Here is a 50023-nt window from a genome sequence, read left to right as displayed (position 1 = left end):
ATACAATGAATTTAGGCCGCATTTGAGTTTAGGAATGAAAACACCAAACCAAGTGCACAAAAAAAGCCAGGAGCAAAAGCTACTGGCCTTCATTTAAAACCGTCAACGTATTTTAGGACGGGACATACCAATCTGCTTATATATGGGGTCTATTTAACGTTAAGAAAATTACGCTAGAACTAGGCAAAAGTTTTTATATCTAGTTGTTCTAAATAAAAAATTTTAACGACGTTATAGTGCAATTTAATTCGTTAAATTGATCAAAGATTTATGCAGGTTGGTATTAGTATAGCTAAAAGCACAAAGCATTTAAGGATAGTATGTTTAAGCGAATTGGTTTAATTGTTGGCGTTTTATTGCTAAGTACCTTACTGCTTGGTTATGTATTTCGTTTACTTTTATTACAGTGGGCTATAGCACCTGAGCTCGAAAAAGCGGGTGTCACATTAAATTGCCTTGATTTTTCAATAACGTCTGAACTAAATATTCATGCTGATAAAGTGTGTGTAAATTATCAAAATCAACAGTTACAACTTACTGGTATTACTGCAAATACAAAGCGTGTAGATATTGAAAATGCAGTGCTAAGAGTTAATCCACTCCCTAAAAGTGATAATGCTAATCAGCTTGCTAAAAATCTCGATTTAGCACTTCCCTTAAATCGCCCATTAATCAATATTAAACAGCTTGTAGTAAAAAGTGATGAGCTCAATAAGCCACTTAAAATAAGCATATTAGAACCCGAACTAAATAAATTTAATGTCTCAGGTGATATAAACGCAAGTGCAATTTTGACTGCTAATAAAGTAAGGGGTCAGTTTGAAATTAATGACACTTTTTTAAAGCACGTTATAAACACTAAAAATACATTAATAGCAGATTTTAACTTTAATACTCAGCAAGCATTTAGCTTTGATGGTATAGAACTTGAGTTAAATGGCGATATTAGCTCCCAGTTTGCTCACACGTATGAGCAGTGCAAAGTTAACGTATTAACCACTGGTAAATTGGCGACGCGTTTTAATTTAAATAGCCAAGCGTTAATATTTAATACCGATCTGCTTAATAACAAAATTAATTTAACACCAAGCTGTACTGAGTTAATTCCACCAAGTGAATATGCAGGCTTTGTTAGCAAACAAGTGCCTTTAAATTGGCAACTTAAACTCCCTCAATCAATTCGCTTAAAGAGTAGTGAGTTGAGGGTACCTGCAATTAATTTGTTAAGCGTGGGCGATAAGCAATTTGATTTTTTAATAACTGATACAACACTAAATATTACATCTCCATTTAAAGACTTACAGTCAACTTTATCAGCTCAAATAAATACACCCGATATAAATAATATTAACGTTAATGCTCAGTTATCTGGCGCTGCGATTAAAGGCGATTACGCCGTTATGCTTGAAAATTTACCTGAGTTTGTACCCGCAACAGCGGATGGGCTTAGCCTTAGTGGTCACTTTAATATAAGTGAGTTTATAGACTCAAAACCAATTGGGCTTATAAATGCTAAATTAACGCTTAATAGTGTAGATGCGTTTGATATAAGTGCAGTGCAATACCAAGGTGATTTAACTGCAAAAATGGATAAACAGTTAAACACAGAAGTAACGTTAACGCAGCAATTAAAAAGCGCAGAATATAAAGAATTTAAAGTCACAGATATAAGTAACACATTAACAGCAAATGCTAATTTAGGCGTAGGTGAGTTATTTGCTGATCTAACAGCAAAAACGAATATAAAGGCTGTTAATAGCCCCGACATAAAACTTAATAATATAAAAGTAGAGTCTACGGGCTTGCATAGCCGTGCACTAAAAGCCACGCATCACGCATTTATAAACGATGTTGAGTTAGTGATAAATCATCATGTGTCGTCGCAAGCTCATCCATTTGAAGTGGTTATTCCTGAACAAAGTGCGCTGTCGTTAAATGCGTTTATTAGTCAATTTGAGCCACTTGCACAGTTAACAGAGGGCGAATTTAATGGCTATATTAGTGGCGATGTAAACTTACAAGGTGCATCGTTCAATATGGGGATTAGTCATGTAAGTGCACTTTATAACGATTACCTTGCGAGCGATTTAAGCAGTACATTTAGCGGGGAATATAATTCAGGTAAGCTTAATGTAAAACCAACTACCTTTAATTTAAATGAGCTTAGGGCGGGTGCTATAGTTAAAGCGATTGAAGGGCAATGGCAAGTTAATAACAATACCGCGCTTATAAATGATGTAAAAGGAAGTGTGTTTGGTGGTGAGTTTTCATTAGATAGCTACACAGTAGGGAAGCCAAACCAAGTTGCTAATGTTAAGTTTGAAAATATTGATGCAAGCAAACTTGTTACACTCGACGATAAGTCGGGCATTGTATTAACGGGACGCTTGGCGGGGTCTTTACCGGTTCACTTTGATAGTGGAAAAATTGAAATAATTGACGGTAGCTTATTTAGCCAAGGAACAGGTAATTTAAAAATTACCAATAATGCCGCTTTTGATTCAGTAATGCAGCAACAGCAAGAGTTACAACCTGTGTTAGGGCTATTAACTAATTTAGATATTCAAAAACTTAATAGCAGTGTGGCACTAAAAAACGATGGTTGGTTAAAACTAGGGGTTAATTTGCAAGGCTATAATAAAGCAGAGCAGCAGCAGGTTAACTTTAATTATAACCACGAAGAAAACGTATTTACACTTTTACGTGCACTGCGTTTAAGTGACGAAATTACACAAAAAGTTGAGCAACAATACTCACAAAAAGGAAACTAATAATGAGACAGTCGTTATTGATAAAAGTACTGCTCGCGCTGAGTGCTATTAGTGCACTCAGTGCTTGCACGCATCGTGTTGAGGTGTCTGCTAAAGAGCCCATTACTATTAATTTAAATGTGAAGGTCGATCACGAAATTCGCGTAAAAGTAGATAAAGAACTCGACAATTTATTTAGTGACGACAGTGAGTTATTTTAAGGAGCTAGAACATGAATACGAAGAAAAAATTAAACATTATTACGTTAGTTAGTGCAGTATGTATGTCTTTCTCTGCTTGGGCTATTAGCCTTGATGACGCTAAAAACCAAGGTTTAGTAGGTGAAGATAGCTCCGGTTATTTAGGACTTGTTGTACAAAACGCAGAGGCAAAAGCCGTTGTTGATGACATAAATGCAAAGCGTAAAGCGCAGTACTTAAAGCTCGCTAAAAAGAATAACCTGTCGCTTTCACAAGTTGAAGCGCTTGCTGCTGCTAAAACAATTGAAAAAACCCAAAGTGGTCATTACGTTGAAGTAAATGGTAACTGGGTTAAAAAATAAGCGCTTGTTATTGTCTTGTTCTGCACAAACCAAAATAAAACCGAGCATTTAAGCGCTCGGTTTTTTACAGCCTTCAAGTAACTGCTGCCAAAAATCAATCCCCTTACGTCTTGCTAGGTTTATATTATGCTCTGGAATAGATTCAGGCTCGTTATAACTATCAAGTGCTTCGCTCATACTTGCTTCGCGGATTAAATGCAAAGTAGGAAAGGGCGCTCTATTTGTGTAATTTGCGGCATCGGTCTCATCGCTGTCGGCAAATACGTAATCAGGATGAAAGTTAGCAATTTGATACTTCCCTTCAAACCCCTGCGCGACTAAAAGCGCATTAGCTAAATCGACCAAGTCTAAAAAGTCTTCAAAGTCACTAAAGCCGTTGTCAAACATGATCAGGGTTGTTTCGCGCTCTGGTTCACGGTCAAGCTCAACACATTGCTCAAGCATATCCATTACAGCATCATCCATACTCGTTGCTGGGCTTACTATGTAATGAATACAGTTGTTTTCTACTTCTTTGCGTGCAAACGGGCAAAAGTTATATTTAACAATAACAGATGACACCCATTCACGGGTTTGGCTTATAGCTATGTTGGTCACGGTTTTGGCTCTAAATATTGATTAATAATGTTAAGTGTTTTTTGTATAGCACCTTGGTTTTTAGCTACGCATTGCGCAGCTTTAATACCTAAGGTTTGGCACGCTTTTGTGTTTTGGCTAAACGTTATGAGCTGCTTTGCGAGTTCGTCGTTACTATCAACCACTACAGCACCTTTGAGCTTTGTTAGCTCGGGATAAACATGGTCAAAATTGTATGTGTGTGGACCTGTTATTACACCTACCGAAAACGCTGCTGATTCCAGTGGGTTATGCCCACCTCTGCGAATTAAGCTGCCACCAATAAAGCTCACATTTGCAGCGCCATATAAACACTGTAATTCACCAAGCGTATCAGCAAGGAGTATTTGCTCATTATTATAGTTATTTTGGCTACGACGGCTAAAGCTAAGTGGGCTTTGCGTTAAAAGCTCTGCCACTTTGTCAAATTGCTCTGGATGGCGCGGGGCAATTATAAGTAATGCGTTCGGTTGCTTTTTTAGTAACTCTTGATGGGCTGAAAGTACCAGCTCATGCTCAACAGGATGTGTTGAGCCTGCCACCCACACAAAGCGTTCATTACTACTATAAAGCTGTTTAAGGTTGAGTACTTTAGCTAGTTGCTCTTCACTTGGTGTTATATCAAATTTTATTGAGCCTGTTACATGGCTTTTTGAAGCTTCAAGACCAAGTTCAATAAAGCGTTTAGCATCTGTTTTATTGTGACTCGCAAGTACCGTAATTGAGCGCATAATAATATGCGTTAATTTAGCGACCTTTTGATAGCCCTGCTGTGACTTTTCAGAGAGTCTTGCATTGATGACAAGTACTGGTATGTTTTTTTTGTGGCTTATCGCCATTAAATTTGGCCATAGCTCGGTTTCTAAAATACATAATGCTTGTGGCTTTATACGCTTTAAAAATCGAGCCGTTGCAAACGGGAAATCGATTGGTAAATAGCTACACGCTACAGTATTTTTAAACTGGCTAAGTATTTGCTCTCTGCCTGTTGGAGTATTACAGGTTATAAGTATATTTAAATTTGGATGCGCTTTTTGCAAAGCTTTAATAAGTGGCGTTGCGGCAAGTACCTCACCAACAGAAGCACAATGAAAAACTAAAGGTTTAGTTTTAACCGTAAATAAAGACTTACCGACAAACCCAAAGCGCTCTTTAAAGTGTGCACGATAGCCTTGGTTTTTTTTACCTCGTAAAATATAGAGATAAAATACAATCAGTGGGCTAATAATAATTAATGCGAATGAGTAAAAAATGCGTGCCATACTGATCTTTCTTAAAGGGAAGTGGCGTTAGTTTACCGTGAAATAGCCGTTTTCTAAACAGACTCGTTATAAAATATGGTCTGGGTTCAGTTATAACCCGATAAAATACACACAATTAAATAAAATTATGGAATAATGAATTTAATTTTTCCTGCCATTTCAGTTCCAAGAGGAATTTTTTCATGTCAATTATCGATTCAGTGGCAACTAGCTACGTTGAAACATTAAACCGTCATCAGGCATTATTTGAAACGATGGAGGCTTATCATCAAGAATCTATGCAATTGTTAGAAGCATGCCATAGTGCATTACAAGCTGGTGGCAAGATTGTTTGGTTTGGTAACGGTGGTAGTGCAGCAGATGCACAGCATTTAGCTGCAGAATTTGTAGTGCGTTATAAATTAGAACGTGGTCCGCTTGCTTCAATGGCATTGACCACTGACACCTCAATTTTAACAGCGCACAGCAACGATTATCACTTTGATACGGTGTTTGAACGCCAAGTTCAAGCGTTATGTAAGCCAGAAGATTTAGTTATTGGTTTAACCACATCAGGTACTAGTAACAATATTAATTTAGCATTGGAAGCTGCAAATAAACTAGGCGCTTTTACTGTGGCATTAACTGGGCGTGATGGCGGTAAAGTAAAAGATATTGCTAAGTTACCTATTATTATAAAAAATGACGAAACAGCGCGTATTCAAGAAGCTCACATGTTTATAGGTCACTGGTTATGTGAAGCCATGGATATGGTTGTTGCGGAGCAGCAGTAATGGATTTATCGTTATTAAAAAACTTATCAGCGGCACGAATATTAGTTGTTGGCGATGTAATGCTAGACCGCTATTGGTATGGTGATACAGGTCGCATTTCGCCAGAAGCGCCAGTACCGGTTGTTAAAGTAAGTAAATTTGAAGACAAAGCCGGTGGCGCAGCTAACGTTGCAAAAAATATAGCGCGGTTAGATGCAAAAGTTGGCTTATTGGGTTTAATTGGTGAGGACGAAAGCGGGCAGATTTTAGAGACCATCTTAAAAGGTGAAAAAATAAGCTCACAATTAGTCAGTGTATGTGATTTACCGACTATTTCAAAAATGCGTGTTATTAGCCGCCACCAACAATTGGTTCGTCTTGATTTAGAAGAAACGTTTACTGAGCAACACAGCCAGCTTTTATTAAACCGCTTAGAGCTTGTACTTGATGAATACGACTTTATTGTGTTTTCTGATTACAGCAAAGGATCTTTGAGTTTAATTAAAGAAATGGTAAGCCTTGCGAAGGGCGCCGGAAAAACGGTTTTAATCGACCCTAAATCGCCAGATTTACATTTATATGAAGGTGCTGATTACATTACACCTAACTTACATGAGTTTAAGTTAGCGGGTGGTCAAACCGATTCAGAAGAGGCTTTAGCCGCAAGTGCGCGTGATTTAATTAGCAAAAATGGCATTAAAGTTATGTTGCTTACGCGTTCTGAGCAAGGTATGTCGCTTATTAGTGCAGATGAAAAATTTGATTTTGCAGCGCAAGAGCTTGAAGTAAGCGATGTAACCGGGGCCGGTGATACGGTTATAGCTACACTCGCGGTTATGCTTGGCGCGGGCATGGAACCTAAAGATGCTGTCGAAATTGCTAATTTAGCCGCAGGTATCGTTGTGAGTAAGTTTGGGGCTGCAACTGTCTCGCCAGAAGAGCTAAGCCGCAAGCTTGGTCAGTATTTACATACTACGGGTGAGCATTACCAAACACCATTTGATGATGTACTTCAGCATATTGAATTTGCAAAACAAAACGGCGAAACCATTGTATTCACTAATGGCTGTTTTGATATTTTACACGCCGGGCATGTACGTTATTTAGCGCAAGCTAAAGCACGAGGCGATAGACTCGTTGTTGGATTAAATAATGATGAATCAATTACGCGTTTAAAAGGGGCAGAACGTCCTATTAACCCACTAGATGAGCGTGCGATGGTACTTAGCGCACTTTCATCAGTTGATTGGGTTATTCCGTTTGGTAGCTTAGATGAAAACGATACTCCCGCTAAATTAATTGAGCAAATAAGCCCAGATATTTTAGTTAAAGGTGGCGACTACACTGTAGATCAAATAGCGGGTGCTGAGCACGTACTTCGTCATTGTGGAAAAGTTGAAGTGCTTGAATTTTTAGATGGGTGCTCAACATCAAAAGTAATTAGTAAAATTAAACAGTAATACCAATTTTATTAAAAACATGATCATTCTAGCGTATTAAATAACTCACTAACTACGTTAAAAACTATTTATATAGAACAACTATGTATCATAATTTTAGCCTTGTTATTGAGCTATTTTCTTATCGCTATAATAGAACACTAATTTAATGCAATTAGTATAATTACTGATTTAAGTTACTAAAAATACAAAAAAGGGATGAAAACAGTGTTTTCATCCCTTTTTATTTTTAATAAAGTAACTTACTAAAAATTTAATTCGTACTTGGCAAATGCTGATGTATCGTTTTCAGCACCGTCATTGTTAGATGCAAAAGCACCTAAAGTGACTCGCCCTCCCATCGAAAGCATTCTATAACGAAGTTCTAATTGCTTACTATTAAAGCCTGTTTTAGTAATAGTGTTACCTAAATCTGGATTGCTAGGGTACCAATCGCTATTGTCACTATTGTAATCAACACTGCGTAATTTCAACTGCCAATCATCACCATTAGAAAGTTGACCAAGTAGTGTTAGGACAACTGATTGCGCATCATTGTCATACGTCGAACCAATAGTGCGTCCATGGTAGCGATAGCCAGACTTATAAGTATCATGCTCATAGTAACAATTTTCAACTATTGATTCAGCTGAACATGAAACACCTGTATCTATGTACTCTACATTTATTAATAAGTTTTGATCATATACACGTTGTGTTGTCTGTACACCATACAAATAGGCTCTATCGGCTGGCTTAAACTGTGAACTGGCATCTTCTCCAATCGTACTGGCATATACAGCATAAGGTTGGTTGAAAAGTGTATCTGACCAGCGAATATCTATGCCAGCTAATTGATTACCTATTTTTGACTCTAATTGGCTATCGCAACTAACATTGCCATCAATACATGCTGTTTGCCCAGTTATGACATCAATAAAATCACCCGCAGAGCCCGGTTGGCCGTCTCCTGCCCATTGTGCAGACCAGCTAACAGCAATTTCTAATTGTTGTATTGGGCGTATATTTAATCTACTGCTCCAAAGTAAAGCATCAGGAATTACACGTGTAGACTCAAGTTTAGCCATTTGTGCGGTAAAGCCCCATTGACCAATCCAGCTTAACCATGGTGTTTCAAAAGCAGTACTTTTTTCTCTGGTTACACTTAGTGCAGGTAAAGGTTTCGCATTACCAGACATAATTAAGCTGTTATCAACACCAGGTCCCCAAAATTGCTCAACAGCACCGGCTCTAAAAATCCAGTTACCTAAACGGTAAGCTAAGTAACTATCGTCAAGTGAGGTATCGTTACAATCAGTTAAAGCTTGCTCATCGGTAACTATATCGTCAGTCGTTTTTCCATCAACTAAACATTTTTTACCGTCGCTTCTGTAATTTATAGCTACTTTAGCTGCAAAGTTATCGCCTAAATAAGCGTAAGCTGCTGAAAGCTCTGTTTCTTGTGTATTTGTTGCACCAAAGCTTGTTGCTATGATCGGATCTGTGGCTGCAAAAGCAGATAATTGAAGACTATGCGAGCTGCTATTTTCTGATTTATATCGATGCTTAACGCGAAGTAAAGCATCTTGCAAGCTTGGAGATAATTGCTCAAGCGGCATGCTTTGCACATCACTTATAAAACTTTTCCACATAAGCGGATAGGTAGTTACAGGAGCTAAAATAACACCGGCATCAGCTAATTGTTGAATATCAGCTCTAAGACCGTAATCATCGGGTTTTACCCATGGTTCAGCATTAACTGACGCGCTTATAGCGCAAAAAAGAGTAGAAAGTAGAAAAATTCTGTTTCGCAAAGTTCAGATCCTTGTGATTTAGATTGCGGCTAAGTTTATCAACCTAAGCTTGTTATTGCAGTAAATAATCAAATTTATAGAGCTAATTTAATATATTAAAATGTAACCTAGCTATCGTAATAAGTATCTGATTGGTATACTGGAGTTCAAATAGGAAATTGAGAATGTAATGAGCAACAAACGACTTTTATTTATTCCCGTATCATCACCAGAAGGCATTGGTGAATATATGCGCTCGTTGTTGTTGGCTCAAAGTTTAAAGGCAGAACTTACTGATTCTCTCGATATTCACTTCATACTAAACAAGCATACAAGCTACGCAAAAAAGTGTCCTTTTGAAGCCACATTGCTTGAACACTCAGCGACTAAAGAGCTTGATTCTGTTTGCGACTTTATAGAGCAATTTAAACCTGACGTCGTTGTTTTTGATTGTGCAGGACGTGCAGGGCATATGAAAGCGGCTAAAAAAGTAGGCGCTAAAGTTGTATTTATTTCTCAGCATGCAAAAAAACGCGCTAAGGGATTGAAGCTAAACAGGATTAATTTAATTGATACACATTGGGTTGTACAGCCTGATTATTGTATTGAGCCACTTACGTGGGCTGAAAGTGCGAAGTTAGACATGTTTCCCTTGGCACACCCTCGTAATGTAGGCCCTTTTGTTCCATTTGCTTCTTGTGAGCAAAAACGTGATGTTTTAAATCGCTATAACTTAGTATCTGATGGCTATTTTATTGTTAATGCGGGTTCTGGCGGGCATATATTAAATAATCTTAATTGTGCGGAGGTTTACTTTAAAGCCGCGCTTAAAATTACCAAGCATACTGGTTTAAAAGCAGTTGTTGTGTTTGGTGCAAATTATAATAAAGCAATTCCTAAAAGTGATGAGGTTACTTGTTTATCAAGCCTGCAAGGAACCGAATTTTTGGCATTAATGAGCCAAGCTAAAGTCGCATTACTTAGTGGTGGAGATACTTTATTGCAAGCAATTGCAGTTCAAACCCCTGTTGTGGCATGTGCTATCTCAAAAGATCAAAATACACGATTGGATCATTGCGTTAATGCAGGTGTTGTAATAAAAGCAAATCTTGATATTGATGAAATTACAACGAAAATAGCTCAAGTTATTACCGAGCCTTTTTATAGTGAATTTATTGATAAGTATAAGCAACTCGATAGCACACATAGTTTCGACGTTATCACTACAGGTATAAAAAATATGCTTGTAGGAGATCGCTTATGAATATAGTGATTGTAATTGATTCACTAGTAGGTGGTGGTGCTGAAAAAGTAATGCTTACCTTGGCTGAAAAAATGGCAAAACTACAGCACAATGTCACTATATTATCTCTTGCGAGCAACGCTGAGTATGACATTCCTGATATAGTTAAAGTTGATAGCCTTTTTCCTGATAGAGCATCTAAAGTAGATAGATTCTGGCAGCGAAAAAATAGTATTTTGCGATTAGAAGCGTGGTTTGAAAAAAAACAAAGCGAGATTGGCAATATTGATCTAGTGCTTTCTAACCTTGATAGAAGTAATAACTTGCTCGCGCTTAGTAATATCAAAAATGTTCATTTTGTTATTCACAACTCAGTTAATGCAGAACTTGCCCGTCAAAAAAAGTTAGGTCCATTTTCATATTTATACCTTAAAAAAAGTAAGCAAAACTTAAATGGTAAATCACTTATTTGCGTATCAAAGGGTGTTGAAAAAGAAATAATACAAGGGGATTTAATTAACCCAAGTGCAATCGCGACTATTTATAACCCGTTCGATTTTGAAAAAATAAACCAACAAGCAAATGAACAAAATAACAATATCCCAAATGAGCCTTACTTAATTCATGTAGGAAGGCTCGCCAAACAAAAACGCCACGATATATTATTTGCAGCATTTGCAAAGCTTGATAAAAAATACAAGTTAGTCCTTTTATGTAATAAACCTGCAAAAGCGTTAAAGCTTGCACAGCAATATGGCATAGATAAACAGTTAGTAGTGCCTGGATTTCAACAAAACCCGTACAACTGGATTCTGCATGCCAAAGCTTTAGTTTTGAGCTCTGATTTTGAAGGGCTGCCAACGGTATTAATTGAGGCTTTAGCGGTGGGTACTCCGGTAGTTAGCACTAATTGTACATTTGGACCAAGCGAGATATTAACAGGCGAGCTGAGTAAATATTTAGTACCCGTTCAACAAAGTGAGGCATTAGCCAATGGCGTTAAGCAGGTGCTAGCAGATAAGCCAAATGTAGAAAACGCAGATATTCTAAAACAAGTACAGTCAGAGCAGGTTGCTCTGCAGTATTTAGCATTGGCTAACTAAGTTAACTTATATTAGCGAGTGTTTTGAGGTAGTTGCTGTGCAGAGTTTGCCAGTCACTCGCTTGCCAATTAAAGACATCATTTCGACCTTGCTCTTTTAAAAATGAGCGCTCAAGGCGTGCCATATTACTTTGTTGCCACTGTGGGTTAGGCGCTCTTATTTCACCTCTATCAAAGTCGATAATATACACATCACCAATATCATTAAATAAAATGTTATTAATGTTTAAATCGGCGTGACAAACGCCTTTTGAATGAAATAGCGCGATTGTTTTAGCAATGCGCTCCAACTCATCTTCAGTCAATGGGCGTTCAATTAATATATCGAGTACACTTTTAGCGCCTTTAACAGCCTCGGTAATAATATCACCACGGTAAATTAATCCGCTGTGGGTTACTTTTGCTGCAACAGGGGTGGGTACGTTTAAACCAAGCTCTATAAGTTTACTCATTAAACTAAACTCTTTATACACACGGGTTTGTTCAAGCCCTGGGTATAAATATTGATCGCTTAGCAATTTACCCACTAAACCACCGCGCCAATAATGCCTAAGTACGGCTGTTAATTCGTCTTGTTTAAAAAACCATGCTGTTGCTCTGCCTTTTTTAGCGCCCACAATTTTATTTTGTTGTTGCCAATAATTTGCATCAAACCAATCGAGGGTAATTTGGCTTGTGTATTTAGGGTGGCTTAATACAGTGTGGTTGCCTTGCACGTGTTGTTTAAACATAGCTCTGTGTAATTGCTAAATAATGGGCCTATATTAGCGCGTTTTAAAGCTGAGGATAAGTGCTTGCAATAGCGTGATTATAATTTAAGATCGGCTTTTGTATTTAATACCTAAGGGAATGTGTGACTCAAGCTCCTAATTATTCATCTATTTGTATATTAAGACTCTCTGCCATTGGTGACGTATGTCATGGTGTGAGTGCTGTACAAGCTATTCAAAAAGCACACCCTAATGCAAAAATTACGTGGGTTATTGGCAAAGTAGAAGCCATGCTACTTGCCGACTTACCGGGTGTTGAGCTGGTGGTATTTGATAAAAAGCAAGGCAAAGCAGCGCTGAAAAGCTTAAAGCAACGCTTCAAAAACCAAAAGTTTGATGTGTTACTTAACATGCAAGTTGCATTAAGGGCTGGGTTTGTAGCGCGCTGTATTCCTGCAAAAGTAAAAATAGGGTTCGATTGGGCACGTTCAAAAGAATTGCACAGCTTATTTATTAATAAACGAATAGACCCACAAGCCCAGGCGCATGTGCTTGAAGGCTTTAAAGGTTTTGCAAAAGCCATTGGTGTAGCTGATTATAAACCGAGTTGGGACATGCCATATACCGAGCAAGACCAAGCGGTTGCAGATGAGTTATTAACATCAGAATACCTAACTAATAAACTATTAGTAATATCGCCTGCAGCTAGTAAAGCGCAGCGTAATTGGCTCGCTGATCGTTATGCCACATTGGCTGATTATGCAAGCGAGCAAGGCTTTAAGGTGGTATTGACGGGTGGCCCAACAGAGCTTGAAATTAACCTAGCAAATAGCATTATTGAGCACAGTAACACGCCTATTTTAAATTTAGTCGGTAAAACAAAACTCAAAGAGTTGTTGTGCGTGTTAAAGCGTGGCAGCTTAGTGCTCGCGCCCGATACGGGTCCTGCGCATATGGCAGTAACTGTTGGTACGCCGGTTATTGGTTTATATGCACATTCAAATCCAGCACGCACAGGTCCTTATTTATATCAAGACTACGTGGTAGAGGTTTATCATCAGAACTTGTTTAAGCAAACAGGTAAAACGGCTGAGCAAGTACCGTGGGGTACACGCGTAAAAGGCGATGATTTAATGAGCCAAATTACAGTTGATGATGTAAAAGCGATGTTTGACCATGTTGTACAAAAAGAGTCTTTGTAATGAATGCACAACAAAAAAATAAAGCGCTTTTTTTAGACCGAGATGGCGTGGTAAATGTTGATCATGGTTATGTGTATCAAAGCGATAAATTTGAATTTATTGACGGTGTTTTTAGCACCTGTAAAACATTTTACGATGCAGGCTATAAAATCATAATCGTCACTAATCAATCTGGAATTGGTCGAGGTTATTACACCGAAGCTGATTTTTTAGCAATGACCGAGTGGATGAAAGACCAGTTTAGTGCCCACAGCATTGCAGTTACCGATGTGTATTTTTGCCCGCATCACCCTAAAAAAGCGGGCCCTGAATATTTGAAAGAGTGCAGTTGCAGAAAGCCTGCGCCAGGTATGTTATTACAAGGCATACAAGAGCATAATATCGACCCTGCTTGCAGTATTATGGTGGGCGATAAACTCAGTGATATGCAGGCTGCGAAAAAAGCAGGGATCACTACCCGTGTTTTAGTGCGTTCAGGGCAAAGCTTTGACGAAAGCGCTAAGCAAGAAGCTGATTTAATTATCGATTCTATAAGTAGTTTACCTGCACTTTTAAACACATAAATAAACAGCCTGTAAACTGGCAGGAATTCCTTCCAACTTAGGGTGTTTGCGACGAACTGCAAACCGTGCATTTTACCCATTAAACTTTTACAATACCCCCATAATAAACAGCCGTGAAAGTGCGGTTGTTTACCCGTTCAAATAGATGGAGAACCTAGATGAGAGCATCTGCTTTTTTTAGCCAGTTACAACAGCAAATTGAAGACGTAAAAACCGAAGGTTTGTATAAAAACGAACGTATTATTAAGTCCCAGCAGCAAGCTCAAATCGAAGTTGCATCAGGTAAAGTAATCAACTTTTGTGCTAATAACTACTTAGGTTTAGCTAATAGCCCAGAGTTAATTGAAGCGGCGCAAAATGGTTTAAATAATCATGGTTTTGGTGTGGCTTCAGTACGTTTTATTTGTGGCACGCAAGATATCCATAAAACACTAGAGCAAAAAATCAGTGCGTTTTTAGAAACAGAAGATACTATTTTATATTCTTCATGTTTTGACGCAAATACAGGTTTGTTCGAAACTATTTTAGGCGCAGAAGACGCTATTATTTCTGATTCATTAAATCATGCATCAATTATTGACGGTGTACGTTTATGTAAAGCTAAACGTTTTCGTTATGCAAATAACGACATGGCTGATCTTGAGAAGCAACTTATTGCAGCAGACGAAGCCGGTGCTAAAACTAAACTAATTGCTACCGATGGCGTGTTTTCTATGGACGGCGTTATTTGTAATTTAGAAGCTGTGTGCGACTTAGCCGATAAATATGATGCGCTTGTAATGGTAGATGACTCTCACGCAGTTGGCTTTGTTGGCGAAAACGGTAAGGGTACACCTGAGTACTGTAATGTATTAGACCGTGTAGATATTATCACCGGTACATTAGGTAAGGCGCTGGGCGGTGCTTCAGGTGGTTATACATCAGGTAAAAAAGAAATTGTTGAATGGTTACGTCAGCGTTCACGCCCATACTTGTTCTCAAACTCATTAGCGCCTTCAATTGTTACTGCATCAATTAAAGTACTTGAAATGCTTGAAAATGGCGGCGAGCTTCGCGCTAAACTTTGGTCAAATGCTAAATATTTCCGTGAGCAAATGGAAGCTGCTGGTTTTACGTGTGCAGGTAAAGATCATGCAATTATCCCCGTAATGCTAGGAGATGCCAAAGTAGCCTCGTTAATGGCTGATAAATTACTTGCTGAAGGCATTTACGTAACCGGCTTTTCATTCCCTGTAGTACCAAAAGGGCAAGCGCGTATTCGTACACAAATTTCAGCGGCGCATAGCATTGAGCAGCTCGATACTGCTATTGATGCATTTACCCGTATTGGTAAAGAAATGGGCGTTATTTAATTTTATTTTAAACCGAAGCCTCGCTTCGGTTTTTTAGTTGAGTGTGGATTATGAAAGCATTATCTAAATTAAAAGCAGAACCGGGCATTTGGATGACAGATGCACCAAAGCCAGAAGTGGGTCACAACGATTTACTGATTAAAATTCGCAAAACAGCTATTTGTGGTACCGACGTACATATTTACAAGTGGGACGAGTGGGCAAGTAAAACCATTCCAACGCCTATGGTTGTTGGTCATGAATATGTTGGTGAAGTCGTTGATATGGGTCAAGAAGTTCGTGGCTTTCAGGTTGGCGACCGCGTATCTGGCGAAGGGCATATTACGTGTGGGCATTGTCGAAATTGTCGTGCTGGACGTGTACATTTATGCCGTAATACAACGGGTGTAGGTGTAAACCGTGAAGGTGCGTTTGCCGAATATTTAGTTATTCCTGCATTTAACGCATTTAAAATTCCAGATAATATTTCTGACGAACTGGCTTCTATTTTCGACCCATTTGGTAACGCCGTTCATACCGCACTATCGTTTGACTTAGTTGGCGAAGATGTACTTATCACTGGTGCTGGCCCAATTGGTATTATGGCAGCAGCTGTTGCAAAACATGTTGGTGCTCGCCACGTTGTAATTACCGACGTAAACGAATACCGCCTAGATTTAGCACGTAAAATGGGTGCTTCACGCGCTGTAAACGTTGCAAATGAAAAGCTTGAAGATGTAATGAAAGAGCTAGGTATGACAGAGGGCTTTGATATTGGCCTTGAAATGTCAGGTGTGCCAAGCGCGTTTAATTCAATGCTTAATAATATGAACCACGGCGGTAAAATTGCCATGCTAGGTATTCCACCATCTGATATGGCAGTTGATTGGAACCAAGTTATTTTTAAAGGTTTAGTGATTAAAGGTATTTACGGTCGCGAAATGTTCGAAACGTGGTACAAAATGGCAAGCTTGATTCAATCTGGTCTTGATTTGAACCCAATTATTACACATCAGTATTCTGTGGATGACTTCCAAGCTGGCTTTGATATGATGATTTCAGGTCAGTCAGGTAAAGTGATTTTAAACTGGGATTAACTCCCACCTAAATTACAAGAAGGGCGGCTTTAGCCGCCTTTTTTATACTATTAATTAAAGAGATTTCAATGGCATTTAAACATATTTCTATAGCGCAAACGTTAGAGCTTTTAGATAAAGAAGACGTGGTAATTGCAGATATTCGCGATCCTAATTCGTATCAAGCCGGTCGCATTCCAGGCTCAGAAGCACTTTCTAACGGTAATATCGCACAATTTATGATGGAAAAAGAATTCGATCAGCCAATTATTATTGTCTGCTACCACGGTATGAGTTCACAAGGCGCAGCTAGCTACTTAGTTGAGCAAGGTTTTGAAGACGTTTACAGTATGGATGGCGGCTTTACAGCTTGGGAAGCTGCTTACAGCGAGAAAGTAGAGCGATGATAGAGCTTGGCAGTTTAAATAACCCGCGCGCCGCACAGGGCTTTATAGATTATTTAAAAAGCCAAGGTTTACAAGGACAATTAAGCTCCTCAGATGGTAGCAATGTCATTATTAGTGTTGCGCCTGAGCATTTTCATCAAATACAACCTTTATGGGCCGAATTTACACAAAACCCTAACCATGAACGCTATCAACAAGCTTCATGGGATGTAGGTAGCACACAATCGCCGCTTAAATACCAAGGGCAATCACTTAATCTAATGACGCGATTTAAAGCGCTTAGCTGGTTAAATCAAACCGTAAGTATTGTAAGCGTTATAATCTATTTTGCTTTTTTACTAGGTGGTATTGAGACCATTTACACCATGATGCAGTTTAAACCTACGCAGCCTTTAAGTTGGTTAACGCCCGCCCTCGTACATTTTAGCGCGATGCATATAGTGTTTAATTTAATTTGGTGGATGTCGCTTGGTGACAATATCGAAAAACAATGCGGAAAACTCACCCTAATAGGTTTGTTTTTAGTAACTGCACTTATAAGTAATTGGGCACAATACTTAATGGTTGGCCCCAATTTTGGCGGCTTGAGTGGTGTGGTGTATGGGCTACTTGGTTTTTGCTGGATTCATAGCTTTTTAAATCCTAACAAGCCTGCGCTTGTAAGTACGGCTATTGTTGGCTTTATGTTGATTTGGTTAGTGCTTGGGTTTGCTGATGTATTGTTTGTAGGTATGGCTAATTGGGCGCACTTAGGTGGGTTACTTAGCGGTATGGCTTTTGCCTATACCGCCAAAATATTTAACGCAAAACGTTAAATACTAATGATATAAATATTTAGTGAACAAGACTTCACGGATGATCTCTTGTCCTGTTTCTTCTTTTAGCAGGCTTTTTAGTTTTTCGGCGCACTTTGCACGTATTTCTTCACGGCCAGTAAGTGATTTTATTTTTTCTTCTGGTTCTTTAGATAAAATCTCTACTAGGGCATCACGAAGTAATGGCGTGTGGTGTTCAACCACTGCAATATCAGAAGTATCAGTAAGCATTAAATCAATAGTTACACGCACATAGCCCATTTTTTTACTTGATGCGCCAATGTAGTTGGTGATTATATCTGGCTCAAAACCAAAATAACCAACTGTGGATTCAGCACGAGCTGTAAAGCTTATAACGCTTACAAAGAACGTAAAAAGACCTGCGTATACTATTTTTTTCATATTTAAAGCGTTTCTTAAAACTTGTTACAAATAGTTTATACTTAATAGTAGGTAATAAACAGCGCCAAGCAATTATTTATGGTTATAAAACATCACTTTTTCAAAAGCTTTGGCAATGGTATCATCTCGTAGTTTTTTATTTTGTTGAGCTATTGTGATTACTTATCCTCTGTCTATATCTGCTAATTGGCAGTCCACTTCTTATATAAGTGACTTATCTCCTCTAGAGCGAGAGTGGCTTTTTGAACAGAATTCATTAACGGCTAAATTAAAAAGTAACTCAAAAACTTTTAATGTAAAGGTATTAAGTGAGCAGTTATTTACTTTGAGCCCAGAGCAAAACTTACTACTAAACAGCACAGCTAAAACAGCTATTAATAGAGAAGTTCTCTTACTGTGCGATAACAAACCTGTGGTGTACGCACAAAGCTGGCTTCCTAAAAATGATTCTATTAATCCTTTGCACAATATGGGCGAGCGTCCTTTAGGTGATGTGATTTTTCAAGACCCAGCATTAAAACGAACGGATATAGAAATTGCTTATTTTGATGACACGCACCCTATTCAGCAATTAGTTACAAAATTGAACTTACCCGAGAAAAACTTACTAGGGCGTCGAAGTGTATTCTCACTCAAAGAATATAAGTTTTTAGTGTGTGAAGTGTTTTTACCTGGAGCATATTTATACTCATGAAATTAGCCGCTTTAAAGCCAAAACATATTCCTTATTATATACAGTTAATGCGTATAGATAAGCCCATTGGTACCTTGTTATTACTTTGGCCAACATACTGGGCTTTATGGCTTGCTAATAGTGGGATGCCGAGCTTACTCAACCTTATTATATTCACGCTGGGCGTTGTTGTTATGCGTAGCGCAGGGTGTGTAATTAATGATTTTGCAGATAGAAAAATAGACGGCTCGGTAAAACGCACAGCTCAACGGCCGCTAGCTTCAGGGCAGGTGGGTAGTGGTGAAGCACTTAGTCTATTTTTACTACTCATAGTTATTGCGTTCATTTTAGTATTAATGCTTAGCGTTAATACTATTTTGCTTTCTTTTGGTGCTTTGGCTTTAGCCTTTTGTTACCCCTTTATGAAGCGCTATACACAGTTACCTCAAGTTGTTTTAGGGGCTGCATTTGGTTGGGCTATTCCTATGGCGTATATGGCTTCAATTAATGCACTACCACAGCAGGCATGGTTATTATTTATAGCCAATATTTGCTGGACAGTGGCTTACGACACCATATATGCGATGGTTGACAGGGACGACGATTTAAAAATAGGGGTAAAATCAACCGCTATTTTATTTGGTAAATACGACCGCCATATTATCTTTTTACTTAATGCTGTATTTATAGCGTTGGTTGCTTTTATTGGTATAAGCAATCATTTAAGTGTCGCGTTTGGCGTTGGTTTAAGTATTGCTGCGGGCCTATTGGCATACCAACAAACGCTTATTCATAAACGTGAAAGAGATGCCTGTTTTAAAGCGTTTTTAAATAATCATTACGTGGGTTTGGCTATCTTTATAGGGTTATTACTTTCATACCCAATAGCATTTTAAAAGCCTCAATAAAGGCTGTTAAAATGCTCTATTAGGAGTTATCGAGGCGGATCAATAATGCCGCTAATAGAGGCGTTTTTTCTAAACCAGCCTGCAATAGAATAGCGATCGTCAACGGCGGGAAGTACTTCGTGGGCAAAGCGTTCGCTTTCAAACATTACTAATGTGCCAGCAGTTGGTTTAATTGTTATTTCTATCTCTTTACTTTTAGGTTTATAAATAACAAGTTCGCCACCTTGCTTAGGCGTATTTAAATAAAGTACCGTTGTAAATACTCGATTAGAGCGACCTTTAAATGCATCTAAGTGCTTTTTGTAAAAATCACCCTGTGTATATTTTGCATAATGGCATTCGTAATCAAATAACCCCATAAAAAAACTGCGATTTAACGTGGTCTTTATACTTTGCATTATTGCTTGATAGGTAAGCTGTGCTTGAGAGCTGCCGTCAAACCAATAGGTTTTATCAGTACGTACGGTTTTATCTATTTGTAAGTCATTTAATCGACCAATACCAGCAAGGCTAAAGTGAGGGTTTATACGGTGGCAGTCTGCAACTAAATCGTTAACTAAATCGGCAATAAGCGCGTTATGAATTACGGTATATCCTTGGCGTTCTATATCATCTAAATAGACATCAGGACCAAAAAGTGTGTTCATTCACATCAGCTGTTTAAAAAAGGTGCGACAGTGTAGCCGAAAAGCTGTTAAAAGCTACTGTTTATTGTGCCGCACTTTTTGAAATATCAGATTAGCTAAATGCAGCACCCGCTTTTTTTATAAGCGATAGTAAATGCTCTACATGTTCAGTAATCGACGTCTGTTGGCTTGTTTGTACAACGAGTTGTTCGTGGTTTAAATCTTTATTTGTTTTAAGTTGTACTAATTCAGAATTCTCTGCGATTGCATTAGCATGTTCAATGCTTGCAATAGCAAAATGATCTGATTTAACTACACCTGCCATTACTTGCTCAATACTGCCCACTTTAATACTTGATGATTTATTTAAAGAATCAATTGCTTCATTAAGCATAGTTTGTACTTGTTTAGACTCAGAGAAACAGCCAAACATCGGGTAGCTATCAAGGTTTTGTTTACTTATATCGTTTTTATGGGCAAGAGGGTGGTTTTTTGAAACAAATAATACAAGCTGATCTGGTAAGTGAATGTCACTACCAATGCTGTTAATAGCTTGAGAGTATACGCTTATATCTATTTCACCCTGTTGGAGTTTGCGTGTTAGCTCTTGCTGATCTTGTAGCTGCATCTCAATTTTTATATGAGGGTATTGAGCTAAAAACTGTCCACAAGAAATAGGTACTATGCTGCTTGCCTTATTGGTATACCCAATAACGAGCTTTTCATTGGCATTACCGTTTACTGATTGAAAAATCCGCTTTTTCGTTAGCTCAAGTTCCGATAGGGTTGTTTTAGCATATTCTAGAAAAAGTTCGCCTTCTGGCGTTAATTTAACTGAGCGTGTTGAGCGTTTAACTAATTCATATCCCATTTCATCTTCAAGTGTTTGAATGCTGCGCGTTAGCGCTGAAGTACTAATTTGGGTTTGTTCAGCAGCTTGTCTAAAATGACGTAATACACCAAGTGCTACAAATTGCTCTAATTGTTCAAATCTCACTTTATAGTCCCTTTTTATAAGTAAGTCGCAGATACCACTGGCATCAAATACATTAATTTTTTATTCTAAAGTTTAGTAAAATTCTATATTGAAATACGTTTGTAAGTTCATACGTGTTTCCAGCAGGATACCCCCCTTTTAGTATTAATTAAAGAGTAAAGCGACCAAATAGTATTACTTTTTAAATTCATAACTAGTTGTTTATTGTATTTTATCTATATTTTTGCAATGGGTTATCTAAGCAAACTTATTTGTAGTCAGTAAGTTAGTTAGTATATTTGGATTAAATTGTTCTAATTAATAAAAAAGTACGCCCCAAAAAGGGGCGTTCATACAACATGATTGTGACAAATAATAGAGTGTTTTATTTATAATACTCTATTTTACAAAATTTCTATTTATTCGGCTGCTTAGTGGTTTATTTTCAATGCTTTGCAGTTCTATCTCGATTGCATCACAGGAAATATGTATTTCAAATAAAGACGTTAATAACGATAAACTTAAGCAAGCTAAGCTAATGCCAAATAAAATAATTCCTGTGGTATTAAACTCAATAAATAATGCAAACATTGATAGTGTACACAGTAGAAAAGAGGCTACCCCGTACACCTGCATCGTTCTAATTAGCTTAATACGTTTGCGTAAGTTAGTGATTTGAGCCACTACAACAGGCCGAATAGATTCACCCTCCCGCGCATTTAGCTCCCTAATTAATTGCGCTAAAACTAAAAATCGGTTTGTATAGGCAAGTAATAGCAGCGATATGGCCGGAAAAAGTAAGCCTGGGGTTGTTAGTGTCATGTTTATTCCTTAAAAGTACAGCATGCTAATAATCTAGCGCAGGATATTGTTAACACAAAATAAATGAGGTGAATATTGCAAAATATTAATAATAACAATTCAACAGATAGCTCTTTTCAATGGGTTACAATTTATAAAGCTGAAAATACCTTGGAAGCGAATATCGTAAAAGGCTTAATACAAACTGCTGGAATAGAGTGTAAAATTAAAGGCGAGATGCTCCAAGGGGCGCTTGGAGAAATTCCATATGATCAGGCGCAAGTTAGTGTGCAGGTTTATGCGATAAAAGAGCGCCATGCGCGGCAAATATTGGTAAACTATCAACAAGTAAAACAATCCGCTCCAGATTGGGTATGCCCTAATTGTAATGAGCATAATGGATCAACATTTGATTTTTGTTGGTCGTGTGAGACGTTAAAGAATGACTAAAGCAAATAATTTTCAGCGTATTAGAGAGCTTAACTATTTACAAAAGGCCGTGTTAGCAAGTGCTTTAATAGAGCGAATGCTGCCAAATTACGGTTTATTTAGCGAGGCAACGGGGTTTGGTGATGAAACCTTATTGCGTAATTCGCTTAATGTTTGTTGGGAAAAAATATTACTGCCTAAAAGTAAAATAGATCTCGAAAAACAAGTTGAAAAAATAGAGCCAAATGTTCCTGAACTTGCTGATTTTGATATGTTTGGTACTTATCCTGCTATTGATGCTGCAACGTCTTTACTTAGCTTAATGCACGGTTTAGTGGCGCAAGATGAGCAAGAGTTCATTAGTGTGAGCAAAATATCTCAAGCAACAGTGGCTCGCTTTATTGAATACCAAATGACGGTTGAAGGTGAGGTTGCAGATAACACAGCAGTGAGAGAGCACCCATTAATGCAGTACGAAATTGAAGTATTAGGTGAGCTAATTGATTTTGTAGAAAATATGGGGCGTATTACCTCTGATAGCGTAAAGGCACTAAAAAAGTTTGCCCTTGAAGATGGCCAAACAAATATTGGTCTTACGTTATAAAAGAAGCAAAGTAGAATTTAAAAGGCAGGAGAAGTACAGTGCGAATTTTAGGCATTGAATCGTCATGTGATGAAACGGGTATTGCAATATATGATGACGAAAAAGGCTTGTTAGCTCATCAATTATACAGCCAAGTAAAAGTACACGCTGATTACGGCGGTGTAGTGCCGGAACTTGCATCGCGCGATCATGTTCGTAAAACATTACCACTTATAGATGCAGCTTTTGCACAAGCAGGTTGTGGCCCTGAAGATTTAGACGGTATTGCTTATACTGCAGGCCCAGGTCTAGTTGGTGCATTATTGGTAGGTACGTCTATTGGTCGTTCATTAGCATACGGCTGGGATATACCTGCGGTAGCAGTACATCACATGGAAGGGCATTTACTTGCTCCGATGCTTGAGGAAAATACCCCTGAGTTTCCGTTTATTGCATTGCTTGTATCGGGCGGTCATACCATGATGGTTAAAGTAGCGGGTATTGGACAATACGAAGTACTAGGTGAGTCAGTTGATGATGCCGCAGGCGAGGCCTTTGATAAAACGGCTAAGTTACTTGGTCTTGATTACCCCGGTGGCCCACGCTTAGCTAAAATGGCTGAACAAGGCGTAGCAAAGCGCTTTGTATTTCCTCGCCCTATGACCGACAAGCCAGGTCTTGATTTTAGTTTTAGTGGTTTAAAAACAGCGGCATCAATCACGATTCGTGAAAATGACGACGATGATCAAACCAAAGCTGATATAGCGCATGCATTTCAAACTGCGGTTATTGATACCCTCGTTATTAAGTGCAAGCGTGCGCTTAAACAAACAGGTATTAAGCGTTTGGTCATCGCCGGTGGTGTGAGTGCAAATACACAGCTTCGACTGCAGCTCGAACGCGTAATGAAAGGTATGAAAGGCGAAGTGTTTTATCCGCGTACTGAATTTTGTACCGACAATGGTGCAATGATTGCTTATGCTGGAATGCAACGCTTAAAAGCAGGGCAATTTGCCACGCTTGATATGAAAACAAAACCTCGTTGGCCTATAGATAGCCTTGAGCCGATTTAATGAATCATATTTTAGATATTTTTGTTTTCATCGGTGGGTGCTTTTTTAGCACCCACTTTTGGTTCTTCCCCACTAAATAATCGAATAATATTAGTACGGTGACGAAATATAATTAACAGCGTGATAAAAGTAACGGGAAGAGTATAAAGTGGCTTTATTAGCCATGTATACAAGGGCGCTAAAGATACAGCTACAAGCGCTGCCAGTGATGAATAGCGTGTTATTGCCACTATAACTAACCAAGTACACACAAGTAAACCTGCCAATGACAAGCCAATAGGTAATAATGAGCCAAATGCCGTTGCTACGGCTTTACCGCCTTTGAAGCTAAAAAACAGTGGGTACATATGGCCTAAACAAGCAGCTACTGCGACTAAACCAAGCTCTAAAGGTTCAACTTCTAAAAAATAAGCCCCCCATACCGGAATAGTGCCTTTTAAAATATCAAACACTAGAACCAAGCAAGCCGGAAATGCTCCGCCTAATCTATAAACATTTGTAGCTCCTGGGTTGTTAGAACCACTATTACGAGGGTCTGGGAGTTTGAACAACCGCGACACTAAAATAGCCGACGAAATCGACCCAAGTAAATAAGCTAAAACAAACATTATAGTGGCTAACACGCGCTTCCTTATTTTTTAATTGCTATACCAATTGATAGTGCTTTTAGGCTATTATTGGCAGCAAAATTTATCGTAAAAATTATTAACGGGCTATTTAATAGCTAGTTTAGTTATTTTGCTATTGTAGAAGTTATTTTTACATATTTAAACACTGGCTAAACCATATACAGTATTAATTTTATTCATGCTTAGTATAGTTGCTTAGTAGTTTGTTGTTATTTGGAGTATCAATGGATAAGGTTTTTATATCTCAATTGCACGTCGACACTATTATTGGAGTGTACGACTTTGAAAAAGAAAGTAAACAGAGCCTTTATTTTGATATTGAAATGCTAAGCGATATTAAGCCTGCAGCTGAAAATGACGATATTAATTTAGCACTCGATTACTCAAAAGTAAGTGAGCGAGTTATTGAGCACTGCACTTTAAAACCTGTAGAGTTGCTAGAAACTTTAGTTGAACAATTAGCGCATATTATTTTAAGCGAGTTTAATACTCCACAAGTTACCATAAGAGTAAGTAAACCAGCAGCAGTAGCACAAGCGCAAACTGTAGGTGTTGAAATTACACGTGTTAAGGCAACTGACTAAATGGCTCAAATTTATATCAGCCTAGGGTCAAATATAAATAAAGCGCATTATATACAATGTGCATTAATTGCACTTAAGCAGCACTTTGAACATATTGTACACTCGTCTGTTTTTGAAAGTGAAGCAGTAGGGTTTGCTGGCAATAATTTTTATAATTCAGTCGTTGGCGCTACAACTGATATGTCGCTTGTTGATGTATGCGCTTTATTAAAACAAATAGAGCGTGATAATGGACGCACAGCGAACGATAAAAAGTTTAGTCCACGAACGCTCGATTTAGATTTACTATTTTATGATGATGTAATTTGCGCTTCTCCAGCACAATTACCACGAGATGAAATAACTAAAAACGCATTTGTATTACAACCTCTTAGCGAGGTTGCCCCAGATTTCTATCATCCTGTAGCTAAACAAACGATTGCGCAGTTATGGAATGAATATAATAACCCTCAACAAAAGCTATGGAAGGTGGAGTTTTCTAACCCATGAGTATCATCGAAATAATTATTTTAGCCCTCATACAGGGATTTACTGAGTTTTTACCAATATCTAGTTCTGCGCACTTAATTCTCCCATCGCAAATTTTAGGCTGGGAAGATCAAGGGCTTGCGTTTGACGTGGCAGTACATGTTGGTACTTTAATTGCCGTTGTTATTTATTTTCGCAAAGAGGTCGTCGACATACTCAGTGCGTGGTTTAAATCCTTTGGAGCACAGGGTACTACTGATGATAGTAAGCTAGGTTGGTGGATAATTTTAGGCACTGTGCCTGCCGCTATTTTAGGCTTACTTTTAAAAGACTTTATAGAGTTGTACCTACGAAGCGCTTGGGTAATTGCTACTACCACAATTGTGTTTGGTTTATTGCTTTGGTACGCGGATGCAAAAGGTAAGCAAATTAAAACTATTTATCAGCTTAATTGGAAAACAGCACTTATTATTGGTTTTGCACAAGCTGTTGCAATGATCCCGGGAACTTCTCGCTCAGGTATCACGATGACTGCTGGTTTAATGCTTGGAATGAATAAGCAAAGCGCAGCGCGTTTTTCGTTCTTACTGGCAATTCCAATTATTTCTATGATGGGGCTTTATTATACTGCAGAGCTTGCTTTGGGTGACCATGTGGTTGATTGGAATACATTATTACTAGGTGTAGTGCTATCGTTCTTATCGGCTTATGCATGTATATTTATGTTTTTAAAAGTAATAGAGCGAATGGGCATGTTGCCATTTGTGATATATCGTTTATTGCTCGGTGTAGGTTTAATAGTATTTTTAATGATGTAGCAAATAATGACTAATAAAAAAGCCTTCTAATTAAGAAGGCTTTTTTATTATCAAGTGGTCATTTTGGCACGAGTGAAGTGCTTACTCGCAATGGTAACTAAGCACGAATTTTGGCATTATAGCGCCATTAAACTTTGCATAGCTGTAAAGTGAGCATACGATTTAAGGAAAGTATATGCATATACATATTTTGGGTATTTGTGGCACGTTTATGGGTGGTATTGCAGCCATTGCTAAATCGTTGGGTCATAAAGTAACGGGTTCCGATCAAAACGTTTACCCACCAATGAGTACGCAACTTGAAGAGCTTGGCATTGAACTAACTCAAGGCTATGACGTATCTCAATTAGAGCCAAAGCCAGATATGGTCGTTATTGGTAATGCAATGAGCCGGGGTAACCCATGTGTTGAATATGTGCTTGATAAAGGTCTGCCTTATACATCTGGCCCTGAGTGGCTTAAGCATAACTTACTGCAAGATTCTTGGGTGCTTGCGGTTGCTGGTACGCATGGTAAAACAACCACAGCAAGTATGCTTGCGTGGGTATTAGAGTACGCAGGTTTAAAACCAGGGTTTTTAATTGGCGGCATAGTGCAAAATTTTGGTGTATCGGCAAAAGTGGGTGAAACGCCATTTTTTGTTATTGAAGCCGATGAATACGACACTGCTTTTTTTGATAAGCGCAGTAAGTTTGTACACTACCTCCCGCGTACACTTATCTTAAATAATCTTGAATTCGATCACGCTGATATTTTTGAAGATTTAAACGCAATAAAAAAACAATTTCATCACTTAATGCGTACATTACCTCAAAGCGGCAAGGTAATTTGGCCAAAGCAAGACGTAGCGGTTAATGACGTAATAGCACAAGGGCTTTGGAGCGAAAGCGAAACTCTAGGCGATGATTGGAGCTATGAATTAATAAAAGCCGATGGAAGTGAGTTTAATGTATTACTTAATGGCGAAAAGCAGGGCACTGTCTGTTGGCAAGCAATAGGCGAGCATAACGTTAAAAATGCGATTATGACTATCGCAGCAGCGCGCCATGTGGGTATAGCCATTGATCATAGTATTGATGCGTTAGGAGAATTTATTAGCCCTAAAAGGCGTATGGAGCTTAAGGCTGATATAAATAATATTAATGTGTATGACGACTTTGCGCATCATCCAACGGCAATTAAAACAACGCTTGCGGGCTTGCGGGCAAAAGTAGGCGATGAAAAAATTATCGCTATTTTAGAGCCGCGCTCAAACACAATGAAAATGGGCGTACACCAACATACATTATTAGATTCACTGCGTGATGCTGACGAGGTACTACTTTTTGAACCAGAGAATCTAAATTGGTCGCTAAAAGAGCAAGCAGATAAAGCAGGCATGCAGTGCTTTAGCAGCACGCAAACAATTATTGATACGGTGCTTGAAAATATTGAGCCTAATCAGCATATTTTAATTATGAGCAATGGCGGCTTTAATGGCCTTCATCAACACCTTGTTGATGGCTTAGCTGATAAATACAGCGGAGAATAGTGTGCAATTTAAAGATAGAATTACGCTCGCTTTTAGTGGTGCATCGGGTGCGCCTTATGGGCTTAGGTTACTTGAAGTATTACTAGAGCAGCAATTTCAGGTCTACGTTCTCATTTCAAGTGCAGCACGCGTGGTGCTTGATACAGAATCAAATATTAAGCTCTCTGGTAATGAAGATAAAGCCACAGAGCAGTTAAGTACGCTGTTTAATGCCAAACTTGAACAGCTAAAAGTATACGGTAAAGATAACTGGTTTAGCCCTGTGGCTTCGGGCTCTGCTGCTCCTAAAAAAATGGTAGTATGCCCATGTAGTGCCGGGTCGGTTTCTGCAATTGCAGTGGGGGCGTCTGATAATTTATTAGAGCGCGCCGCTGATGTGGTAATTAAAGAACGCGGACAGCTCATTTTAGTGCCTCGCGAAACACCATTTAACGAAATTCATTTAGAAAACATGCTTAAGTTATCTCGTTTAGGGGTAACAATTATGCCAGCCGCACCTGGTTTTTATCATAAGCCACAAAGTATCGAAGACTTAGTTGATTTTATGGTGGCGAGAATTTTAGATCATTTAAACATTGAGCATAACCTAACAAAACGTTGGGGTTATGGTGAGGGTAAGTAATGAATAAGCAAAATATTGCTTTAAATATAGAAGGCCTTACCAAGGTTTATAAAAATGGTGTTGAGGCAATTAAAGGCGTTGATTTACAAGTTGAAGAGGGCGATTTTTTCGCTTTGCTTGGTCCAAATGGAGCCGGTAAATCAACCACTATTGGTGTTATTTCGTCACTTGTTAATAAAACAAAAGGCAAGGTAGAAGTATTTGGCTGTGATATTGATACTGATTTAGAAGCTGCAAAAGCGCATTTAGGCTTAGTGCCGCAAGAATTTAACTTTAGCCAGTTTGAAACGCTTAGCCAAATACTGGTTAACCAAGCCGGTTATTATGGTGTGCCACGTGGCGAAGCCCATAAACGTGCTGATAAATACCTAGCACAGCTGGGTTTATTAGAGAAAAAAGACAAGCAAGCACGTACGCTTTCAGGCGGAATGAAACGTCGATTAATGATTGCACGCGCCCTTATGCACGAGCCAAAATTACTTATACTTGATGAGCCAACAGCGGGTGTAGACATAGAACTTCGTCGTTCAATGTGGGATTTTTTACGCCAAATAAATGAGCAAGGCGTTACTATTATTTTAACCACACACTACCTTGAGGAAGCTGAGTTACTGTGTAAAAACATAGCGATTATTGATTCTGGTCGAATTGTTGAAAACACCACCATTAAAGCGCTGCTTGCAAAACTTGATAAAGAAACCTTTATTTTAGATTTAAAAATGCCAGCAAACCCTGTCACGCTTGAAGGTTATAAGTTTACGATGACGGACGATCATACTGTTGAAGTAGAAGTCGCTAAATCACAGGGCTTAAATGCGGTATTTAGCGCATTAACAACCCAAGGAAATACAGTATTGAGTATGCGAAATAAAGCAAACAGACTAGAAGAGTTATTTGTAGGATTACTAGAGCAAGGGCGGGGCGAATAAATGTTTAAATATGGCGTAGCCTTAAAGAGTTTATGGATTAAAGAGTGTATTCGTTTTTTACGTATCTGGGTACAAACCTTAGTGCCGCCAGCAATTACGATGAGCTTATATTTTGTTATTTTTGGTAACTTAATTGGTTCACGTATTGGTGATATGGGCGGCTTTAGTTATATGGAGTTTATTGTACCTGGTCTTATAATGATGTCGGTTATTACTAATTCCTATTCCAACGTAGCCTCTAGTTTTTACTCAACAAAATTTCAAAAAAGCATTGAAGAGCTTTTAGTTGCACCAGTGCCTAATTACATCATTGTACTGGGTTATATGGGCGGCGGTATGACGCGTGGTATTATGGTGGGCTTTATAGTTACCTGTGTATCGTTGTTATTTGTTGATATTCAAATTCATAATATTTTTGTAATTATGGCGACCGTTATTTTAACCTCAGCTGTGTTTGCTTTAGGTGGTTTAATTAATGCAATTTACGCAAATAGCTTTGACGATATAAGCATTATTCCCACCTTTATACTAACGCCATTAACTTACTTAGGCGGTGTATTTTATTCAATAACGTTATTGCCAGAATTTTGGCAAAACGTATCGCAAATAAATCCTATTATTTACATGGTAAATGCATTTCGCTATGGCTTTTTAGGTGTGTCGGATGTTGATTTAAGTGTAGCGCTAGGTGTTATTTTGGTGTTTATTACGGTGTTATTTACTTTAGCGCTAACTTTAATTAAAAAAGGTGTGGGGCTAAGACACTAATGAGTGATGCAAATTCACGTAGTATTGTATCTAATCAAGCGGGTATTCACGAAAAGCTTGATGAAATAGTAAATAAGCACTTAGAGGCTGAGTTTAAAAAACCGATTGCAGCGCATACTCAGGCCGCATTTGATGAAGTAAACGCTAAAGTACAAGCCTTTAGTGGTCCGCTTATTTTGGACTCGTGTTGTGGCGTGGGTGAAAGCTCAGCTAACTTAGCTAAGCGCCACCCTGACGCACTTATAATTGGTATTGATAAATCTTCGCACCGATTAGATAAGCACGATGTTGAATATAAGCAAACCGACAGTGGTCAGTACATCTTAGTGCAAGCAGATTTAAATGACTTTTGGCGTTTAGCGGTAGCCGCCAATTGGCAACCTACGCACCATTATTTGTTGTATCCAAACCCGTGGCCTAAATCTAAGCATATTCGTAGGCGCTGGCATGGCGCAGCTATTTTTCCATTTATCGTTAAGTTAGGTGGAAAATTAGAAGTGCGCAGCAATTGGGATATTTACGTTAAGGAGTTTGCTCGGGCGCTTGAATTAACAGGCAACCCTTGCGATGTAACACTTTATGAGTCAGACGATGCAATTACGCCTTTTGAGCGTAAATACTGGGCCAGTGGCCAGCAAAGCCACCGACTCGTTATTAACTTACCTAGGGCGTGTTGACCTTTCGTGATTGATTTTGCAGCAGCATAAAGACCAAACATGTGCTGCCCTTTGGGTTCTTTCTAGGGACGATTAACTCTTTGTTGCTCAGTTTTTACTTGCCCACTAGATTACAAACCTCGCGCCGCGATTTAATCGCCCCTAGATTGAACAAATTTCAATCCACAAAGATCAACACGCCCTAGTCAAAGTAAGTTAAAGTGCTAATTCTTCTGTAACCGTATTAACATGTGGCACTGGGTGGGCAAAATAGTTGCCTTGCATTAGTGTCACATTCGCCTTTTTAAGTGCGGTTACTATGGTTGTATTTTCTACCGATTCTGCCATTAATTGTAAACCAAGTTGATTAGCAAAGCTGGCTATATGCTCAATAAACAAGTAGATATCTTTGTCATTCACTATTTGCTTTATTAGTGCGCCATCTAATTTAATACCATCTACTTCAAGCTTAAGTACGTTTGATATATTTGAATAACCACTACCAAAGTCATCAATAATAACCTTAACGCCTTTCGTTTTAACCATTCCAATAAATGCTTTTACTTCAGAGAAGTTGGCAATAGCTTGGGTTTCTAAAAGCTCTAATGTGATATTACCTGGATGCGGGTAGCGCTTAAGTTCGTCCGCAATAAACTCACTTAAATTAGGATCGAGCATATCTTGTGCTGTTATATTTAAACTCCAGCAAATATCGGTTTTTCTAAAGCGACTAACACATTGTGAAAATATAGTACGGGTAAGTATTCCGTCCATTCTTGAGCGGGTAACAACATTTAAAAATGCATCAGGTTTTAATACTTCCCCTTGCGCTGTTACCATTCGAGCTAAACATTCGTATTGAACGACCTTATTGGTATTTGTGTCAATAATGGGTTGAAAGTAAGGCACTATACGATTGTTATCAAACGCTTCTCGCACTTCTTTAGCCATCTCTACATTGTATTGATATTGCGTTTTTACATCGTGTAGCGCTTTTGAGTAGTTAACTACACTATGCCTGCCTTGTTTAGCTTGCAGCGCTGCTATATGAGCGTTTTCAAGTAGTAGCGATTTATTACCACTGGCAATACCTGCACATAGGGTTATGTAGATAAAAGGGTCAGTTAATACCGGTGTATTAAAGTTATATGTTTTTACGAGGTCGGTAAATTCGTCATTACTCATTTCCTTAGGCGCGAGTAATACTATTTTATTTGTTGCTAGTCTGTATATATGGCAATGCGTAGAGCTTCTAAGTTTAAAGTGAATAAGTAAGTTTTTCATTACCTTGTCACCCACTTCAGTGCCATAAAAACTGTTTATATCTTCTATTTCATTAACCCAAATAACGGCTAATTGCATGTGATGTGCATTACTTTTTTTAATAAAGTACTCAAGAGCAATATGATTTGAAAAACCAGTACTTGAGTCAGTTGCTAAAGACCGTTTTAGTAAATAAATATATATGGCGGCAACAAGTATCGCGATAAAAAAGAAGAAGCTAGCCATTGCAGCAGCTTTTGATACGCTTTCTTTAAGTTTCTCGTTTAAGTCATAAATAGTTATATCGGCACCCGTTAAATAGGTATTGCCGTTAATTGGGTCAACGTAAGGAATAAAAATTGTTTTAAAGTGGCCCCACTGATCGCTCGATATTTCAAATACTGGCTCTGTTGAATAAAAAGCACTTATATTTGCATCGGTAGCTTCAGGGTAGAGATCTAAAAATTGAGTTACCTTGCCATTATTCTGATCGTCTTGCGTGTAGCTTGATGAGCTAAAAAGCACCTTACCGTCTTTTAAAATCATTGAATAGACATAAGCAATATCAAGTGCTTGAGCAAATTCAGAGAGTTGTTTACTTTTATCTTGATAGTAAGAAAAACTTATATTATCGCCTTGATTAACCGCACTTAAATAATCGTCACCTAAAATATGTTTAACGCTGGTGGCGGCATTAAGTAAGCGATTATCAACTGACTGCATTATTTCAGCACGCGTGGTTTGGTAAGTGTAGTAAACGTAGGTTAGCAAGCTTATTAAAAACAAGCTAAAGCCTGCCACTATCCAACTAACTTTGACTCTTCCTTCTGGCATATGTGTCCCTTTTTTGTTATCAAATTTATTATACCCAAAATAAGTAAATGCCCAATAAATAATTAGGTTTGGTAGAGTTTTAATTAAATTATCATTTTTTTGTCATCGCTTTGATTGCTTTTATAGGTTTAAACGAGACATTTTAGTTATATTGCAGTAAAGTTAGCGCAATTTTTAAAGAAACACGATTGCTCCAAATGTCCTAATAAGTAGGCGTTTTTGATGGGTAAGCGCGTGTTTTAGCTACACACACTAGGTATTAAGATGGATCAAAAGCGTTGTGCCGTCGCCTCTAAAGAAAGCCTTAAGCGTATATTTACTGTACCTGAAGCGCCAGACTCAACTTTAAGCAAAATCGAGCTTGAAATTTCGAGTAATTTAGCAGGTTTTCTAAACGAAAATATAGCGGCAATTGAAAAACCATTACATGAAATAGAAAAAGATTTTCAATCGGCAGTGATCCCAGAAGATCCAACGTTTGTCTCTGCTTATGCCCAAGACATAATGGAGCAACTTGTTGCACATTCTGTGCATACAGCTGCGCCTAGTTTTATTGGTCACATGACCTCTGCCTTGCCGCACTTTTTATTACCGCTGTCAAAATTGATGGTAGGGCTAAATCAAAATCTAGTAAAAATAGAAACATCTAAAGCGTTTACGCCTCTTGAGCGTCAAGTGCTTGGGATGATGCATCATTTAGCTTATGGGCAAGAAGACTCATTTTATTCTAAATGGATGCACAGTGCTAAAACCTCATTAGGTGCATTTTGCTCTGGTGGTACGGTTGCTAATATTACAGCGCTTTGGATTGCGCGAAACCGCTTATTAAAACCTGATGGCGATTTTAGAGGTATCGGCGCACAAGGCTTAATTGCCGGTATACTGCATTACGGTTATAAAGGTTTAGCGGTATTAATATCAGAACGCGGGCATTACTCATTAGGTAAATCGGTTGATTTACTCGGCATTGGTCGCGATAACTTAATTGGTATTAAAACCTGCGAAAATAATAAAGTCGATGTAACAGCTATGCGTGAAAAAGCACGTGAGCTTGAAGCGCAAGGCATTAAAGTAATGGCGATTATTGGGGTCGCGGGGACAACCGAAACCGGTAATATTGACCCACTTGATGAAATGGCCGACTTAGCACAAGACATTAACTGCCATTTTCATGTAGATGCTGCATGGGGGGGAGCGACCCTTTTATCGAGTACGCACCGTCCTTTACTAAAAGGGATTGAGCGAGCAGATTCAATTACCATCGATGCACATAAACAAATGTATGTACCAATGGGAGCGGGTTTGGTTTTATTTAAAGACCCCGCTGCAACTGATGCAATAGAGCATCACGCTGAGTATATATTACGTAAAGGTTCAAAAGACTTAGGTAGCCACACGCTTGAAGGCAGCCGACCGGGTATGGCAATGTTAGTACACGCTTGCTTACGTGTTATTGGTCGCAAAGGTTACGAAATGCTGATTGATCGAAGCATCAAAAAAGCACATTACTTTGCTGATTTAATTAAGGCTGATGAAGACTTTGAGCTTATTTCGGAGCCTGAGTTGTGCTTATTAACGTATCGTTATGTACCTAAGCAAATTAAACAAGCAATAGCCGATGCAGATGCTGCAACTCGGTTAGATATTTTTGCTTCACTGAACCGTTTTACTGCCAGTATGCAAAAGCGTCAACGCGAGTCTGGTCGCTCATTTGTATCACGTACACGCTTAACGCCTTCTAAATACGACAATCAACCAACGGTTGTATTTAGAGTGGTTCTTGCTAACCCGCTTACCTCAGGCGCTATTTTAAAAGAGATATTAGCTGAGCAAAAAGAGTTGGCTGCAACAGATCCGGTATTCAAAAAATACTTGAGAAAGTATATGTAATCTAAATACAAAAAAGGGTCCATAAGGACCCTTTTTTAATATCAAAGAATGGTTAATGTAAAATACGTGCTCTAATTGTACCCTCAACAGCGCTCAGTTCTTTAAGTGCTACTTCAGATTGATCTGTATCAACATCAATAACTACATAACCAATAGATGCGTCTGTTTGTAGGTATTGCGCAGCAATATTAATACCGTGCTGTGCAAACGCTTGGTTAATTTGCGTTAGTACACCCGGGCGGTTGTGGTGTACGTGTAATAAACGGCTACGATTAGCAAGCTCAGGTAGCGATACTTCAGGGAAGTTAACCGCAGTAATAGTTGAGCCATTATCTGAATATTTAGCCAATTTACCCGCTACTTCAATACCAATGTTTTCTTGCGCTTCTTGTGTAGAACCACCAATGTGCGGCGTTAAAATAACATTGTCGAATTGGCGCAGTGGCGATACAAATTCTTCATCGTTAGATTTTGGCTCAGTAGGGAACACATCAATTGCTGCACCACTTAGTTTTTTCTCTGTAAGCGCTTCTGCAAGGGCATCAATATCAACAACAGTTCCGCGTGATGCATTGATCAAAATAGACCCCTGCTTCATAACTGCAAGTTCTGCTGTACCAATAAGGTTTTTAGTTTGCGGTGTTTCTGGTACATGTAAGCTAATAATATCAGAGCGTTGTAACAGCTGAGTAAGGTTATGAACTTGTGTTGCATTACCCAGTGATAACTTATCTTCGATATCGTAAAACTCCACGTTCATACCGATATTTTCAGCCATAATACCTAGCTGAGTACCAATGTGACCGTAGCCAATAATACCTAATGTTTTACCACGTGCTTCAAACGAACCATTTGCAGTTTTTAACCAGCCACCACGATGAGCCGCTGCATTACGCTCTGGAATACCACGTAATAAAAGTAGTATTTCGCCAAGTACAAGTTCAGCAACCGAACGAGTATTAGAAAATGGAGCGTTAAATACAGCAATACCACGTTCGCGTGCTGCATCTAAGTCAACTTGGTTTGTACCAATACAAAAACAACCAATAGCAACTAGCTTTTCAGCTGAGTCTAATACGGCTTGGTTAATATGAGTACGAGAACGAAGTCCTACAAAGTGAACATCTTTAATGCGCTCTTTAAGCTCGTCCTCAGGTAAGGATGTTTTAACGTAGTCGATATTGCTGTAACCGTTACGTTTTAGCGTTTCAACAGCGCTTTGGTGAACACCTTCAAGCAAGAGAATTTTAATTTTGTCTTTTGCTAACGATACCTTACTCATAACCTCATCCTATTTAATTTGTGGCCCATTTTTGGTACCGATAATCACTTTATCAGCACCTCGCATCGCAAATAGGCCGTTGGTAACTACGCCAACAATTGAATTTATTTGTGTTTCAAGTTGTTTGGCATTGGTAATTTTTAAGTTAAATACATCTAATATAACGTTACCATTATCGGTAACTACGCCTTGGCGATAAACAGGGTCACCACCAAGTTTTAATAATTCTCGTGCAACGTAGCTGCGCGCCATTGGAATAACTTCTACCGGAAGCGGGAAGTCGCCCAATGTATCTACCAGCTTTGTGTCATCAACAATACACACAAACTGTTTTGCAACTGCTGCTACTATTTTTTCACGTGTTAGCGCTGCGCCGCCGCCTTTAATCATTTCGTTTTGAGCGTTTATTTCGTCAGCGCCGTCAACGTATACATCTAAAGCATCAACGTTATTAAGTTCAAACACTTCAATACCTAACGCTTCCAAACGTGCAGTTGACGCTTCTGAGCTTGATACAGCGCCTACAATAGTGTCCTTTACTGAGCCAAGGGCATCAATAAAGTGATTAACAGTAGAGCCTGTGCCGACACCTACAATGGTGTTTTCTTTTACAAACTCGAGTGCTGCCCAGGCAGCTGCTTTTTTTAATTCGTCTTGTGTCATTGCTTTGTGCTCATGTATGTCAGAAATATGCGGTTAGTAACCAAAATTAAATGTTACCAACAGTATGTTTTATCTGGGGTGATAATGGTTTTAAGTGGTACGTCCCATGACTCGATTGGTAGAGCATCAACTTTTTGACATTCATGTGCAAGGCCAATTAGTTGCGGTTTTTGCCAATTTTGTTCATGTAAACGCGCCAATGTCCGGTCGTAAAACCCACCTCCCATTCCTAGGCGATTACCTTGTTTATCAAATGCAACTAATGGCATAAGGAGGTAATCAAGCACTGGTAATGGGCATATTTGAGAGCAGTTCAGCTTAGGCTCCAAGATACCATAGCGATTTGCCCTCATGGGTGAGTTTTTCTCATAGCGCTGAAATAGTAAATTAGCGCCATTGAATGGGTGTATTATAGGTAGATAAACAACGTGGTTTAAGTTCCATAATTCTTTAATTAACAATGAAGTGTCTAGTTCTCCGTCGTTACTTAAATAAATGGCAATATGCTTTGAATTCGTTGTATTTTCGCTTTTTAAGTGTTGAATAAAATTCATTTTTAGCGATTGCGCAGCAATTATTTGCTGATTATTTGACAAGTTTTTACGGGTGTTACGAATTTCAGCTCTTATTTGTGCGCGTTTATTGCTCATTAAACTAATTAGCCATTTTTAAAAAGAGAATAAATCGGGAAAAATTAAAAAAACAGCCAGTACGACTAGCAAAATGGTGGCAGTTGCAATCAATGAATATAAAAGTAAGTTACTGCGTTTTTTAGAAGGTGCTAAATCCTCATCTAGCATTAGGTCGTCATTTTGCCATTCGTCTACACTTTCGTCTGGTGTATTTAATTGAGCTTCAGGAAGGCGTTGCTCTAGCTCATCTAGCTTTTCTTCAAGGCGTATTAAGCTGCTAGTGATGTAATCAAGTGCATCAAAAATACGTTCATCACGTTGGTTGTTATTTGCAGCTGCGGGGGAGCTATTTTGAATCTCATTTGAAACAGCTTGCAGCTTACTTTTAATACCTAGGCTTGCTAATAACTTAGTCTGTTTTAACGCTTTGTCTTTATCGCTTGGCGCAAACAGCGGCTTACCTTTAAAAAAAAGAGCTACTTTTTCATCTGACGTTTTTAATTTTGCAGCTAAGTTTGCGCACGCTGTTTTTATGTCAACGTTATCGGCAAGTCCTGCAAATATAACGCGAAAGTTATCGGCCATTTAACTATCCCTAAAGCTTTTATAATGAAATGAGTATATACCTAAAGTACAAAAGAATTCGAGGTCGATTTTATAGTTATTTTGTAGACGCACTACAAACAATGTAACTGATAAGTTTTAGATACAAAAACGGCCCTATTAAGGGCCGTTTTTAATTTTCTTCAACACTTTTTGCTTAAAGGCCAGCGGCTGCACGAAGTGCATCAGCTTTATCTGTACGTTCCCAAGGGAATTCGTCACGACCAAAGTGGCCGTAAGCCGCTGTAGGAAGGTAGATAGGGCGCTCTAAATCAAGCATTTGAATTAAGCCGTAAGGGCGCAGGTCAAAGTGTTCACGAATAAGCTCGATTAAACGGCTTTCTTCTAACTTGCTTGTACCAAACGTTTCAACGCTGATAGATGTAGGCTCTGCAACACCGATTGCGTAGGAAACTTGTAATTCACATTTATCAGCAAGGCCAGCCGCAACTACGTTTTTAGCAACGTAACGTGCAGCGTATGCAGCTGAGCGGTCAACTTTTGATGGATCTTTACCAGAGAAAGCACCACCACCGTGACGAGCCATACCACCGTATGTATCAACGATGATTTTACGACCTGTTAAACCACAATCGCCCATTGGTCCGCCAATTACAAAGCGACCCGTTGGGTTAATGAAAAATTTAGTCGCGCTTGTAATAAGCTCTGCAGGAAGTACCGGCTTGATGATAGTTTCCATCACCGCTTCTACTAAATCTTTTTGCGAAATGTCTTCGCTGTGCTGAGTAGATAGTACTACTGCATCAATACCTACTGGCTTACCATTTTCGTATGCAAAAGTAACTTGAGATTTTGCATCTGGACGTAACCAGTTAAGCTCGCCGCTTTTACGTACTTGCGCTTGGCGCTGTACTAAACGGTGTGAGTAAGTAATTGGCGCAGGCATTAGCACTTCTGTTTCGTTACATGCGTAACCAAACATAAGACCTTGGTCGCCAGCACCTTGTTCTTCTGGGCTAGTACGGTCAACACCTTGGTTAATGTCAGGAGACTGTTTACCAATAGTGTTTAAAATTGCACATGAATCGGCATCAAAGCCCATGTCTGAATGTGTGTAGCCAATTTCACGTACTGTTTTACGTGTAATTTCTTCAATATCAACCCATGCGCTAGTAGTGATTTCACCACCAACCATAACCATACCTGTTTTTACGTAAGTTTCGCACGCAACACGGGCATGAGAGTCTTGCTCTAGGATAGCATCAAGTACCGCATCAGAGATTTGATCGGCGATTTTATCCGGATGACCTTCAGAAACTGATTCAGAAGTAAATAAATGTTTTGCCATTGTATTTCTGCTCACAAATATTGCGCTTCACAAACGTCGGTATTAGCGCTAAAAAATTAAGGGGCGTATTTTATCGAAAACAAAACACCTTGCATAGTGTTTTTACGCCTAGACGTCTAAATAAAATTACTAATAACTTTTTGGTCTTAAAAAATATTCATAATGCCTCACTTTTATAGGGTTTTTAATTGCACACAGCCCCCACAATAAGTAAGAATGGTCGATATAAACAAACCCAAGTTACTTGGGTGCATAAACAAACACATAAATACCCGCGCAAATACACATAAAGGTAGGAGAATTCATGCCATCTCGCAAAGAACTTGCAAATGCTATTCGCGTCTTGTCAATGGACGCAGTACAAAAGGCCAAATCTGGTCACCCTGGAGCCCCTATGGGCATGGCTGATATCGCAGAAGTATTATGGCGCGATTATCTAAAACACAACCCAACAAATCCAGAGTGGGCTGACCGTGACAGATTTATTCTTTCAAACGGCCACGGTTCAATGCTTATCTATTCTCTATTGCATCTAAGTGGTTACGACTTACCACTGGACGAAATTAAAAACTTCCGTCAAATGCATTCTAAAACACCAGGTCACCCTGAATATGGCTATGCACCAGGAATCGAAACTACTACGGGTCCATTAGGTCAAGGGATCACAAATGCCGTAGGTATGGCAATTGCTGAAAAAGCGCTAGCTGCACAGTTTAACCGTGAAGGTCACGATATTGTTGATCACTTTACCTATGCATTTATGGGCGATGGCTGCCTTATGGAAGGTATTTCTCATGAAGCTGGTTCACTTGCAGGCACATTAGGTCTGGGTAAACTTGTTGCATTTTGGGATGACAACGGCATTTCAATCGATGGTGAAGTAGAAGGTTGGTTTACAGATGACACGCCAGCTCGCTTTAAAGCATACGGTTGGCATGTAATTAGTGGTGTTGATGGCCACGACAGCGATGCTATAAGTGCTGCAATTGCAGAAGCTAAAAGCGTTACAGATAAACCATCACTAATTTGTTGTAAAACAATTATTGGTTACGGCTCACCTAATAAATCTGGTAGCCACGATTGTCACGGTGCACCACTAGGTGATGACGAAATTAAAGCGTCTCGCGAATTCTTAGGTTGGACTGGCGATGCGTTCGAAATTCCTGATGATATTTACGCACAATGGGATAGCAAAGAAAAAGGTCAGCAGCTTGAATCAAGCTGGGACGAAAAGTTTGCAGCATACGCAAAAGCATACCCAGAGCTTGCAGCTGAATACAAGCGTCGTATTAATAACGAACTGCCTGGCGATTGGGCTGAAAAATCTCAAGCGTACATTGAGCAATTACAAGCAAACCCAGCAAACCCAGCGTCTCGTAAAGCATCACAAAATGCATTAAACGCATTTGGTCCGTTATTACCAGAATTTATGGGTGGCTCAGCCGATTTAGCAGGCTCAAACTTAACAATTTGGGATGGCTCTAAAGGTTTAACACACGACGATGCAAGCGGTAACTACATTTACTACGGTGTACGTGAGTTTGGTATGTCGGCAATTATGAATGGTATTGCCCTTCATAAAGGCTTTATTCCTTACGGTGCTACGTTCTTAATGTTTGTTGAATATGCAAAAAATGCCGTACGTATGGCTGCATTAATGAAGCAACCAAGCATTTTTGTATACACGCACGATTCAATCGGTTTAGGTGAAGATGGTCCAACTCACCAACCAGTAGAGCAAATTGCAAGCATGCGTTTAACGCCTAACTTATACAACTGGCGCCCATGTGACCAAGTTGAGTCGGCAATTGCATGGCAACAAGCTATTGAGCGTAAAGACGGTCCAACATCGTTAATCTTTACTCGCCAAGGTCTTGAGCAACAAGCGCGTGACGCACAGCAATTAAGCGATGTTAAAAAGGGTGGTTACATCCTTAGCTGTGACGGCAATCCTGAAATTATTTTCATTGCGACGGGCTCTGAAGTGCAACTAGCACAAGATTCAGCAACTGAGCTACGCAGCCAAGGTAAAAAGGTACGTGTTGTATCTATGCCATGTACTGATGCCTTTGAAGATCAAAGCGCAGAGTACAAAGAAAGCGTATTACCGGCATCTGTTACACGCCGCGTAGCAGTAGAAGCAGGTATTGCTGACTACTGGTACAAGTACGTAGGTCTAAATGGCGCAGTAGTAGGTATGACTACCTTTGGTGAGTCAGCACCTGCTGGCGAGCTGTTTGAGCACTTTGGTTTTACAGTGGAAAACATTGTAAGCAAAGCAAACGAGCTTTTTTAATCGCTTTGATCAAATAAAGTAAGTAATTGAAAAACCCGCACATGTTGCGGGTTTTTTTATGCCTTTACATGAAGCAACTTCACCTTGAACAATGCTGCTTTTCTTGCAAGAAAGTAAGCTATCAGGCAAGGTAGTGCGATAAAATTTATAAACAAAAATCTTAAATTAATAGCAGGAGCTAAAAATGCCAAAGTTTGATAACGTAAGTGTAGTAAAAAAAGCCAATGTATATTTTGACGGAAAAGTGTCGAGCCGTACCGTTATTTTAGGTGATGGCGAAGCGAAAACGTTAGGTTTTATGCAACCAGGTGAGTTTGTTTTTGATACAAACCAAAAAGAGTGCATGGAGCTTTTAGCTGGCCAATGGGATATTTTATTACCAGGGGCAAGCGAATGGAAAACATTTAACGCAGGTGAATCGTTTAATGTTGATGCAAATGTAAGCTTTAAAGTAAAAGTATCTGATTTTGCTGACTACTGTTGTTCGTACACAGATTAATCAGTACAGCTAGACGTCTGAAAGCCCATGCACTATGGGCTTTGCATAAACTTTGCGCAACGCATGATTTAAATCACCAAAAACCGCAAATAAACCTCAAATATCTCTCTTTTTTCCTTGTGTTAATCTAAATAGCCCCCAATACTATTTATGAGGTAACAAATAAAAGGATACCCTATGAAAATTAATCTTTCTGGTCACCATGTTGAAGTTACTGACTCTATTAGAGAGCACATCAACGAAAAATTTTCAAAAATCGAGAGCCATTTTCCATCGCTTATTGCACTCGATATTATTTTGTCTAAAGAGCATCATAAAATCCAAGCTGAAATTAGCACTAATTACGAAGGCACGCGCATATCGGTAAAAGGGGAAAACGAAGTTATGTACCCTGCCATTGCAAGCGCAGCTAAAAAACTCGATGCGGCACTAAAACATCGAAAAGGGCAGATAAAAGCAAACTTACACGAAAAGCCTGTTAGCACTACACCTGAAATCGCACACGAGATCATCCAAGAGATGGATCTTAAATAAAATTTAGTCACAAAGTATTGTAAAAAAGAGCCGTATGGCTCTTTTTTATTGCCTGTAATTTAGGTAAGTTATGCGTTCTTGCAGTTTATTAATTATAAAAATTAATAAAAAGAACACACAACACACATATTTTGAGAAATTAATGCACACAACAAAAGCAGTATGGAAGTCTCGACTAGGTGCGCTTGGACCCGGAATACTCATGGCAACAGCCGCTATTGGCGGTTCTCACTTAGTTGCCTCTACGCAAGCTGGGGCAATATTTGGCTGGCAATTATTTTGGCTTATCCTCGTTGTTAATGTTTTAAAGTACCCGTTTTTTCGTTTTGGTATGGAATACACACTCGCTACTAAAAATAGCCTAGTGGAGGGTTATAAAAGCAAAGGTCCGTTTTACTTTTATAGCTTTATCGGTTTAAACATTGTAGCTGCTGTAGTTAATACCGCCGGTGTATTACTGCTTACCGCAAGCTTACTGCATTACGCCCTGCCTATTGTTATTGAAGTAACCTTGCTTTGTTGGATGCTGCTCGGGGTATGTTTAGTTATATTGCTACTTGGGCACTTTAAAGCGCTAGATAACGTTGCCAAAGACATTATGGGGCTGCTTACGCTCGCTACTTTGATTGCCCTTGCCATTGCATTTAGTAACGGCCCAATGGCACCTGCTGATTATATAGGGCCTTCACCGTATGAAGTTGCCATGCTTAGCTTTATGGTGGCTTTAATGGGCTGGATGCCAGCCCCTATCGAAATATCTGCATTAAGTTCTTTATGGCTAAAAGAAAAACAAGCGCAGCAAACAGTTTCTAAAAGCCAAGGCCTGTTCGATTTTAACGTAGGTTACTGGCTTACAGCTGGCTTAGCCTTAGTATTTTTTAGCTTAGGTGTATTGGTACAGTATGGGCAAACTAGCAGTATAGAACTCGGCGGTGTCGCGTTTGCCAAGCAGCTTATTGATATGTACGCATTAACAATAGGCGAGTGGGCAAGACCGCTGGTATCAGCAATCGCTGTTTTATGTATGTTTGGCACCACACTCACCGTGCTTGATGGCTACGCCCGCACGCTTAACGAATCTAATAAACTACTTGGCTTTAAGCAATCAAAACACAGCCTAAATATTTGGTTAATACTACAAGCACTTGCCGGTATGGCGGTTATTTTATTTTTTAAATCAGCCCTTGGTCCCATGCTTACGTTTGCGATGACACTTTCATTTGTTACAACACCTGTTTTTGCATGGCTTAACTTTAGCTTAGTGCGCTCAGAGCCTGATATTACACACAGCGTGTTACTGAGCTGTTTAAGTTGGTTAGGTTTGGTGTATTTAGTTGGTTTTGCAGTCGCATTTGTAGTGTGGAAACTAGCAGCCTAAATTAAGCTGCGTAAACATAAGCACTTTAAACTAATGCTTTGGCAACGTCTTTATTAAGCTTTGCTAATTTTTATTGGTAAGTTTTAGTTTACAAGGAGGAAGCTATGAAATTTGATATGTCTGTTTCAGACAATTATGCATCATATTTTGATGATCAAAATGGAAGCCATATCTTTATAGATAGTTTTGATAATACAAAATTTGAAATGCGAATCGGGAGCTTAGATAATTCGAAATCAGTCGGTAGCGTTATAGCTTCTAATGATGGTGAATTAAATATAAGGTTATTGGGACTTTATATTAAGTATATTAATACTCTAAAATTAAACGAGGTATAAATGGATATTCGAGTAGGCGAGCTTTCAAACCCACACGTTATAAAGCTACTACAAGCGCATCATAACGATATGCTAAAACATTCGCCTGTTGAGAGTGTGCATGCACTTTATGTGAGTAAACTCACTCAGCCCGATATAACTTTTTATAGCTTATGGATTGATAATAATTTAGCGGGTGTTGGCGCTTTAAAAGCACTAAATGCGACCGAAGGCGAAATTAAATCAATGCGCACATCAAGCAGCTATTTACGTCAAGGTATAGCCGCTAAGTTACTCTCGCATATTATTGAGCAAGCAACACTGCGAGGTTATAAAAAGCTAAGCCTAGAAACCGGAACAGCAGAGGCATTTTTGCCCGCACAAAAGCTTTACACTCAATTTGGTTTTAAAGAATGCGAACCCTTTGGTGATTATGAGCTAGATCCGTACAGCTTGTTTATGAGTAAAGCGCTTTAAAAGTGAGAGTGGGGAGATTATGAAATACAAAATTGAACATACCGCTCCAGTATTAGACGCATTTGCAAATTTACGCACACAAGTAAAGTGGCAAAACCCTGACGATAAAGCATTAAAAGCAAGCATCGAAAACTCACTTTTTTGGGTTGCCGTATATGATACTGATAAGTTGATAGGCACTGGTAGAATAATCGGTGATGGCGCAATGTATTTTTATATTCAAGATGTAATTGTTGCGCCAAGTTATCAAAAACAAGGCATAGGTCATTTAGTTATGACCCACATTGAAAACTACCTAAACAACACCTGCTCTAATGGCGCTACTATAGGTTTATTAAGTGCTCACGGTAAAGAAAGCTTTTATACTCAATATGGTTATGTAAAACGCGATGGCGATGGTTTAGGGCTCGGAATGTGTAAGTTTATTGAGTAAATAAGCGTCTACAGAATAAATTAAATGATTTTAATATAATAACTTAACTGGATAAGAAGAATATGGAAGTTAATAAATTTGATTTGAGTAGAGTAATTCCAGCAGAAATAAAGCGAGAGATTCGTCAGCAATGTGGATTCGGTTGTGTTATTTGTGGATTAGGAATAATTCAATATGAACATGTAGATCCTGAGTTTAAAGATGCAAAAAAACATGACCCGGCTAATATGACCCTCCTATGTCCACAATGCCATTCAAAGGTAACTACAAAAATGTGGTCAAAGTCACGTGTAAAATTAGCAATGCGGATGCCAAAGTGTTTACAACAAGGTTACTCTAATGAGTTTTTTGATTTCCCAGAGCGTAATCCTTCTTTAATTTTTGGTGGTGTAAAGTTAAGCAACTGTAAAATCCCTATTCAAGTTGCAAATTACCCATTATTTCAATTAAAAAAACCTGAGTACTTAGGTCAACCATTTTTGCTATCTGGTTTATTTACAGACTCTAATGGAGAAGTCTCACTAGAAATTAAAGATAATGAGTGGAAAGCTAATTCTTCTCTCTGGGATGTAGAAGTTAAAGGCCCTTGTATAACTATTAGAGAAAGGCATCGAAAAATACATCTTGTACTAACTATCACTGAGCAGTGTGATATTTTGGTTTCGCGTCTGGATATGGTTTTTGCAGGCTTCTATTTTGAAGCTAATGGTGATTATCTAAAAGTAACCTTTCCTGATGGAGGTTCTTCAGAGTTATCTGGATGTGTTGCAGATAATTGTAATGTTGGTATTTCTTTTTGATGTAAATAACTAAAGCTACTATTACTTTTTAAATTGATGATTCAAACTACTTTAATACAAAAAGAGCTGAGTCAAACTTTAACTCAGCTCTTTTATCGCTCTACTTATCCCATCTAAGCTCAGCGCATACATGCGATTGTTCATTAGCTCTTTTATAAAGCCAATCGATTGATAGTACGGCCAGTGTTCAACGGGTTGTGGGTTGAGCCAAGCGACTTTATCAAAGTGGTTTGTTACACGTTGCAACCATGCACTGCCGGGCTCTTCGTTGTAGTGTTCTACGGAGCCGCCAGGGTAGGCTATTTCATATGGGCCCATAGTGGCATCGCCTACAAATATTACTTTGTAGTCGCTAGTGAACTTGTTTATGAGCGTCATGGTGTCTATTACGTTTGAATGTCGGCGCGCGTTGTCTTGCCAGACGTGCTCGTATAAACAGTTATGAAAGTAGTAAAACTCTAAGTGTTTAAACTCGCTGTGGGCTGCGCTAAATAATTCTTCGCAGGTGTGGATGTAGTCATCCATTGAGCCGCCAATATCAAACAGCATTAATACTTTTACTGCATTGTGGCGTTCGGGTGCCATTTTTACATCAAGCATGCCGCCTTGTTTTGCAGTAGCGCGAATAGTCTCGTTTAAATCAAGCGTGTCGCTTGCGCCTGTGCGGGCAAACTTACGTAACTTTTTAAGGGCGAGTTTAACTGTGCGCGAACTAATTTCTCTGTCGGTGTCGAGGTTTTTGTATTCTCGTTTGTCCCACACTTTTACTGCTTGGCGGTTACGGTTGCCGTCTTGCCCAATACGCACGCCTTCTGGGTTATAGCCGTATGCCCCAAAAGGTGATGTGCCGCCAGTACCTACCCATTTATTACCGCCAGCGTGGCGTTTTTGTTGCTCTTCTAAACGCTCTTTTAGGGTTTTCATAAGCTCATCGAGCCCGCCCATAGCTTTAAGTTGGGCTTTTTCTTCATCGCTTAGGTTTTTTTCAAACTCTTTACGTAGCCAGTCTTCAGGTAAGTTGTGCTGTTGCTTTAAACTCTCGAGCAAATCAAGATCGGCAATACCGCTAAAGTAGTCGCTAAAGGCTTTATCAAATCGGTCAAAGTGCGTTTCGTCTTTTACCATTATGGTGCGTGCTAAATGGTAAAAAGCGTCTACGTCGGCAAATATAACGCCTTTTTTTAAGGCGTTTATTAAATCGAGTAGTTCTCGAAGGCTCACCGGTAAACGGTATTCACGCAGTTTGAAGAAAAACGCAATCAACATATTAACGGCGGCTCATAAAGGCTAATTTTTCGATTAGGCTTATGTCTTGCTCATTTTTAAGTAAAGCGCCGAACATGGGCATTAAACCGCCTTTTTTAGCTTTGTCGTGCAGTGTTTTAGCGTCTATGTCTTCAGCCATTAAAAGCTTTAACCAGTCGAGTAATTCGCTGGTGGAGGGCTTCTTTTTAAGGCCGTTTGCTTCGCGCAGGTTAAAAAACACTTCAAGTGCTTGGCGTACTAAATCCTGTTTAACGTTAGGGTAGTGCACGTCAATAATTTGCTGCATTTCATCGCTGCTAGGAAAATCAATATAATGAAAAAAGCAGCGGCGTAAAAATGCGTCCGGCAATTCTTTTTCGTTATTTGATGTGATGATTACAATAGGGCGCTCTTTTGCGACAATGCGCTCGTTAGTTTCGTAAACATGAAACTCCATTTTATCAAGCTCAAGTAGTAAGTCGTTTGGGAACTCTATGTCGGCTTTGTCTATTTCATCAATTAATAGTACTGGGCGTTTGCCGTTAAGCTCTGCATACGTAAATGCCTGCCAAAGCTTACCTTTAACGATGTAGTTACTAATGTTGTGTACGCGCTCGTCACCTAGTTGGCTGTCGCGCAGGCGCGAAACCGCGTCGTACTCGTATAAACCTTGCTGCGCTTTAGTAGTCGATTTTATATGCCACTGAATAAGTGTGGTATCTAGGCTTTTAGCCAACTCCTCAGCCAGCATAGTTTTACCTGTGCCAGGTTCGCCTTTAATTAAAAGTGGTTTTTCGAGCATAATGGCAGCATTTACAGCTTGTTTAAGCGCGCTACTCGCTATGTAATTGTCAGTTGAATTAAATTGCACGGTGTACCCTTGTCTGGTCTGAGCAGTAAGTTATTTTGTTATAATGCCATAGTTAAGCAGCAGGTCCAATATAAGCAAAACGCTGTATAGTTTTACCGTCTTTTTCTATTGTTTCGTTAAACATGCTTAATGGGCGCGCCCATATACCAAATTCACCATAAAGTGCTTGGTAAATCACAAGCTGTTCCTCGGTTTCGCTATGGGTGGCAACATGAATAACTTTATATTGCGGGCCTTTGTAGTGTTGGTATATGCCTGGTTTTAGGGAAAGTGGTTTTATTGCTGTAGTCATGTTTTGATCTCTTGTATAATTTGGCTTTGCACTTTTAATGTTAACTAATTTGCCAATACTATGAACTATATTTCTTTAGATGATTACAAAAAGGCGTGGGTTTTTCGCCACAAAGATTTACCTGTATCTGATGAAGACGCAGCAAAAATAAAGCCTATGAGCGACGAACGCGCAGCCGTACTTTGGACAACCATGGTGAGCCGTGAGTTTGATCACCCTGATTTTTTTGAAGACACCGATTGGTGTGGTCAAGAAAAAAGCTTTAGCCAAGAAGTAGATTGGCAAGATGCGTGGGAAAATGGCGATGCGTTACCACCAGAAGCAATCTTAACGTTTTTAGATTGGGAAGCTAACACCACGGTTTATTTTTGTATGGCACGCGATAATATTATCGAAACGACGTTTGATGTATTTAAACGCAATTGGCAAAACTTTATGTTTTTAGCTGATGGCAGTTTATTGATTGGTAAAAAGCGTAATACGGTTGTGCAATTTTTAGAATCAGGTAAAGCAAAATTAGGTGAAAAGCCAAGCGCTTAAAATACTGCGCTGCGCTTAAAAAATATTCAATACTGTGTTATAAAACATTTACCTGAATATTTTTGAGTACAGCTTTTGGTCGCTAAAAATCAGTCACTTGGTGCTCAACAGCAAGTTGAAATTTGGCAAACTGATGCACAAAAAGTGTTGTATGCACAATTGTGCAATGCGTTTTATCAGCGTGAGGTTCAGCGATTAGTTGCAGAGCCTAATGCCGATAAACTGCGCCGCCAGTTAAAAAGCCTACCTTATTATATTGAGCGAGCGGCAACGTTAGTTGCCAATGGTGACACGCCTTTTACGCTGGACTCACAAAATGGTACGTGGCTTGAAAAGCAAAAACCGACCCCACCCGATGTGAATGTTCAAGCTAATGAACTTTTTTATCAAACGTATGCCAAAGTGGGGCTTATTGTGCCCGTTATATTGCATGGCTACGATCAGGTGCGTCTTAGAATAGACAGTATCGATCAGTTAGGCGAAAATAAGCTGCATTGTAACGAGCTTGGTTGGTTTGATTTTTTAGGAAATGGGCTAGAGCAGCAAAATGCTCAGCTAATAAAGCCAAGTAAGGTGAGTTTAACCGCTGCATGTTGCGGGCATCAGTGGCAATTTTCGAAGCGTTGTATGCCACGGGTTTTATCACTACGCGAAATGCTTTTAGCGGGTAGTATTAATTGGCGCAATTTAAAGCGCCCCTTAGCGTATTAAAGTTAAGGTATTTGGAACTTAAAATAAGGAGTGTTAAATGCGTATTTTTCAAGTTG

At 39.0% G+C, this 50023-nt stretch carries 56 protein-coding genes (1 of these 56 only partly in view); 38 read left to right on the top strand and 18 right to left on the bottom strand.

Annotation, left to right across the window (positions count from 1 at the left end; genetic code table 11):
- The first annotated feature begins 320 nt into the window (after positions 1–320).
- The 3 genes from H5120_RS05495 to H5120_RS05485 are packed head-to-tail and all read left to right on the top strand — an operon-like array spanning position 321 to position 3312.
- On the top strand, positions 321–2771 hold the full coding sequence (locus H5120_RS05495; protein WP_182673829.1) for a YdbH domain-containing protein: 2451 nt from the start codon (positions 321–323) through the stop codon (positions 2769–2771).
- A 2-nt stretch (positions 2772–2773) separates the two neighbouring features.
- Complete coding sequence (locus H5120_RS05490; protein ID WP_007378800.1) at positions 2774–2971, top strand: YnbE family lipoprotein; 198 nt, start codon at positions 2774–2776, stop codon at positions 2969–2971.
- An 11-nt stretch (positions 2972–2982) separates the two neighbouring features.
- Positions 2983–3312: a YdbL family protein gene (locus H5120_RS05485; RefSeq protein ID WP_002961068.1), complete on the top strand. Its 330-nt coding sequence runs from the start codon at positions 2983–2985 to the stop codon at positions 3310–3312.
- Between the two features lie 48 nt (positions 3313–3360).
- On the opposite strand, the gene H5120_RS05480 is transcribed toward H5120_RS05485, so the two are convergent.
- Positions 3361–3909: a DUF1415 domain-containing protein gene (locus H5120_RS05480; protein WP_165729383.1), complete on the bottom strand. Its 549-nt coding sequence runs from the start codon at positions 3907–3909 to the stop codon at positions 3361–3363.
- Complete coding sequence (waaA, locus tag H5120_RS05475) at positions 3906–5189, bottom strand: lipid IV(A) 3-deoxy-D-manno-octulosonic acid transferase (protein WP_182673828.1); 1284 nt, start codon at positions 5187–5189, stop codon at positions 3906–3908. Before waaA ends, H5120_RS05480 begins: the two co-directional genes overlap by 4 nt.
- 182 nt (positions 5190–5371) lie before the next feature.
- Between waaA and H5120_RS05470 the strand changes: the two genes are divergently transcribed.
- The gene (locus H5120_RS05470) at positions 5372–5962 is read left to right on the top strand and encodes an SIS domain-containing protein (RefSeq protein ID WP_002961065.1); all 591 of its coding nucleotides are present in this window, start codon (positions 5372–5374) and stop codon (positions 5960–5962) included.
- Positions 5962–7401 carry a bifunctional D-glycero-beta-D-manno-heptose-7-phosphate kinase/D-glycero-beta-D-manno-heptose 1-phosphate adenylyltransferase HldE gene (gene hldE / locus H5120_RS05465; protein WP_182673827.1) on the top strand — a complete coding sequence of 480 codons (1440 nt, stop codon included), beginning with the start codon at positions 5962–5964 and terminating at the stop codon, positions 7399–7401. Before H5120_RS05470 ends, hldE begins: the two co-directional genes overlap by 1 nt.
- A 245-nt stretch (positions 7402–7646) precedes the next feature.
- Here hldE and H5120_RS05460 read toward each other — a convergent pair whose 3' ends face one another.
- A complete protein-coding gene (locus tag H5120_RS05460; protein WP_182673826.1) occupies positions 7647–9194 on the bottom strand; it encodes a capsule assembly Wzi family protein in 1548 nt (515 codons plus the stop codon).
- A gap of 169 nt (positions 9195–9363) precedes the next feature.
- Between H5120_RS05460 and H5120_RS05455 the strand changes: the two genes are divergently transcribed.
- Positions 9364–10437: a glycosyltransferase gene (locus tag H5120_RS05455; protein ID WP_182673825.1), complete on the top strand. Its 1074-nt coding sequence runs from the start codon at positions 9364–9366 to the stop codon at positions 10435–10437.
- Positions 10434–11519, top strand: coding sequence for a glycosyltransferase (locus H5120_RS05450; protein ID WP_182673824.1), 1086 nt, complete (start codon positions 10434–10436; stop codon positions 11517–11519). Before H5120_RS05455 ends, H5120_RS05450 begins: the two co-directional genes overlap by 4 nt.
- A gap of 1 nt (position 11520) precedes the next feature.
- On the opposite strand, the gene H5120_RS05445 is transcribed toward H5120_RS05450, so the two are convergent.
- On the bottom strand, positions 11521–12249 hold the full coding sequence (locus H5120_RS05445; protein ID WP_182673823.1) for a 3-deoxy-D-manno-octulosonic acid kinase: 729 nt from the start codon (positions 12247–12249) through the stop codon (positions 11521–11523).
- A 122-nt stretch (positions 12250–12371) separates the two neighbouring features.
- Here H5120_RS05445 and H5120_RS05440 point away from each other — a divergent pair, with 122 nt between their 5' ends.
- From H5120_RS05440 to glpG, 6 genes are all read left to right on the top strand, one after another.
- Positions 12372–13430 carry a glycosyltransferase family 9 protein gene (locus H5120_RS05440; RefSeq protein ID WP_096792579.1) on the top strand — a complete coding sequence of 353 codons (1059 nt, stop codon included), beginning with the start codon at positions 12372–12374 and terminating at the stop codon, positions 13428–13430.
- On the top strand, positions 13430–13993 hold the full coding sequence (gene gmhB / locus H5120_RS05435) for a D-glycero-beta-D-manno-heptose 1,7-bisphosphate 7-phosphatase (RefSeq protein ID WP_182673822.1): 564 nt from the start codon (positions 13430–13432) through the stop codon (positions 13991–13993). The genes H5120_RS05440 and gmhB overlap by 1 nt, the downstream gene beginning before the upstream one ends.
- Before the next feature lie 158 nt (positions 13994–14151).
- On the top strand, positions 14152–15345 hold the full coding sequence (locus H5120_RS05430; protein ID WP_002961055.1) for a glycine C-acetyltransferase: 1194 nt from the start codon (positions 14152–14154) through the stop codon (positions 15343–15345).
- Between the two features lie 50 nt (positions 15346–15395).
- On the top strand, positions 15396–16421 hold the full coding sequence (tdh, locus tag H5120_RS05425) for an L-threonine 3-dehydrogenase (protein WP_024595694.1): 1026 nt from the start codon (positions 15396–15398) through the stop codon (positions 16419–16421).
- A gap of 68 nt (positions 16422–16489) precedes the next feature.
- Entirely contained in the window at positions 16490–16807 is a 318-nt protein-coding gene (glpE, locus tag H5120_RS05420) for a thiosulfate sulfurtransferase GlpE (protein WP_010554397.1), read from the top strand.
- A complete protein-coding gene (glpG, locus tag H5120_RS05415) occupies positions 16804–17622 on the top strand; it encodes a rhomboid family intramembrane serine protease GlpG (RefSeq protein WP_182673821.1) in 819 nt (272 codons plus the stop codon). Before glpE ends, glpG begins: the two co-directional genes overlap by 4 nt.
- A gap of 3 nt (positions 17623–17625) precedes the next feature.
- Here glpG and H5120_RS05410 read toward each other — a convergent pair whose 3' ends face one another.
- Positions 17626–18024, bottom strand: coding sequence for a flagellar basal body-associated protein FliL (locus H5120_RS05410; RefSeq protein ID WP_002961049.1), 399 nt, complete (start codon positions 18022–18024; stop codon positions 17626–17628).
- A gap of 154 nt (positions 18025–18178) precedes the next feature.
- Between H5120_RS05410 and H5120_RS05405 the strand changes: the two genes are divergently transcribed.
- Complete coding sequence (locus H5120_RS05405) at positions 18179–18718, top strand: chorismate lyase (RefSeq protein ID WP_182673820.1); 540 nt, start codon at positions 18179–18181, stop codon at positions 18716–18718.
- On the top strand, positions 18715–19593 hold the full coding sequence (gene ubiA / locus H5120_RS05400; RefSeq protein WP_182673819.1) for a 4-hydroxybenzoate octaprenyltransferase: 879 nt from the start codon (positions 18715–18717) through the stop codon (positions 19591–19593). The genes H5120_RS05405 and ubiA overlap by 4 nt, the downstream gene beginning before the upstream one ends.
- A 38-nt stretch (positions 19594–19631) precedes the next feature.
- Here the strand turns inward: ubiA and H5120_RS05395 are convergent, their stop codons facing one another.
- From H5120_RS05395 to H5120_RS05385, 3 genes are all read right to left on the bottom strand, one after another.
- Positions 19632–20252 carry a 2OG-Fe(II) oxygenase gene (locus H5120_RS05395; RefSeq protein ID WP_002961046.1) on the bottom strand — a complete coding sequence of 207 codons (621 nt, stop codon included), beginning with the start codon at positions 20250–20252 and terminating at the stop codon, positions 19632–19634.
- A 91-nt stretch (positions 20253–20343) separates the two neighbouring features.
- The gene (locus H5120_RS05390) at positions 20344–21228 is read right to left on the bottom strand and encodes a LysR family transcriptional regulator (protein WP_182673818.1); all 885 of its coding nucleotides are present in this window, start codon (positions 21226–21228) and stop codon (positions 20344–20346) included.
- A 378-nt stretch (positions 21229–21606) separates the two neighbouring features.
- Positions 21607–22029, bottom strand: a complete 423-nt coding sequence (locus tag H5120_RS05385; protein ID WP_182670776.1) for a DUF2721 domain-containing protein — start codon at positions 22027–22029, stop codon at positions 21607–21609.
- Positions 22030–22104: 75 nt separating this feature from the next.
- Here H5120_RS05385 and H5120_RS05380 point away from each other — a divergent pair, with 75 nt between their 5' ends.
- The 3 genes from H5120_RS05380 to tsaD are packed head-to-tail and all read left to right on the top strand — an operon-like array spanning position 22105 to position 24093.
- Positions 22105–22458, top strand: coding sequence for a DUF2007 domain-containing protein (locus tag H5120_RS05380; RefSeq protein ID WP_002961041.1), 354 nt, complete (start codon positions 22105–22107; stop codon positions 22456–22458).
- On the top strand, positions 22451–23041 hold the full coding sequence (locus H5120_RS05375; RefSeq protein WP_182670777.1) for a YjaG family protein: 591 nt from the start codon (positions 22451–22453) through the stop codon (positions 23039–23041). Before H5120_RS05380 ends, H5120_RS05375 begins: the two co-directional genes overlap by 8 nt.
- A 38-nt stretch (positions 23042–23079) precedes the next feature.
- On the top strand, positions 23080–24093 hold the full coding sequence (gene tsaD, locus H5120_RS05370; RefSeq protein WP_165744224.1) for a tRNA (adenosine(37)-N6)-threonylcarbamoyltransferase complex transferase subunit TsaD: 1014 nt from the start codon (positions 23080–23082) through the stop codon (positions 24091–24093).
- 11 nt (positions 24094–24104) lie between these two features.
- Here the strand turns inward: tsaD and plsY are convergent, their stop codons facing one another.
- On the bottom strand, positions 24105–24716 hold the full coding sequence (gene plsY / locus H5120_RS05365; protein ID WP_002961038.1) for a glycerol-3-phosphate 1-O-acyltransferase PlsY: 612 nt from the start codon (positions 24714–24716) through the stop codon (positions 24105–24107).
- A 230-nt stretch (positions 24717–24946) separates the two neighbouring features.
- Between plsY and folB the strand changes: the two genes are divergently transcribed.
- The 8 genes from folB to H5120_RS05325 all read left to right on the top strand — a co-directional run bounded on the left by folB (position 24947) and on the right by H5120_RS05325 (position 31119).
- Positions 24947–25306, top strand: a complete 360-nt coding sequence (gene folB, locus H5120_RS05360; RefSeq protein ID WP_024604056.1) for a dihydroneopterin aldolase — start codon at positions 24947–24949, stop codon at positions 25304–25306.
- On the top strand, positions 25307–25795 hold the full coding sequence (gene folK, locus H5120_RS05355) for a 2-amino-4-hydroxy-6-hydroxymethyldihydropteridine diphosphokinase (protein WP_024604057.1): 489 nt from the start codon (positions 25307–25309) through the stop codon (positions 25793–25795).
- Positions 25792–26592 (top strand): undecaprenyl-diphosphate phosphatase, encoded by an 801-nt coding sequence (locus H5120_RS05350; protein WP_149603106.1) that lies wholly within the window; start codon positions 25792–25794, stop codon positions 26590–26592. The genes folK and H5120_RS05350 overlap by 4 nt, the downstream gene beginning before the upstream one ends.
- Positions 26593–26767: 175 nt before the next feature.
- A complete protein-coding gene (gene mpl / locus H5120_RS05345) occupies positions 26768–28123 on the top strand; it encodes a UDP-N-acetylmuramate:L-alanyl-gamma-D-glutamyl-meso-diaminopimelate ligase (RefSeq protein ID WP_182673817.1) in 1356 nt (451 codons plus the stop codon).
- Between the two features lies 1 nt (position 28124).
- Positions 28125–28745 carry a flavin prenyltransferase UbiX gene (locus H5120_RS05340; RefSeq protein ID WP_182673816.1) on the top strand — a complete coding sequence of 207 codons (621 nt, stop codon included), beginning with the start codon at positions 28125–28127 and terminating at the stop codon, positions 28743–28745.
- Positions 28745–29674 carry an ABC transporter ATP-binding protein gene (locus H5120_RS05335; protein ID WP_024595485.1) on the top strand — a complete coding sequence of 310 codons (930 nt, stop codon included), beginning with the start codon at positions 28745–28747 and terminating at the stop codon, positions 29672–29674. The genes H5120_RS05340 and H5120_RS05335 overlap by 1 nt, the downstream gene beginning before the upstream one ends.
- Positions 29675–30442, top strand: a complete 768-nt coding sequence (locus tag H5120_RS05330; protein WP_002961025.1) for an ABC transporter permease — start codon at positions 29675–29677, stop codon at positions 30440–30442.
- Complete coding sequence (locus tag H5120_RS05325) at positions 30442–31119, top strand: tRNA (guanosine(46)-N(7))-methyltransferase TrmB (protein WP_182670784.1); 678 nt, start codon at positions 30442–30444, stop codon at positions 31117–31119. Before H5120_RS05330 ends, H5120_RS05325 begins: the two co-directional genes overlap by 1 nt.
- Positions 31120–31314: 195 nt before the next feature.
- Here H5120_RS05325 and H5120_RS05320 read toward each other — a convergent pair whose 3' ends face one another.
- Entirely contained in the window at positions 31315–33195 is a 1881-nt protein-coding gene (locus H5120_RS05320) for a GGDEF domain-containing protein (protein WP_033020723.1), read from the bottom strand.
- 264 nt (positions 33196–33459) lie between these two features.
- Between H5120_RS05320 and panP the strand changes: the two genes are divergently transcribed.
- The gene (panP, locus tag H5120_RS05315) at positions 33460–35085 is read left to right on the top strand and encodes a pyridoxal-dependent aspartate 1-decarboxylase PanP (RefSeq protein ID WP_182673815.1); all 1626 of its coding nucleotides are present in this window, start codon (positions 33460–33462) and stop codon (positions 35083–35085) included.
- 52 nt (positions 35086–35137) lie between these two features.
- Here the strand turns inward: panP and serA are convergent, their stop codons facing one another.
- The 5 genes from serA to metK form a co-directional block, all read right to left on the bottom strand.
- The gene (serA, locus tag H5120_RS05310) at positions 35138–36367 is read right to left on the bottom strand and encodes a phosphoglycerate dehydrogenase (RefSeq protein WP_024595232.1); all 1230 of its coding nucleotides are present in this window, start codon (positions 36365–36367) and stop codon (positions 35138–35140) included.
- A 9-nt stretch (positions 36368–36376) separates the two neighbouring features.
- Positions 36377–37030 (bottom strand): ribose-5-phosphate isomerase RpiA, encoded by a 654-nt coding sequence (gene rpiA, locus H5120_RS05305; protein WP_002958979.1) that lies wholly within the window; start codon positions 37028–37030, stop codon positions 36377–36379.
- Positions 37031–37083: 53 nt separating this feature from the next.
- On the bottom strand, positions 37084–37680 hold the full coding sequence (locus H5120_RS05300; protein ID WP_182673814.1) for a 5-formyltetrahydrofolate cyclo-ligase: 597 nt from the start codon (positions 37678–37680) through the stop codon (positions 37084–37086).
- A gap of 18 nt (positions 37681–37698) precedes the next feature.
- Positions 37699–38247, bottom strand: coding sequence for a hypothetical protein (locus H5120_RS05295; protein ID WP_182673813.1), 549 nt, complete (start codon positions 38245–38247; stop codon positions 37699–37701).
- 175 nt (positions 38248–38422) lie between these two features.
- The gene (metK, locus tag H5120_RS05290; RefSeq protein ID WP_002958976.1) at positions 38423–39574 is read right to left on the bottom strand and encodes a methionine adenosyltransferase; all 1152 of its coding nucleotides are present in this window, start codon (positions 39572–39574) and stop codon (positions 38423–38425) included.
- A 304-nt stretch (positions 39575–39878) separates the two neighbouring features.
- On the opposite strand from metK, the gene tkt reads away from it, so the two are divergent.
- From tkt to H5120_RS05250, 8 genes are all read left to right on the top strand, one after another.
- Positions 39879–41870, top strand: a complete 1992-nt coding sequence (tkt, locus tag H5120_RS05285; protein WP_182673812.1) for a transketolase — start codon at positions 39879–39881, stop codon at positions 41868–41870.
- A gap of 184 nt (positions 41871–42054) precedes the next feature.
- Positions 42055–42369, top strand: a complete 315-nt coding sequence (locus tag H5120_RS05280) for a pyrimidine/purine nucleoside phosphorylase (protein WP_002958974.1) — start codon at positions 42055–42057, stop codon at positions 42367–42369.
- Between the two features lie 177 nt (positions 42370–42546).
- Entirely contained in the window at positions 42547–42903 is a 357-nt protein-coding gene (gene hpf, locus H5120_RS05275; RefSeq protein WP_007376058.1) for a ribosome hibernation-promoting factor, HPF/YfiA family, read from the top strand.
- Positions 42904–43105: 202 nt separating this feature from the next.
- Positions 43106–44281, top strand: coding sequence for an NRAMP family divalent metal transporter (locus H5120_RS05270; protein ID WP_182673832.1), 1176 nt, complete (start codon positions 43106–43108; stop codon positions 44279–44281).
- Positions 44282–44385: 104 nt separating this feature from the next.
- On the top strand, positions 44386–44619 hold the full coding sequence (locus tag H5120_RS05265; RefSeq protein ID WP_182673811.1) for a hypothetical protein: 234 nt from the start codon (positions 44386–44388) through the stop codon (positions 44617–44619).
- Positions 44620–45075, top strand: a complete 456-nt coding sequence (locus H5120_RS05260) for a GNAT family N-acetyltransferase (RefSeq protein WP_182673810.1) — start codon at positions 44620–44622, stop codon at positions 45073–45075.
- A 19-nt stretch (positions 45076–45094) separates the two neighbouring features.
- A complete protein-coding gene (locus tag H5120_RS05255) occupies positions 45095–45508 on the top strand; it encodes a GNAT family N-acetyltransferase (protein WP_182673809.1) in 414 nt (137 codons plus the stop codon).
- Positions 45509–45570: 62 nt separating this feature from the next.
- Positions 45571–46308 (top strand): HNH endonuclease signature motif containing protein, encoded by a 738-nt coding sequence (locus H5120_RS05250; RefSeq protein ID WP_182673808.1) that lies wholly within the window; start codon positions 45571–45573, stop codon positions 46306–46308.
- A 78-nt stretch (positions 46309–46386) separates the two neighbouring features.
- Here H5120_RS05250 and H5120_RS05245 read toward each other — a convergent pair whose 3' ends face one another.
- Genes H5120_RS05245 through H5120_RS05235 form a run of 3 tightly spaced genes read right to left on the bottom strand, consistent with a single transcriptional unit; the run spans position 46387 to position 48716 of the window.
- Complete coding sequence (locus H5120_RS05245) at positions 46387–47574, bottom strand: VWA domain-containing protein (RefSeq protein ID WP_182673807.1); 1188 nt, start codon at positions 47572–47574, stop codon at positions 46387–46389.
- Position 47575: 1 nt separating this feature from the next.
- Entirely contained in the window at positions 47576–48424 is an 849-nt protein-coding gene (locus H5120_RS05240) for a MoxR family ATPase (protein ID WP_024610526.1), read from the bottom strand.
- Positions 48425–48476: 52 nt separating this feature from the next.
- Complete coding sequence (locus H5120_RS05235; protein WP_182670792.1) at positions 48477–48716, bottom strand: DUF1653 domain-containing protein; 240 nt, start codon at positions 48714–48716, stop codon at positions 48477–48479.
- A 60-nt stretch (positions 48717–48776) separates the two neighbouring features.
- Here H5120_RS05235 and H5120_RS05230 point away from each other — a divergent pair, with 60 nt between their 5' ends.
- The 3 genes from H5120_RS05230 to ftsB all read left to right on the top strand — a co-directional run.
- On the top strand, positions 48777–49256 hold the full coding sequence (locus H5120_RS05230; RefSeq protein WP_002958965.1) for a DUF2947 domain-containing protein: 480 nt from the start codon (positions 48777–48779) through the stop codon (positions 49254–49256).
- A 75-nt stretch (positions 49257–49331) separates the two neighbouring features.
- The gene (locus H5120_RS05225) at positions 49332–49967 is read left to right on the top strand and encodes a hypothetical protein (protein ID WP_182673806.1); all 636 of its coding nucleotides are present in this window, start codon (positions 49332–49334) and stop codon (positions 49965–49967) included.
- Positions 49968–50004: 37 nt separating this feature from the next.
- On the top strand, positions 50005–50023 hold the 5' end (the start) of the coding sequence (gene ftsB, locus H5120_RS05220; protein ID WP_002958963.1) for a cell division protein FtsB. The gene runs 269 nt beyond the window's last position; 19 of the gene's 288 nt are visible here — the first part of the coding sequence; it begins with the start codon at positions 50005–50007; the stop codon falls past the right edge of the window.

The sequence above is a fragment of the Pseudoalteromonas sp. SR43-2 genome (genome assembly GCF_014163885.1).
Classification (GTDB): Bacteria; Pseudomonadota; Gammaproteobacteria; order Enterobacterales; family Alteromonadaceae; genus Pseudoalteromonas; species Pseudoalteromonas distincta.
Note: the sequence above shows the minus strand (reverse complement) of the source record. Positions and strands in the feature narration are given on the sequence as shown.

Excerpts from the sequence above, each read along its gene's own strand:
- H5120_RS05495 (WP_182673829.1), top strand. The coding sequence starts at position 321 with ATGTTTAAGCGAATTGGTTTAATTGTTGGCGTTTTATTGCTAAGTACC.
- H5120_RS05490 (WP_007378800.1), top strand. The coding sequence starts at position 2,774 with ATGAGACAGTCGTTATTGATAAAAGTACTGCTCGCGCTGAGTGCTATT.
- H5120_RS05485 (WP_002961068.1), top strand. The coding sequence starts at position 2,983 with ATGAATACGAAGAAAAAATTAAACATTATTACGTTAGTTAGTGCAGTA.
- waaA (WP_182673828.1), bottom strand. The coding sequence starts at position 5,189 with ATGGCACGCATTTTTTACTCATTCGCATTAATTATTATTAGCCCACTG.
- H5120_RS05470 (WP_002961065.1), top strand. The coding sequence starts at position 5,372 with ATGTCAATTATCGATTCAGTGGCAACTAGCTACGTTGAAACATTAAAC.
- hldE (WP_182673827.1), top strand. The coding sequence starts at position 5,962 with ATGGATTTATCGTTATTAAAAAACTTATCAGCGGCACGAATATTAGTT.
- H5120_RS05455 (WP_182673825.1), top strand. The coding sequence starts at position 9,364 with ATGAGCAACAAACGACTTTTATTTATTCCCGTATCATCACCAGAAGGC.
- H5120_RS05450 (WP_182673824.1), top strand. The coding sequence starts at position 10,434 with ATGAATATAGTGATTGTAATTGATTCACTAGTAGGTGGTGGTGCTGAA.
- H5120_RS05445 (WP_182673823.1), bottom strand. The coding sequence starts at position 12,249 with ATGTTTAAACAACACGTGCAAGGCAACCACACTGTATTAAGCCACCCT.
- gmhB (WP_182673822.1), top strand. The coding sequence starts at position 13,430 with ATGAATGCACAACAAAAAAATAAAGCGCTTTTTTTAGACCGAGATGGC.
- H5120_RS05430 (WP_002961055.1), top strand. The coding sequence starts at position 14,152 with ATGAGAGCATCTGCTTTTTTTAGCCAGTTACAACAGCAAATTGAAGAC.
- tdh (WP_024595694.1), top strand. The coding sequence starts at position 15,396 with ATGAAAGCATTATCTAAATTAAAAGCAGAACCGGGCATTTGGATGACA.
- glpE (WP_010554397.1), top strand. The coding sequence starts at position 16,490 with ATGGCATTTAAACATATTTCTATAGCGCAAACGTTAGAGCTTTTAGAT.
- glpG (WP_182673821.1), top strand. The coding sequence starts at position 16,804 with ATGATAGAGCTTGGCAGTTTAAATAACCCGCGCGCCGCACAGGGCTTT.
- H5120_RS05410 (WP_002961049.1), bottom strand. The coding sequence starts at position 18,024 with ATGAAAAAAATAGTATACGCAGGTCTTTTTACGTTCTTTGTAAGCGTT.
- ubiA (WP_182673819.1), top strand. The coding sequence starts at position 18,715 with ATGAAATTAGCCGCTTTAAAGCCAAAACATATTCCTTATTATATACAG.
- H5120_RS05395 (WP_002961046.1), bottom strand. The coding sequence starts at position 20,252 with ATGAACACACTTTTTGGTCCTGATGTCTATTTAGATGATATAGAACGC.
- H5120_RS05385 (WP_182670776.1), bottom strand. The coding sequence starts at position 22,029 with ATGACACTAACAACCCCAGGCTTACTTTTTCCGGCCATATCGCTGCTA.
- H5120_RS05375 (WP_182670777.1), top strand. The coding sequence starts at position 22,451 with ATGACTAAAGCAAATAATTTTCAGCGTATTAGAGAGCTTAACTATTTA.
- folB (WP_024604056.1), top strand. The coding sequence starts at position 24,947 with ATGGATAAGGTTTTTATATCTCAATTGCACGTCGACACTATTATTGGA.
- folK (WP_024604057.1), top strand. The coding sequence starts at position 25,307 with ATGGCTCAAATTTATATCAGCCTAGGGTCAAATATAAATAAAGCGCAT.
- H5120_RS05350 (WP_149603106.1), top strand. The coding sequence starts at position 25,792 with ATGAGTATCATCGAAATAATTATTTTAGCCCTCATACAGGGATTTACT.
- mpl (WP_182673817.1), top strand. The coding sequence starts at position 26,768 with ATGCATATACATATTTTGGGTATTTGTGGCACGTTTATGGGTGGTATT.
- H5120_RS05335 (WP_024595485.1), top strand. The coding sequence starts at position 28,745 with ATGAATAAGCAAAATATTGCTTTAAATATAGAAGGCCTTACCAAGGTT.
- H5120_RS05330 (WP_002961025.1), top strand. The coding sequence starts at position 29,675 with ATGTTTAAATATGGCGTAGCCTTAAAGAGTTTATGGATTAAAGAGTGT.
- H5120_RS05325 (WP_182670784.1), top strand. The coding sequence starts at position 30,442 with ATGAGTGATGCAAATTCACGTAGTATTGTATCTAATCAAGCGGGTATT.
- H5120_RS05320 (WP_033020723.1), bottom strand. The coding sequence starts at position 33,195 with ATGCCAGAAGGAAGAGTCAAAGTTAGTTGGATAGTGGCAGGCTTTAGC.
- panP (WP_182673815.1), top strand. The coding sequence starts at position 33,460 with ATGGATCAAAAGCGTTGTGCCGTCGCCTCTAAAGAAAGCCTTAAGCGT.
- serA (WP_024595232.1), bottom strand. The coding sequence starts at position 36,367 with ATGAGTAAGGTATCGTTAGCAAAAGACAAAATTAAAATTCTCTTGCTT.
- rpiA (WP_002958979.1), bottom strand. The coding sequence starts at position 37,030 with ATGACACAAGACGAATTAAAAAAAGCAGCTGCCTGGGCAGCACTCGAG.
- H5120_RS05300 (WP_182673814.1), bottom strand. The coding sequence starts at position 37,680 with ATGAGCAATAAACGCGCACAAATAAGAGCTGAAATTCGTAACACCCGT.
- H5120_RS05295 (WP_182673813.1), bottom strand. The coding sequence starts at position 38,247 with ATGGCCGATAACTTTCGCGTTATATTTGCAGGACTTGCCGATAACGTT.
- metK (WP_002958976.1), bottom strand. The coding sequence starts at position 39,574 with ATGGCAAAACATTTATTTACTTCTGAATCAGTTTCTGAAGGTCATCCG.
- tkt (WP_182673812.1), top strand. The coding sequence starts at position 39,879 with ATGCCATCTCGCAAAGAACTTGCAAATGCTATTCGCGTCTTGTCAATG.
- H5120_RS05280 (WP_002958974.1), top strand. The coding sequence starts at position 42,055 with ATGCCAAAGTTTGATAACGTAAGTGTAGTAAAAAAAGCCAATGTATAT.
- hpf (WP_007376058.1), top strand. The coding sequence starts at position 42,547 with ATGAAAATTAATCTTTCTGGTCACCATGTTGAAGTTACTGACTCTATT.
- H5120_RS05270 (WP_182673832.1), top strand. The coding sequence starts at position 43,106 with ATGGCAACAGCCGCTATTGGCGGTTCTCACTTAGTTGCCTCTACGCAA.
- H5120_RS05265 (WP_182673811.1), top strand. The coding sequence starts at position 44,386 with ATGAAATTTGATATGTCTGTTTCAGACAATTATGCATCATATTTTGAT.
- H5120_RS05260 (WP_182673810.1), top strand. The coding sequence starts at position 44,620 with ATGGATATTCGAGTAGGCGAGCTTTCAAACCCACACGTTATAAAGCTA.
- H5120_RS05255 (WP_182673809.1), top strand. The coding sequence starts at position 45,095 with ATGAAATACAAAATTGAACATACCGCTCCAGTATTAGACGCATTTGCA.
- H5120_RS05250 (WP_182673808.1), top strand. The coding sequence starts at position 45,571 with ATGGAAGTTAATAAATTTGATTTGAGTAGAGTAATTCCAGCAGAAATA.
- H5120_RS05245 (WP_182673807.1), bottom strand. The coding sequence starts at position 47,574 with ATGTTGATTGCGTTTTTCTTCAAACTGCGTGAATACCGTTTACCGGTG.
- H5120_RS05235 (WP_182670792.1), bottom strand. The coding sequence starts at position 48,716 with ATGACTACAGCAATAAAACCACTTTCCCTAAAACCAGGCATATACCAA.
- H5120_RS05230 (WP_002958965.1), top strand. The coding sequence starts at position 48,777 with ATGAACTATATTTCTTTAGATGATTACAAAAAGGCGTGGGTTTTTCGC.